Annotated in this window: 53 protein-coding genes and 2 tRNA genes (2 of these 55 cut by a window edge); 27 read left to right on the forward strand and 28 right to left on the reverse strand. The window is 68.0% G+C overall.

What is annotated here, in order from left to right; genetic code table 11:
* The 5 genes from HYG95_RS12815 to HYG95_RS12835 all read left to right on the forward strand — a co-directional run.
* Positions 1-289 carry the final stretch of an FtsW/RodA/SpoVE family cell cycle protein gene (locus HYG95_RS12815; protein ID WP_067495175.1) on the forward strand. It extends 1,184 nt beyond the left edge of the window, so 289 of the gene's 1,473 nt are visible here — the last part of the coding sequence; the start codon falls outside the window, past its left edge; its stop codon occupies positions 287-289.
* Positions 286-1,749 carry a penicillin-binding protein 2 gene (locus HYG95_RS12820; protein WP_067495172.1) on the forward strand — a complete coding sequence of 488 codons (1,464 nt, stop codon included), beginning with the start codon at positions 286-288 and terminating at the stop codon, positions 1,747-1,749. The genes HYG95_RS12815 and HYG95_RS12820 overlap by 4 nt, the downstream gene beginning before the upstream one ends.
* 37 nt (positions 1,750-1,786) lie before the next feature.
* Positions 1,787-3,277, forward strand: a complete 1,491-nt coding sequence (locus HYG95_RS12825) for a serine/threonine-protein kinase (protein WP_181698191.1) — start codon at positions 1,787-1,789, stop codon at positions 3,275-3,277.
* A complete protein-coding gene (gene pknB / locus HYG95_RS12830; RefSeq protein ID WP_181698192.1) occupies positions 3,274-5,163 on the forward strand; it encodes a Stk1 family PASTA domain-containing Ser/Thr kinase in 1,890 nt (629 codons plus the stop codon). Before HYG95_RS12825 ends, pknB begins: the two co-directional genes overlap by 4 nt.
* 65 nt (positions 5,164-5,228) lie before the next feature.
* Positions 5,229-5,648, forward strand: a complete 420-nt coding sequence (locus HYG95_RS12835; protein WP_067495164.1) for a CBS domain-containing protein — start codon at positions 5,229-5,231, stop codon at positions 5,646-5,648.
* 7 nt (positions 5,649-5,655) lie between these two features.
* Here the strand turns inward: HYG95_RS12835 and HYG95_RS12840 are convergent, their stop codons facing one another.
* The 3 genes from HYG95_RS12840 to HYG95_RS12850 form a co-directional block, all read right to left on the reverse strand.
* Positions 5,656-6,114: a deaminase gene (locus tag HYG95_RS12840; RefSeq protein WP_357151941.1), complete on the reverse strand. Its 459-nt coding sequence runs from the start codon at positions 6,112-6,114 to the stop codon at positions 5,656-5,658.
* A 131-nt stretch (positions 6,115-6,245) separates the two neighbouring features.
* Entirely contained in the window at positions 6,246-6,998 is a 753-nt protein-coding gene (locus HYG95_RS12845; RefSeq protein ID WP_370465776.1) for a RibD family protein, read from the reverse strand.
* Positions 6,995-7,657 carry an aminodeoxychorismate/anthranilate synthase component II gene (locus HYG95_RS12850; protein ID WP_181698193.1) on the reverse strand — a complete coding sequence of 221 codons (663 nt, stop codon included), beginning with the start codon at positions 7,655-7,657 and terminating at the stop codon, positions 6,995-6,997. The genes HYG95_RS12845 and HYG95_RS12850 overlap by 4 nt, the downstream gene beginning before the upstream one ends.
* Positions 7,658-7,752: 95 nt before the next feature.
* Between HYG95_RS12850 and crgA the strand changes: the two genes are divergently transcribed.
* Both crgA and HYG95_RS12860 read left to right on the forward strand, forming a co-directional pair.
* On the forward strand, positions 7,753-8,016 hold the full coding sequence (gene crgA, locus HYG95_RS12855) for a cell division protein CrgA (RefSeq protein ID WP_067495154.1): 264 nt from the start codon (positions 7,753-7,755) through the stop codon (positions 8,014-8,016).
* Positions 8,017-8,092: 76 nt separating this feature from the next.
* On the forward strand, positions 8,093-8,551 hold the full coding sequence (locus tag HYG95_RS12860; RefSeq protein ID WP_181698194.1) for a PH domain-containing protein: 459 nt from the start codon (positions 8,093-8,095) through the stop codon (positions 8,549-8,551).
* A 95-nt stretch (positions 8,552-8,646) separates the two neighbouring features.
* Here the strand turns inward: HYG95_RS12860 and HYG95_RS12865 are convergent, their stop codons facing one another.
* Entirely contained in the window at positions 8,647-9,174 is a 528-nt protein-coding gene (locus tag HYG95_RS12865; protein ID WP_181698195.1) for a peptidylprolyl isomerase, read from the reverse strand.
* A gap of 99 nt (positions 9,175-9,273) precedes the next feature.
* Between HYG95_RS12865 and HYG95_RS12870 the strand changes: the two genes are divergently transcribed.
* A complete protein-coding gene (locus HYG95_RS12870; RefSeq protein ID WP_166655808.1) occupies positions 9,274-9,450 on the forward strand; it encodes a hypothetical protein in 177 nt (58 codons plus the stop codon).
* A gap of 4 nt (positions 9,451-9,454) precedes the next feature.
* Here HYG95_RS12870 and HYG95_RS12875 read toward each other — a convergent pair whose 3' ends face one another.
* From HYG95_RS12875 to dnaA, 13 genes are all read right to left on the reverse strand, one after another.
* A complete protein-coding gene (locus HYG95_RS12875) occupies positions 9,455-10,249 on the reverse strand; it encodes an ABC transporter permease (protein WP_225281726.1) in 795 nt (264 codons plus the stop codon).
* A gap of 59 nt (positions 10,250-10,308) precedes the next feature.
* Complete coding sequence (locus HYG95_RS12880; RefSeq protein ID WP_181698197.1) at positions 10,309-11,304, reverse strand: ATP-binding cassette domain-containing protein; 996 nt, start codon at positions 11,302-11,304, stop codon at positions 10,309-10,311.
* Positions 11,305-11,875: 571 nt separating this feature from the next.
* Positions 11,876-12,814 (reverse strand): acyl-CoA dehydrogenase family protein, encoded by a 939-nt coding sequence (locus HYG95_RS12885; RefSeq protein WP_181698198.1) that lies wholly within the window; start codon positions 12,812-12,814, stop codon positions 11,876-11,878.
* A 5-nt stretch (positions 12,815-12,819) separates the two neighbouring features.
* Positions 12,820-12,892: transfer RNA gene (locus tag HYG95_RS12890), tRNA-Ala, on the reverse strand.
* Positions 12,893-12,923: 31 nt separating this feature from the next.
* On the reverse strand, positions 12,924-13,031 hold the full coding sequence (locus HYG95_RS24510) for a DLW-39 family protein (protein ID WP_210740150.1): 108 nt from the start codon (positions 13,029-13,031) through the stop codon (positions 12,924-12,926).
* A 29-nt stretch (positions 13,032-13,060) separates the two neighbouring features.
* Positions 13,061-13,134: transfer RNA gene (locus tag HYG95_RS12895), tRNA-Ile, on the reverse strand.
* Between the two features lie 137 nt (positions 13,135-13,271).
* Complete coding sequence (locus HYG95_RS12900; protein ID WP_181698199.1) at positions 13,272-14,294, reverse strand: DUF3566 domain-containing protein; 1,023 nt, start codon at positions 14,292-14,294, stop codon at positions 13,272-13,274.
* Positions 14,295-14,333: 39 nt separating this feature from the next.
* Entirely contained in the window at positions 14,334-16,844 is a 2,511-nt protein-coding gene (gene gyrA, locus HYG95_RS12905; protein ID WP_181698200.1) for a DNA gyrase subunit A, read from the reverse strand.
* Positions 16,845-16,898: 54 nt separating this feature from the next.
* Positions 16,899-18,932, reverse strand: coding sequence for a DNA topoisomerase (ATP-hydrolyzing) subunit B (gene gyrB, locus HYG95_RS12910; RefSeq protein WP_067495136.1), 2,034 nt, complete (start codon positions 18,930-18,932; stop codon positions 16,899-16,901).
* 397 nt (positions 18,933-19,329) lie between these two features.
* Entirely contained in the window at positions 19,330-19,896 is a 567-nt protein-coding gene (locus HYG95_RS12915) for a DUF721 family protein (RefSeq protein WP_181698201.1), read from the reverse strand.
* 102 nt (positions 19,897-19,998) lie between these two features.
* Positions 19,999-21,183 (reverse strand): DNA replication/repair protein RecF, encoded by a 1,185-nt coding sequence (recF, locus tag HYG95_RS12920; RefSeq protein ID WP_181698202.1) that lies wholly within the window; start codon positions 21,181-21,183, stop codon positions 19,999-20,001.
* Between the two features lie 17 nt (positions 21,184-21,200).
* Complete coding sequence (gene dnaN / locus HYG95_RS12925; RefSeq protein ID WP_067495127.1) at positions 21,201-22,376, reverse strand: DNA polymerase III subunit beta; 1,176 nt, start codon at positions 22,374-22,376, stop codon at positions 21,201-21,203.
* A gap of 773 nt (positions 22,377-23,149) precedes the next feature.
* On the reverse strand, positions 23,150-25,333 hold the full coding sequence (gene dnaA, locus HYG95_RS12930) for a chromosomal replication initiator protein DnaA (RefSeq protein WP_181698203.1): 2,184 nt from the start codon (positions 25,331-25,333) through the stop codon (positions 23,150-23,152).
* Between the two features lie 685 nt (positions 25,334-26,018).
* On the opposite strand from dnaA, the gene rpmH reads away from it, so the two are divergent.
* From rpmH to HYG95_RS12975, 9 genes are all read left to right on the forward strand, one after another.
* Complete coding sequence (gene rpmH / locus HYG95_RS12935; protein WP_071932098.1) at positions 26,019-26,162, forward strand: 50S ribosomal protein L34; 144 nt, start codon at positions 26,019-26,021, stop codon at positions 26,160-26,162.
* Positions 26,163-26,184: 22 nt separating this feature from the next.
* Positions 26,185-26,601, forward strand: coding sequence for a ribonuclease P protein component (rnpA, locus tag HYG95_RS12940; protein WP_181698204.1), 417 nt, complete (start codon positions 26,185-26,187; stop codon positions 26,599-26,601).
* Positions 26,601-26,900: a membrane protein insertion efficiency factor YidD gene (yidD, locus tag HYG95_RS12945; RefSeq protein ID WP_181698205.1), complete on the forward strand. Its 300-nt coding sequence runs from the start codon at positions 26,601-26,603 to the stop codon at positions 26,898-26,900. The genes rnpA and yidD overlap by 1 nt, the downstream gene beginning before the upstream one ends.
* A gap of 4 nt (positions 26,901-26,904) precedes the next feature.
* On the forward strand, positions 26,905-27,978 hold the full coding sequence (gene yidC, locus HYG95_RS12950; RefSeq protein ID WP_181698206.1) for a membrane protein insertase YidC: 1,074 nt from the start codon (positions 26,905-26,907) through the stop codon (positions 27,976-27,978).
* Positions 27,979-28,004: 26 nt separating this feature from the next.
* Positions 28,005-28,538 (forward strand): protein jag, encoded by a 534-nt coding sequence (locus tag HYG95_RS12955; RefSeq protein ID WP_067495109.1) that lies wholly within the window; start codon positions 28,005-28,007, stop codon positions 28,536-28,538.
* Positions 28,539-28,631: 93 nt separating this feature from the next.
* Positions 28,632-29,378: a 16S rRNA (guanine(527)-N(7))-methyltransferase RsmG gene (gene rsmG, locus HYG95_RS12960; protein ID WP_181698207.1), complete on the forward strand. Its 747-nt coding sequence runs from the start codon at positions 28,632-28,634 to the stop codon at positions 29,376-29,378.
* A gap of 505 nt (positions 29,379-29,883) precedes the next feature.
* Positions 29,884-30,879 (forward strand): ParA family protein, encoded by a 996-nt coding sequence (locus tag HYG95_RS12965; protein ID WP_067644030.1) that lies wholly within the window; start codon positions 29,884-29,886, stop codon positions 30,877-30,879.
* A gap of 37 nt (positions 30,880-30,916) precedes the next feature.
* Complete coding sequence (locus HYG95_RS12970; protein WP_067644027.1) at positions 30,917-31,945, forward strand: ParB/RepB/Spo0J family partition protein; 1,029 nt, start codon at positions 30,917-30,919, stop codon at positions 31,943-31,945.
* 106 nt (positions 31,946-32,051) lie between these two features.
* A complete protein-coding gene (locus HYG95_RS12975) occupies positions 32,052-32,777 on the forward strand; it encodes a GNAT family N-acetyltransferase (RefSeq protein WP_181698208.1) in 726 nt (241 codons plus the stop codon).
* Between the two features lie 121 nt (positions 32,778-32,898).
* On the opposite strand, the gene HYG95_RS12980 is transcribed toward HYG95_RS12975, so the two are convergent.
* The 8 genes from HYG95_RS12980 to HYG95_RS13015 all read right to left on the reverse strand — a co-directional run bounded on the left by HYG95_RS12980 (position 32,899) and on the right by HYG95_RS13015 (position 45,895).
* Positions 32,899-34,122: an N-acetylmuramoyl-L-alanine amidase gene (locus HYG95_RS12980; protein ID WP_181698209.1), complete on the reverse strand. Its 1,224-nt coding sequence runs from the start codon at positions 34,120-34,122 to the stop codon at positions 32,899-32,901.
* A 134-nt stretch (positions 34,123-34,256) separates the two neighbouring features.
* Positions 34,257-34,589, reverse strand: coding sequence for a thioredoxin (gene trxA, locus HYG95_RS12985; RefSeq protein ID WP_067495091.1), 333 nt, complete (start codon positions 34,587-34,589; stop codon positions 34,257-34,259).
* A gap of 31 nt (positions 34,590-34,620) precedes the next feature.
* Positions 34,621-35,607 (reverse strand): thioredoxin-disulfide reductase, encoded by a 987-nt coding sequence (gene trxB / locus HYG95_RS12990; RefSeq protein WP_181698210.1) that lies wholly within the window; start codon positions 35,605-35,607, stop codon positions 34,621-34,623.
* A gap of 211 nt (positions 35,608-35,818) precedes the next feature.
* Positions 35,819-36,622, reverse strand: coding sequence for a hypothetical protein (locus tag HYG95_RS12995; RefSeq protein WP_181698211.1), 804 nt, complete (start codon positions 36,620-36,622; stop codon positions 35,819-35,821).
* Positions 36,623-36,718: 96 nt separating this feature from the next.
* Positions 36,719-37,276, reverse strand: coding sequence for an RNA polymerase sigma factor SigM (gene sigM, locus HYG95_RS13000; RefSeq protein WP_225281725.1), 558 nt, complete (start codon positions 37,274-37,276; stop codon positions 36,719-36,721).
* A gap of 329 nt (positions 37,277-37,605) precedes the next feature.
* A complete protein-coding gene (locus HYG95_RS13005) occupies positions 37,606-41,334 on the reverse strand; it encodes a murein biosynthesis integral membrane protein MurJ (RefSeq protein ID WP_181698232.1) in 3,729 nt (1,242 codons plus the stop codon).
* Positions 41,335-42,995: 1,661 nt separating this feature from the next.
* Complete coding sequence (locus tag HYG95_RS13010) at positions 42,996-45,443, reverse strand: DUF6049 family protein (protein WP_181698213.1); 2,448 nt, start codon at positions 45,441-45,443, stop codon at positions 42,996-42,998.
* Complete coding sequence (locus HYG95_RS13015) at positions 45,440-45,895, reverse strand: NUDIX hydrolase (protein WP_067495077.1); 456 nt, start codon at positions 45,893-45,895, stop codon at positions 45,440-45,442. Before HYG95_RS13015 ends, HYG95_RS13010 begins: the two co-directional genes overlap by 4 nt.
* 515 nt (positions 45,896-46,410) lie before the next feature.
* On the opposite strand from HYG95_RS13015, the gene HYG95_RS13020 reads away from it, so the two are divergent.
* The gene (locus HYG95_RS13020) at positions 46,411-47,826 is read left to right on the forward strand and encodes a CCA tRNA nucleotidyltransferase (protein ID WP_220139394.1); all 1,416 of its coding nucleotides are present in this window, start codon (positions 46,411-46,413) and stop codon (positions 47,824-47,826) included.
* Here HYG95_RS13020 and HYG95_RS13025 read toward each other — a convergent pair.
* Positions 47,823-48,677, reverse strand: coding sequence for a hypothetical protein (locus HYG95_RS13025; RefSeq protein ID WP_225281638.1), 855 nt, complete (start codon positions 48,675-48,677; stop codon positions 47,823-47,825). The genes HYG95_RS13020 and HYG95_RS13025 overlap by 4 nt on opposite strands.
* 98 nt (positions 48,678-48,775) lie before the next feature.
* On the opposite strand from HYG95_RS13025, the gene HYG95_RS13030 reads away from it, so the two are divergent.
* The 7 genes from HYG95_RS13030 (at position 48,776) to HYG95_RS13060 (ending at position 54,640) form a co-directional block, all read left to right on the forward strand.
* Positions 48,776-49,174 (forward strand): helix-turn-helix transcriptional regulator, encoded by a 399-nt coding sequence (locus HYG95_RS13030; protein ID WP_181698215.1) that lies wholly within the window; start codon positions 48,776-48,778, stop codon positions 49,172-49,174.
* On the forward strand, positions 49,171-49,911 hold the full coding sequence (gene modA / locus HYG95_RS13035; protein ID WP_181698216.1) for a molybdate ABC transporter substrate-binding protein: 741 nt from the start codon (positions 49,171-49,173) through the stop codon (positions 49,909-49,911). The genes HYG95_RS13030 and modA overlap by 4 nt, the downstream gene beginning before the upstream one ends.
* Entirely contained in the window at positions 49,908-50,738 is an 831-nt protein-coding gene (locus tag HYG95_RS13040; RefSeq protein ID WP_181698217.1) for an ABC transporter permease, read from the forward strand. The genes modA and HYG95_RS13040 overlap by 4 nt, the downstream gene beginning before the upstream one ends.
* Positions 50,735-52,210 (forward strand): sulfate/molybdate ABC transporter ATP-binding protein, encoded by a 1,476-nt coding sequence (locus tag HYG95_RS24840; RefSeq protein ID WP_255495278.1) that lies wholly within the window; start codon positions 50,735-50,737, stop codon positions 52,208-52,210. Before HYG95_RS13040 ends, HYG95_RS24840 begins: the two co-directional genes overlap by 4 nt.
* A gap of 65 nt (positions 52,211-52,275) precedes the next feature.
* Positions 52,276-53,031, forward strand: a complete 756-nt coding sequence (locus HYG95_RS13050; protein WP_067644304.1) for a LamB/YcsF family protein — start codon at positions 52,276-52,278, stop codon at positions 53,029-53,031.
* A gap of 14 nt (positions 53,032-53,045) precedes the next feature.
* Positions 53,046-53,729: an allophanate hydrolase subunit 1 gene (locus HYG95_RS13055; RefSeq protein WP_181698218.1), complete on the forward strand. Its 684-nt coding sequence runs from the start codon at positions 53,046-53,048 to the stop codon at positions 53,727-53,729.
* A 53-nt stretch (positions 53,730-53,782) separates the two neighbouring features.
* A complete protein-coding gene (locus HYG95_RS13060) occupies positions 53,783-54,640 on the forward strand; it encodes a biotin-dependent carboxyltransferase family protein (protein WP_181698219.1) in 858 nt (285 codons plus the stop codon).
* 61 nt (positions 54,641-54,701) lie between these two features.
* Here HYG95_RS13060 and HYG95_RS13065 read toward each other — a convergent pair whose 3' ends face one another.
* A complete protein-coding gene (locus HYG95_RS13065) occupies positions 54,702-55,958 on the reverse strand; it encodes an MFS transporter (protein WP_181698233.1) in 1,257 nt (418 codons plus the stop codon).
* Positions 55,959-56,125: 167 nt separating this feature from the next.
* Here HYG95_RS13065 and HYG95_RS13070 point away from each other — a divergent pair, with 167 nt between their 5' ends.
* On the forward strand, positions 56,126-56,899 hold the full coding sequence (locus HYG95_RS13070) for a pirin-like bicupin family protein (RefSeq protein ID WP_181698220.1): 774 nt from the start codon (positions 56,126-56,128) through the stop codon (positions 56,897-56,899).
* Here the strand turns inward: HYG95_RS13070 and HYG95_RS13075 are convergent.
* Complete coding sequence (locus HYG95_RS13075) at positions 56,896-57,420, reverse strand: hypothetical protein (RefSeq protein ID WP_220139377.1); 525 nt, start codon at positions 57,418-57,420, stop codon at positions 56,896-56,898. The two genes, HYG95_RS13070 and HYG95_RS13075, sit on opposite strands and share 4 nt — an antisense overlap.
* Positions 57,421-57,554: 134 nt before the next feature.
* Between HYG95_RS13075 and HYG95_RS13080 the strand changes: the two genes are divergently transcribed.
* Positions 57,555-57,671, forward strand: partial view of a helix-turn-helix transcriptional regulator gene (locus HYG95_RS13080; RefSeq protein WP_181698221.1) — the 5' portion only. 735 nt of this gene lie beyond the right edge of the window; the window shows 117 of its 852 coding nt (coding positions 1-117); it begins with the start codon at positions 57,555-57,557; its stop codon lies off the right edge, out of view.

Raw genomic sequence — 57,671 nt, forward strand, 5'->3', positions numbered from 1 at the left:
CGACAGTTTCGGCAAGCTGCTCGCGGCGGGCCTGTCGTTCACCATCGCCATCCAGATCTTCGTGGTGGTCGGCGGCGTCACCAAGCTGATCCCGCTCACGGGTCTGACCACACCGTTCATCTCCTACGGTGGCTCCTCGCTGCTGGCCAACTACGCGCTGCTCGGGTTGCTGATCAAGATCTCCGACGCCGCCCGCGCGCCCGCGCCGACCCGCAAACGCGCACCGGCGCCGATCGCCGAGGCGTCGACCGAGTTGTTGCGCAGGTCGGAAGGCAGGGCGAGCGCATGAACACTCCACTACGCCGGGTCGCCGTCGCCGTGATGGTGATGGTCGTCGCGCTCCTGGTGAACGCCACCTATCTGCAGGTGGTCAAGGCCGACGACCTGCGCGCCGACCCGCGCAACGTGCGCGTCCTGCTCGACGAGTACTCGCGCCAGCGGGGCCAGATCTCGGCGGGCGGTACCGTGCTCGCCGGTTCGGTCGCCACCGACGACCGGTACAAGTACCTGCGCCAATACCCCAGCAGCCCACCGGCTTACGCCCCTGTCACCGGGTTCTACTCGATGCAGTACGGCAAAACCGGAATCGAGCTGGCCGAGGACCCGCTGCTCTCGGGCAACGACTCGAGCCTGTTCGGGCGCAGGCTCGTCGACATGTTCTCCGGTCGCGACCCGCGCGGCGCCAATGTGATCACCACCTTGAACCCGGTGATGCAGCAGGTGGCCTACGACGAGATGACCGCCAAGGGCTACACCGGTTCGGTGGTGGCGATCGAGCCGAGCACCGGCAAGATCCTGACGATGGTCTCCACCCCGAGCTACGACCCCAACGAACTGTCGGGCCACGACGGTGCGGCGGGCCGGGCGGCCTGGGACCGGCTGAAGAACGACCCGTCCCAGCCGATGCTCAATCGCGCGGTCTCGCAGACCTATCCGCCCGGTTCCACCTTCAAGGCCGTGGTCACCGCCGCCGCGCTGGCCAACGGCGTGAGTGTGGACGACCAGTTCACCGCCGCCCCCAACATCACCCTGCCCGGCACCAGGACCACGCTGGAGAACTACAACGGCGCCACCTGCGGTGACCAGCCGACCGCCTCGCTCACCGAGGCCTTCCGGCGGTCCTGCAACACCGCGTTCGTCGAGCTGGGGATGAAGGTCGGCGCCGCCGAACTCAAGGACCAGGCCGCGGCCTTCGGGATCGGCCCGCACCGCGGTGTCCCGATCCCGGTCGCCGAGTCGACGGTCGGGCCGATCCCCGACAACGCGGCTCTCGGCCAGAGCAGCATCGGTCAGCGCGATGTCGCGGTGACCCCGCTCGACGTCGCCGTGATCGCCGCGACCATCGCCAACGGCGGCTCCCGGATGCAGCCGTACCTGGTGGACCAGACGCAGGCTCCCGACCTGTCGGAGCTGAGTGTGACCGAGCCCTTCTCGGTGGGCCAGGCCGTGAGTCCACAGGTAGCGTCGAGCCTGGTGAACCTGATGATCGCCTCCGAAGCCAACACCGCGGGCGGCGGCCGGTCGCCGTACCAGATCGCGTCCAAGACCGGCACGGCCGAACACGGCAGCAATCCCCGTAACACCCCGCCGCATGCCTGGTATATGGCCTTCGCGCCCGCGCAGAACCCGAAGATCGCCATCGCGGTGATCGTCGAGAACGGCGGCGACCGGGCGCTGGCGGCGACCGGCGGCTCGGTGGCCGCACCGATCGCCAGGTCGGTACTGGACGCAGGCCTGGCAGGGGGCTGAACGAAATGAGTGTGCGAGTGACAACACGGGGGCCCCGATGCTGAACAACGGCGCCATGATCGCCGACCGCTACCGCCTGCAGCGGCTCATCGCCACCGGCGGTATGGGTCAGGTGTGGGAAGCGATGGACACCCGGCTCGATCGCCGGGTGGCGGTCAAGGTCCTCAAGACCGAGTTCTCCGCCGACCCGACGTTCCGTCAGCGGTTCCGGGTCGAAGCACGCACCACCGCGCAGCTCAACGCGCCGGGGATCGCGGGCATCTACGACTACGGCGAGACCACCGACCCGTCCGGCGGCGAAACCGCCTACCTGGTGATGGAGCTGGTGCAGGGCGAACCGCTCAACGCCGTGCTCAACCGCATGGGCAGGCTGTCGGTGATCCAGGGCCTGGACATGCTCGAGCAGACCGGACGCGCGCTCGAGGTCGCCCACGCCGCGGGTGTGGTGCACCGCGACGTGAAGCCGGGCAACATCCTGGTGACGCCGACCGGTCAGGTGAAGATCACCGACTTCGGCATCGCCAAGGCCGTCGACGCCTCGCCGGTGACCAAGACCGGCATGGTGATGGGCACCGCCCAGTACATCGCCCCCGAACAGGCCGTCGGCGAAGACGCCACCGCCGCCTCCGACGTGTACTCACTCGGCGTGGTCGGGTACGAGGCGCTGGCAGGCGTCCGCCCGTTCACCGGTGAGGGCGCGATCACCGTCGCGATGAAGCACGTGCGCGACGCACCGCCGCCGCTGCCCGCCGATCTGCCCGCCAACGTGCACGAGCTGATCGCGATCACCATGGCCAAGGATCCGGCGCAGCGCTACCGCAGTGGTGGCGAGTTCGCCGACGCCGTCGCCGCCGTGCGCGCCGGGCACATGCCGCCCGTGCCCGGTGGTGCCGGCGCGTCGATGACCGGGGCGACCCGGGTGCTGCCGCCCGGGCCGACCACCGTGATTCCGGCCGCCGACTACGACGGCGCGACCATGCGTTTCGGCAATCAGCCGCCGACCGGCGGATACGCGGGCCCGGCCACACAGGCCGCCGCGCCCGCCGCCGTCGCCGCGACCAACGATTCGAAGAACAACCAGAAATGGCTGATCGCGCTGGGTGTGGGCGCGCTGCTGCTCGGCGGTGGCGTGATCTGGCTGCTGTTCGGCGGCGAGCCCAACCGCGACACCGGCCCGACCACAACCACCGTGCAGACCACCGCGCCGGTTGCCCCGCCGGTGACGACCACCCGTCCGCTGCCGCCGCCGGTCACCTCCGAGGAACCCGCGCCTACGCAACCCGACCGCCCGACGACGACCACGCCGGAACCGACGACGACCACGGAACCGCCGACCACCACGCCGGAACCGACGACGACCAAACCGGAGCCGACGACCACCGCCCCCAAGACGACCAAACCCGCGCCGACCACCACGAAACCGGCGGCGGCGACCACCACCCGGGACAAGCCGCGTATCCCCACCTTCGATCTACCATTTCCGAATGAGGACAACAACGCCGTAGGCCCGAACATAGGACAGCAATGACCACCCCGAAGAATCTCTCCTCGCGGTACGAGCTGGGCGAGATCATCGGGTTCGGCGGCATGTCGGAGGTGCACAAGGCCCGCGACGTGCGCCTCTCGCGCGACGTCGCGATCAAGGTGCTGCGCGCCGACCTGGCCCGCGACCCAACGTTCTACCTGCGCTTCAAGCGTGAGGCGCAGAACGCGGCCGCGCTGAACCACCCGGCCATCGTCGCGGTCTACGACACCGGCGAGGCCACCGTCGACGACGGGCCGCTGCCCTACATCGTCATGGAATACGTCGAGGGCGACACCCTGCGCGACATCGTGCGCGGCAAGGGTCCGCTGGCGCCGCGCAAGGCGATGGAGATCGTGGCCGATGTCTGCGCTGCCCTCGACTTCAGCCACAAGGCGGGCATCGTCCACCGGGACATGAAGCCCGCCAACATCATGATCAACCGTGCGGGCGCGGTGAAGGTGATGGACTTCGGCATAGCGCGCGCGATCGCCGACAGCTCCAACCCGATGACCCAGACCGCCGCCGTGATCGGTACGGCGCAATACCTTTCCCCCGAGCAGGCGCGCGGCGAGACCGTCGACGCGCGCTCGGACGTGTACTCGGTCGGCTGTGTGCTGTTCGAAATCCTCACCGGCCAGCCGCCTTTCACCGGGGATTCGCCGGTCGCGGTCGCCTATCAGCATGTGAAGGAAGACCCGCCGCTGCCGTCGTCGGTGAATCCGGCGGTCCCGCGCGAGCTCGATTCGGTGATCCTCAAGGCGATGGCCAAGAACCCGGCCAATCGCTACCAGACCGCCGCGGAGATGCGCGCCGATCTGATCCGGGTGCTCGGTGGGCAGAAGCCGAGCGCGCCGATGGTGATGAACGACGAGGACTACGCCGGCTACGACGAGCCCGCGCCGCGCCGGTTCCACGACCGTGACGACACCTCCGAACACCCCGCCGTCGGCCCGCCCGCCGAGCAGGGCAATCGCACCGGTTTGATCGCGCTCGGCGTCGCCGCGGCGCTCGCCGTCGCGTTCGGAATGTTCTGGGTGCTGATCGGTCCGGGCAGCAAGCCCGACCAGGTCGCGGTGCCGGACATGTCCGGCAAGACCGCGCAGCAGGCCGAATCCGAGCTCGTCAAGGCCGGTTTCAGCGTGGCCGTGCAGCAGAAACCGGACGGCAAGGTCGCGCCGGGCAATGTGATCGCCACCCAGCCGCTCGGCGGGTCGCGCATCGACGAGGGCAGCACCGTCACCCTGCAGGTGTCGACCGGACCCGCGCAGGTCGCGGTGCCGCGCATTCTCGGGATGACCCAGGCCGAGGCCGAGCAGGCGCTGAATTCGACCGGCCTGCAGATGGATCCGAACGTGCAGCGCCGCGCGTCGAGTGTCGCCGACACCGACCGGGTGATCGGGCAGGAACCGACCGCGGGCGTGCGCATCGACATCGAGCAGCCGATCGTCATCGTCATCGGCAGCGGTCCCGAACAGGTCCGGGTACCCGATGTGGTCGGCCAGGACATCTCCGTCGCCGAACCGAACCTCACCGTGAGCGCTGGGTTCAAGGTGGAGGTCAAGGAGGTGCTCTCGCCCCAGCCGAAAGGCCAGGTGCTCTCCACGAGCCCGGCGGGCGGCAGCAACGCGGAGAAGGGCTCGACCATCACCGTGCAGGTGTCCCTCGGCGACCGCATCACCGTGCCGGACCTGACCGGGCTCACCCCCACCCAGGCCCAGGAGAAGTTGCGTGCGCAGGGCTGGACCGGTCAGCTCAGCCAGACGACGGTCATCACCCTCGACGGCAGCGCCTCGGGCAAGGTCGTCGGGCAGAACCCGCCGGCGGGCACCTCGGTGACGATGAGCGGAAATGTGATCCTGCAGGTAGGGGCCTCACCCATTCCACGGTGAGGCTCGCGGGCCTAGACTTGGGCTAGCTCCATCCCACCCAGCACTGCTGAACGAGGAGGTAGCCCATGACCACGGCCAGGGACATCATGAAGCCCGGCGCTCAGTGGATCACCCGCGACGACACCGTGGCCACGGCCGCAGCGGCGATGGCCGATCTCGGTGTCGGCTCGCTCGTCGTCGCCGACGACAACGAACGCATGTGCGGCATCATCACCGACCGCGACATCGTCGTGAAGTGCATCGCCCGCGGCCTGTCGCCGGAACTGACGACCGCGGCCGAACTGTGCGAGGCCACACCGCGCTGGATCAGCGCGGACGCCGATGTGGAAGACGTGCTCGACCAGATGGAAGACCATCGGGTGAAGCGGATGCCGGTGATCGAGAACAAGCGGCTGGTCGGCATGATCAGCGAGGCCGATCTGGCTCGCCACCTGGACGACAATCAACTCGGCGAGTTCGTCACCGCCATCTACGGGCGGCCCTGACTCACCGTCAGCTCAGGTCGAGGTGCTCGTTCATCGACCTGGCCGCCTCGGCCAGGTCGGTGAGTTCGACGACCTCCACACCGTTGGTGCGGAGTTTGTCCACACCCTCGCAGGCCGCGACGAACAGGCTCGGTTCGCGCCAGGCGATGACCACCCTGGGGATACCCGCCGCGAGGATGCGGTCGGTGCAGGGCAGCCGGGTCGCGGTGGCGCGCGTCGAGCAGGGCTCAAGCGTGCTGTAGATCGTCGCGCGGGCCAGCCTGGGGTCATCGGCGTCGAGTTTGTTCAGCGCCGATTCCTCGGCGTGCACCTTTTCGTCGGTCTCGCGTGAGTAGCCGGTGGAGATCTCCACACCGTCGACGACGATGACCGCGCCCACCGAGTAGGCCGTCGAACTGGGCGGACACTGCCGGGCCAGCTCGATGGCCCTGTGCATGAAACGGTGATCGAGGCTGTCTGTGTGCACGATTTCCCCTGGGTTCGAAAGTTATCCACAGCCTGTTGCAGTTGTGGAGTCGGTCATGTTCAGGTTGTGCAGTACACCGGTGGATGAACTGTGAACAGCGGTATTTCCCCAGGTCGGCACCGGGAATTCAGTCACAGGGCCGGTGGGTGGATTGGGTCTGTCGGCGCGCCGACCAGATAGTTCACAACAGCGACATCCCCAAGTTGTTCCACACCCGTCAAGTGGAGTCGACGCTGCGGTCCACCAGGGAAGAGGGCCGGGCCGACGAAGCGGGGCGCGGCCGCGTCACCGACCAGGATCGGGGCGATCGCCAAGCGGATCTCGTCGACCAGGTCGGCTGCGAGGAAACCTGTGTGCATCCCGGTGCCGCCTTCGACCATCAGCCTGTGGATACCGCGTGCGGCGAGGTCGTCGAGCAGGGCGGCCAGGTCGAGCCGGTCACCCAGGCACACGACCTCGGCCGTGTCGGCGAGTCGATCACCGAGCCGGACCGCGCCCGCCGTGGTGGTGTAGACGATCTTCGCGCCACCGGTGTGCCAGAAGCGCAGCGCCGGATCCAGCTCGCCCGATGCGGTGACGGTGATCTTCACGGGATACTCCGGTCGCCCCGACGCGACGCGAGTCGCCCGCCGCTCGGCGCTGTTGACCAGCAGCCGTGGATTGTCGATCCGTAAAGTGCCCGCACCGATCAGGATCGCGTCGGACTCGGCGCGCAAACGATCGACCTCGTCGAAGTCAGCGCTGTTGGACAGCAGGAGCCGCTGCGCGCTCGCGTCATCGATGTAGCCGTCGAGACTCGTCGCCACAGACAACAGCACTCGCGGGCGTCTCGGCGGGGCGGCGCTCCCGTCGCCACCGCCGGATGCCGCGGGCACCTCGCTCACGGGGTCACCAGCGCGGCGACCTCCGCCTCGAGCGCCGACACCAGCGCCTCGGCCGGGCGTTCGCCACAGACCTCGAGCCAGTTGGCCAGCATCCGGTGCCCGCCCTGGGTGAGTACCGACTCCGGGTGGAACTGCACGCCGTGGATCGGCAGGCTGCGGTGTCGCATGGCCATCACGATGCCGCTCTCGGTGTGGCCGACCACTTCCAGCTCCGCGGGCATGGTCTCCGGGAGCACGGTGAGCGAGTGGTAGCGGGTGGCGGTGAAGGGGTCGGGCAGACCGGCCAACACGCCCGAGCCGAGGTGGTACACCGAACTGGTCTTGCCGTGCAGCAGTTCGGGCGCCCGGTCGACGGTCCCGCCGAACGCCTCGCCGATGGCCTGATGTCCCAGACACACCCCGAGCAACGGCTTCTCGTACTTGGCCGCGGCGTGCACCAGCCGAATACTGGCACCGGCCCGGTCGGGGCTGCCCGGCCCGGGGCTCACCAGGACACCGTCGAACGCGCCGCCCTCGTCGCCGCGGGTGAGCAGGGTGTCGAGGTCGGCCAGGCGCGGATCGTCGTTACGCCACACGACGGCGTCGGCACCCAGCTGGCCGAGGTATTGCACCAGGTTGAACACGAAGCTGTCGTAGTTGTCGACGACCAGAACACGCATGCAACGAGGGTACGTGCCCGGCCGGTAGGTCGTCGCATCCATTACCTGGTGGGATAGCCTAGGAGACGACCAGTACCGGAGAATACGAGGACGTCATGCCCAAGTCCAAGGTCCGTAAGAAGGCCGATTACACCCCGAGCCCTGCCAGCCGTACCCCGGTGAAGGTCAAAGCGGGTCCGTCGCCTGTCTGGTACGTCGCGATCATGCTCGGGTTCATGCTGGCCGGCCTGCTCTGGCTGCTCGTGTACTACCTGGCTGCCGAGAAGATCAGCTGGATGAACGACCTGAACGCCTGGAACTTCCTGATCGGTTTCGGCCTGATGGTCATCGGGCTCATCATGACCATGCGGTGGCGCTGAACTACACCGGTGTCATTCATGCACACCTGTGGATGAAGCTGTGGACAACTCGAGGATCAATGGGGGAACAAGCCGCGTGAACGCAGGTCGACCCGCCGACAGCAAGTCCTGGACCACGCCGACCGCCGCCCTGATCGCGGTCACCGGCGGTGGCCTCTTGCTGACCGTTGCGGCCGTGCTTGCCCAGGATGGTCCCTCGCGGCTCTTCCTCGGCGTCGCCGCTGTCGCGGTGCTGGCCATGGCCGTGCTCGCCCTGCGTCAGCGCCCTCGGCTCACCATGGTTCCCGGTTCCCCGCCGCGCCTAATCGTCGGCACTCTCACCGGGCGCGACGAATACCCCCTCGACCACATCGACCGGATCCGTGTGACCTCCTACCGGCGCATCGGCCGCAAGAACACCATGCTCGAGGTCGACGTCCGCCACAACGACACCGAGCGCCTGCTGATCTTCGGCCGCTGGGATCTGGGCACCAACCCAGCCGACGTCTTCGACGCGCTCGTCGTCAACGGCTTCGCGAAGGTCGCCACCGACTGACGTTGTTTCACGTGAAGCAAAGAACTCCCCGCCGCGACGATCGCGACGGGGAGTTCTGCTCTCTGAGTCGGCGCCGAGAACCGCGGCGCCGGCCGCTATGTCACAGTGACCGAGGAGATGACGACCGGTTCGGTCGGGCGATCGTTGCGGTCGGTCTCCACCGCCGCGATCGCGTCGACCACCTTGCGTGAATCCGGGTCGACCACCTCGCCGAAAATCGTGTGCTTGCGGTTCAGGTGGGGCTGCGGTCCCACGGTGATGAAGAACTGCGATCCGTTGGTACCCGGGCCCGCATTGGCCATGGCCAGCAGGTATCCACGATCGAAACGCAGCTCGGGATGGAACTCGTCGCCGAATTCATAGCCCGGTCCGCCGCGGCCGGTACCGGTCGGGTCGCCGCCCTGGATCATGAATCCCCGCATCACCCGGTGGAAGACGGCGCCGTCGTAGAACGGGCCAGCTTCCGTGCCACCCGCGTTCGGGGTGGTGTACGAGGCGCTGCCGTCGGCGAGGCCGACGAAATTGCGCACCGTCTTGGGCGCGTGGTTACCGAAAAGCGCGATCTTGATCTCGCCGTGGTTGGTGTGCAGCGTCGCCACGGCCGTCTGATGGGGTGAGGTCACGCAGCAATGGTGCCACGCGGTCACCGCGTCGCCGGGCACCTGGTGGAGCGTGGTTTTCGTGTTTGTGCCGTCGGCGGCGTTCTATGCCACAGTGGTCGCATGAAGCTTCGTAACCCGCTCATCGCCTCCCTCGCGATCGCCGGTGCGGGCGCGCTGGCCTGGATCGCCCGCAGCAAGCGCCCCCAGCTGCCCGAACCCGCCGCCGAACCGCCGCGTCTCGGCTACTCCCGCAACGGCTCCGCGCCGGCCCCCGTCGCGGAGACCGGCGCGAGCTGACCCGTCAGCGGCTCACGGACTTCTTGTACTGCACCTGAGCCAGCGGCACGAAGATCAGCAGGATCAGCACGATCCAGATCAGCGACGTGGCCACCGGATGCTGCATCGACCAGGCCTCCGAGGTGGGGGCCAGCGGGCTGGTGTTACCGAACAGCTGACGCACCGACTCGGTGACCGCCGACATCGGATTCCACTCGGCGAACACGCGCAGCGGGCCGGGCAGGTCGTTGATCGGGACGAAGGCGTTGGACAGGAACGTCAGCGGGAAGATCACCATGAAGCTGGCGTTGTTGAATACCTCAGGCGCCCGCACGAGCAATCCGACCACGGCCATCATCCACGACAGCGCGTAGGCGAACAGCAGCATCAGCAGGTACGCGAGCACCGCGTCGAGGAACGACCCACGAATACGCCAGCCGACGATCAACCCGGTCAGCGACATGACGACGAGGCTGACCAGGTTGATCACCACATCGCTGATCGTGCGCCCGAACAGCACCGCCGAGGGCGCCATCGGCAGCGACCGGAACCGATCGATGATGCCCTTCTGCATGTCTTCGGCCAGGCCCGCGCCGGTGAACGAGGCACCGAACACCACGGTCTGGACGAAGATGCCCGCGATCAGGAATTCGCGGTAGCCGCCTTCCAGCCCCGGCACCTTGATGGCCGAGCCGAATACGTAGGCGAACATCAGCACGAACATGATCGGCGACATGGTCGTGAAGATCAGCACGTCGGGCACGCGCTTGATCTTGATGACATTGCGCTTGGCGATCGTGAGGCTGTCGCTGACCACCATCGCCAGCCGTTCTTCCAGGCTCGGCCCGGTCACCGGTGGTGTCTTGTCGATCGAGACGCTCATCGGCTCTGTCCTTCCTTGGCGTCCGCCTTCTCGGCATCCCCCGCCACGAGTTCTTCGGCCTCGTGCCCGGTGAGGGAGAGGAATACGTCGTCGAGCGACGGCCTGCGCAGCGCGACGTCGTTGATCTCGACCTTGTGCTCGGTGAGCCTGCCGATGGCGGTGACCAGGTCCTGGGAACCGTCGGCCACGGGCACGGTGATCTTGCGCAGACCCGGTTCGATGTGGATTTCGCCGTCGGCCAGGCCGCTGAGCACCTGTTTGGCGTCGGTGAGCTGGTCGACGGTGGCGACGGTGAGTTCGATGCGGTCGCCACCGACGAGCGCCTTGAGTTCGTCGGCGGTGCCGCGGGCGATGACGGTGCCGCGGTCGATCACCGCGATGGAGTCGGCCAGGCGGTCGGCCTCCTCCATGTACTGGGTGGTGAGCAGCAGGGTGGTGCCGCCGGAGACGAGTTCCTCGATCACATCCCACAGATCCAGGCGGGCGCGTGGGTCGAGGCCGGTGGTCGGCTCGTCGAGGAACAGCACCGGCGGGTTGGCGACCAGCGCGCCCGCGAGGTCGAGGCGCCTGCGCATGCCGCCGGAATAGCCCTTCACCGGGCGGTCGGCGGCGTCGGTGAGCCGGAAGCGTTCGAGCAGCTCGCGGGCCCGTTCCTTACTGCGTTGCGTGCCGAGGTGATAGAGCCTGCCGACCATTTCGAGGTTCTCGAAGCCGGTCAGATACTCGTCGACGGCGGCGTACTGGCCCGACGCGCCGATGCGCGAGCGCAGTGCCTGCGGATTGTTGATGACATCGACCCCGGCGACGGTGGCGCGGCCTTCGTCGGGAACGAGCAGAGTGGTGAGTACACGGACAGTCGTGGTCTTTCCCGCGCCGTTCGGGCCGAGAAGTGCGGTGACGGTGCCTTCGGGGACGGAGAGATCCAGCCCGTCCAGTGCGGTGAGCTGTCCGTACCGTTTGACCAGCCCCTCGGCGACGATTGCGTCGGGCATGATTCTCCTGGATGTCGTAGTTCGCGAACCCTTGGTGGCCTCAGTATTGCCCCACCCACCGACAAGTCGCATCCTCATTTCGGGTGGTTCGTGATGTCAGATGTACAAATTTGTTCGACATGCCGATTGCATGCGACACGCGGCGAATCGGACTGATTTTTGGGCGATGCGGCGACGGACCGGCCCGGAATCGGGGTGGCCGCACATCGCCGACGACGAGAACATGTTCCGCGCGCGCGAGGCGTAAAACCTTGCGTACCAGCGACTTCGGGTGTTCGTAAGAGGTTTGTGATGTCTCACAACCCTGCGGCGACCGCTCTGCGGCTGCGGTCGACGGCCCCATGACGGGCCGCGACACGAAAAATTCTCGGAAACTGATCCGTTGCGCGTACACGATTTCCGCGCGGATCGCGTAGGATCGTTCACGTCGGCCCCTCCCCCCCGGGCCGACCCTACGCGGGCCTCGGCTAACTCCCCCCCTTCGCCGAGGCCCGCTCCCCATTTTCCGGCAAGGTGCAGTTCCATCGCCCGGCAGCCCGGTTCAGGCCATGCGACGCGGCCACGAGAACAGCTAGTGATCCTCGTGGCCGGCGGGCGCTTCGGCCCCCTGTTCCGCCACTGTGCGCCAGGCGGTAGCCAGCCGGGCCGCACGCACCTTCCCGGCGACCCCGAGCAGCGGCGCGTCCCGCTCCCAGCGCTGCCGGATCTCCTGATCCACCCGGTCCCAGTGCGGCTCGAGTTCGGCGAGCAGCGCGGCGCAGCGATCGAAGACGCCGGCGAGCGCGATATGCACGCCCGCCGATGTGGCGGGCTCGGTGCTGAGGCCACGCACCGCCGCAAACAGCGCCAGCAGGGCCGTGAGCGCGTCGGCGGGCCATTGCGCATGCCGGGCTACCCGCACGAGCTGACCGAGCACAGCGGCGAGCACATGCAGGTCTTCGACGGTGCGGAACGGCTTCAGGTAATCGGCGTACCCGTCACCGGGCAGCGTTTCTCCCGGCGCGTCCGCGAAACCGACGGTGGCGTGCGGGATCTCCGGCGCGAACGGCAACGGCGGCAGCGGGGTCACCTCCGCCCGCGGTCCGGCCGCGACGAGCACGGCACGCAGGTCCGGCTTGCCGTCGGAATGTGTACCCGCACGGGCGATCACGAGAAACCGGGTGGCGAAGGTACCGAGGGTGGCGAACGATTTGGTGCCGGTCACCATCCCGTCGCCGGTGACGGTCGTCGTCATGGCCGACGGTCGTGCTCCGGTGGCCTCGGTCGCGCACATCGAACTCAACTCGTCGGGGGCGAGCGTGGGCACCAGCGCGTGCAGCGCTTCCTGGTACCCACCGAGGAACGCCGAACCCAATGCGACACTGTCGAATCCGGCGACAGCGGCGCGGTCGACAGAATTGGTGAGATCCGCGCAGCGAGCGCGGTGATGTGCCCAATCCGCCGCGAAATCCGCCGAATCGGCGGCGCCGGGGGCGGCGGTGAGCAGGAAATCGAAAACCGAGGAATTCACAGAAGTGGAGCCTAGGGGAATCGAACCCCTAACCCCTGCCTTGCAAAGGCAGTGCTCTGCCAATTGAGCTAAGGCCCCTTACCGGTGGTGTACCGGCTGGCAACCCGAATCAGCGGGTGGTGACCTCACGCCAGAGATCGGCTTCGTCGCGCTTGCGGAATTTGGTGATACCGATGAGAACCGCGATCACAACACCGACCGTGAGGACAATCTTCATGATTCCCACCCTACTGTGATGTTCGGGAGTGGGCCTAGGAGGACTTGAACCTCCGACCTCTTCGTTATCAGCGAAGCGCTCTAACCGCCTGAGCTATAGGCCCGAACTCGATTCCGATCCCCTGCCGGAGCAGTGAACCGCAACGAGACACGAGGTTACCTTACCCGCCCGCCGATAACCAAAACGGCCGGTCAGAGCCAGTTTCCTGGTCCGACCGGCCGTGCCGGAAAACGCGTGTTCCTAGTCCGGATCGGCCAGGGTCACCTGGATGCCACCGACCAGATCGCAGCACTGGTTGTAGATGAACACACCGACCGTCGCCAGCGCGGTGAACAGCACCACGTTGATGAGCCCGATGACGCCCGCGTACCCGAAGATCGTGCCCGCGTCGATCAGGCCGCCCGAACTGCCCTCCTGGTTGAACATCTCGCCCAGCGAGTTGTCCAGGTTGTCCCACACACCCATGCCCGCGAGCACGATGTAGAGCAGGCCGACAGCGACCATCCACACGAAGAACAGCGCGACACTGATGACCAGGGTGATCTTCAGCGTCGACCACGGGTCGATGCGGCGGATCTGCACCGTCGCGCGCAGCGGCTCACCCGACGCGGCGGCCGCGATGGCCACCGGAACGGCGGGTGACACCGGGCCCGAGGCGGCCGCGGCCCGCGCCGACGGTCCGCTCGGCGGCTGCTGGGGAGCCATCGGCAGCCCGGTGTTGGCCATCGGCAGGTCCGACCCCGGATGACGTACATCCGATAGATCGGGCATGTCCTTGACCAGCTCGGGACGCGCGATGCTTCGGGTCGGCCCGTCGATACCGACGGACTTCACCATCGCGGCTTCCTTGCGCGCCGCCTTGGCCGCCAGGTCGGCGGTGGTGCGCGCGTTGGACGGACCGCTGCCCTTGAGGCCACCGCCACCCTGACCACCCGAGGACGGGCGGCCCTGGCTCGGCGCCTCACCCGGGCGGTACAGGTTGGACTGCGGTTCCCGCTGCGGCAACTGCGCCCAGCCGTCCTGGTAGGGCGATTTACCCTTGCCGTTGCCCGAGCCGTTGGCGGGCCCGTTCGGCTCGGTACCCATCCGCACGGTGGCCTGGTCGAACGATTCGTCCCCGGCGCCACCGGATTCCGGTGCCTTGGCGCCTTCGGCCGCACCCTGACGTGGGATCGGCCGCGGCTGGATCGGAGACGAGGCGACCCGCTCGGTGACGCCGTTGGTCTGGTTCCGATCGTCGTTCGACTGATTCGGTGTGGTCAATGGAATCCTCAGATCCGTTCGTTGCCGCCGCTGGTTGGGTTATTGCTCCGAGGCCGCGTCGCCGATGAGCTGATCGGGATCGGGCTCGTCGGCGTTGCGCGCGATCGCTAGCAAGGTATCGCCATCCGCGAGGTTCATCAATCGCACGCCCTTGGTCTGGCGTCCGGCTTTGCGGACCTGCTTGGCCGCGGTGCGGATGACGCCACCACTGGAAGTGATCGCGTACAACTCGTCCTCGTCGTCGACGATGAGCGCACCCACCAGGCTGCCACGCTTCGGATCGTATTGGATTGTCAATACGCCTTTTCCGCCGCGACCCTGCGCGGTGTACTCCTCGATCGCCGTACGCTTGGCATACCCACCGGCGGTCGCGACCAACAAATAGGTGTCCGGGCGGACCACATTGAGCGAGAGCAATTCGTCGTCGGTGTTGAACCGCATGCCCTGTACGCCGCTGGTGGCGCGGCCCATCGGGCGCAACGCCTCGTCGGTCGCGGAGAAGCGGATCGACTGGCCGTGCGCCGACACCAGCAGCAGGTCGTCGTCGGAGGAACACAGCACCGCGCCGACCAGCTCGTCGTCGTCGCGCAGGTTCACCGCGACGATGCCGCCGGAACGGTTGGAGTCGAAATCGGTGAGCTTGGACTTCTTCACCAGGCCCGCGCGGGTCGCCAGCACCAGGTACGGGGCGTCCTCGTAGGTCTTGAGCTGGATGATCTGGGCGATCTTCTCGTCCGGCTGGAACGCCAGCAGGTTGGCCACGTGCTGGCCACGCGCGGTGCGGTTGGCCTCGGGCAGCTCGTAGGCCTTGGCCCGGTACACCCGACCCTTGTTCGTGAAGAACAGCAGCCAGTCGTGGGTGGAGGAGATGAAGAAGTGCTTGACGATGTCGTCCTGCTTGAGGCCGGCACCCATCACGCCCTTGCCGCCGCGCTTCTGCGAGCGGTACAGGTCGGTCTTGGTCCGCTTGGCGTAACCGGTCTCGGTGATCGTGACGACCACGTCCTCGCGGGCGATCAGGTCCTCGTCGGCCACGTCGCCGTCGGCGGCGATGATCCGGGTCCGCCGGTCGTCGCCGTACTTCTCGACGATCTCGGCCAGCTCGTCGCGCACGAGCGCGCGCTGGCGCTCCGGCCGCTCCAGAATGTCTTTGTAGTCGGCGATCTCGAGTTCGATCTTGGCCAGATCGTCGACGATCTTCTGCCGCTCCAGTGCCGAGAGGCGACGCAGCTGCATGTCGAGGATGGCGGTCGACTGGATCTCGTCGATGTCGAGCAGCTGCATCAGGCCGGTACGCGCGGTGTCGGTGTTGGCCGAGCGGCGGATCAGCGCGATGACCTCGTCGAGCAGGTCGAGCGCCTTCACCAGGCCGCGCAGGATGTGGGCCCGCTCCTCGGCCTTGCGCAGCAGGTAGCGGGTACGCCGGACGATGACCTCGAGCTGGTGGTTCACGTAGTGCCGGATCATCTGATCCAGGCGGAGCGTGCGCGGCACACCATCGACGATCGAGAGCATGTTCGCGCCGAAGCTGGTCTGCAGCTGGGTGTGCTTGTAGAGGTTGTTCAGCACCACCTTGGCGACCGCGTCGCGCTTGACCGTCACCACGATGCGCATGCCGACACGGTCGGAGGACTCGTCGTGGATATCGGAGATACCCGCGATCTTGCCGTCCTTGACCTGCTCGGCGATCGAGTTGACGAAGTTGTCGGTGTTCACCTGGTACGGCAGCTCGGTGATGACGATCGTGGTGCGGCCACGCGCGTCTTCCTCGATCTCGACCACACCGCGCATGCGGATGGAACCGCGACCGGTGGTGTAGGCGTCGTGGATGCCCTGGCTGCCGACGATCAGGCCGTGCGTCGGGAAGTCGGGGCCCTTGACGCGTTCCATGCACGCGGCGAGGGTGGATTCCTCGTCGGCGTCGTAGTTCTCCAGCGACCAGTAGATGGCCTCGGCCAGCTCGTTCAGGTTGTGCGGCGGGATGTTGGTCGCCATACCGACGGCGATGCCGTTGCTGCCGTTCATCAACAGCGCGGGCACACGCGCGGGCAGCACGGTCGGCTCCATCGAGCGACCGTCGTAGTTCGGCACGAAATCGACGGTCTCGCTGTCGATATCGCGCAGCATCTCCATCGCCAGCGGGGTGAGACGGCACTCGGTGTAACGCATGGCGGCCGCGCCGTCGTTGCCTCGGGAACCGAAGTTGCCCTGGCCGTCGACCAGCGGGTACCGCAGCGACCACGGCTGGGCCATGCGCACGAGGGTGTCGTAGATCGACGAGTCGCCGTGCGGGTGGTAGTTACCCATGGTCTCGGCGACCGGACGCGCCGACTTCACGTAACCGCGATCGGGGCGGTAGCCGTTGTCGTACATGGCGTAGAGCACGCGCCGGTGCACCGGCTTGAGGCCGTCGCGCACATCGGGCAGCGCGCGGCCCACGATCACGCTCATCGCGTAATCGATGTAGCTGCTCTGCATTTCGTTCTGGATGTCGACCGGTTCGATCCGGTCGCCCGCACCGCCGGACGGTGGCAGCGTGGTCTCAGTCATCGAATCTCCTTAGAGGGCTGATGTGTTCACGGGCGCGCGGTGGCGCAGCACCGTTCACACATCGAGGAAGCGAACGTCCTTGGCGTTACGGGTGATGAAGCTGCGACGTGCTTCCACGTCCTCGCCCATCAGCACGGAGAACAGCTCGTCGGCCGCGGCGGCGTCGTCGAGCGTCACCTGACGAAGCACCCGCACCGACGGATCCATGGTGGTTTCCCACAGCTCCTTGGCGTTCATCTCACCCAGACCCTTGTAGCGCTGGATGCCGTCGTCCTTGTTGATCTTCTTGCCCGCGGCCAGACCGGCCTCCACCAGCGCGTCGCGCTCGCGGTCGGAGTAGGCGAACTCCGGCTCCGAACGCATCCACTTGAGCTTGTACAGCGGCGGCTGGGCCAGGAACACGTGGCCCTGCTCCACCAGCGGACGCATGAAGCGGAACAGCAGCGTGAGCAGCAGCGTGGCGATGTGCTGACCGTCGACGTCGGCGTCGGCCATCAGGATGATCTTGTTGTAGCGCAGCTTGGCGATATCGAACTCGTCGTGGATACCGGTGCCGAACGCGGTGATGATCGACTGGACCTCGTTGTTCTTGAGGACGCGGTCGATGCGGGCCTTCTCGACGTTGATGATCTTGCCGCGCAGCGGAAGAATCGCCTGGTACATCGAGTCGCGGCCGGACTTGGCCGAGCCACCGGCGGAGTCACCCTCGACGATGTAGATCTCGCACTTGCCCGGATCCTTGGAGCGGCAGTCGGCCAGCTTGCCGGGCAACCCGCCCAGGTCGGTCGCCGACTTGCGGCGTACCAGCTCACGCGCCTTACGGGCGGCCATCCGGGCCTGCGCCGAGGACACCGCCTTCTGCACGATGGTCTTCGCGTCGGCCGGATTGGCCTCGAACCAGTGCGTGAGGTGCTCGTTGCAGGCGCGCTGCACGAACGACTTCACCTCGGTGTTGCCGAGCTTGGTCTTGGTCTGGCCCTCGAACTGCGGCTCGCCGACCTTCACGCTCACGATGGCGGCCAGGCCCTCGCGGATGTCGTCGCCGGTGAGGTTGCCGTCCTTCTCCTTGAGGAGCTTCTTCTCCTTGGCGTACTTGTTGACCACCGTGGTGAGCGCCGCGCGGAAACCCTCTTCGTGGGTACCGCCCTCATGGGTGTTGATCGTGTTGGCGAAGGTGTGGACCGACTCGGAGTAGCCCGAGTTCCACTGCATCGCGACCTCGAGCTCGTGGCCGGTGCCCTTGCCCGTGAAGCCGACGACCGAGTTGTGGATGGCCGACTTGGTGCGGTTGATGTGGCGGACGAAATCCACCAGACCGCCCGGGTAGTGGTAGGTGCGGGTCTTCACCTTGTGCTCGACCGCCTGGGCGGCGACCTCGTCGGCGTGCTTGGGCGCCTCGGCCGTCTCGCTGACCACCTCGTCGGTGACCTCGGAATCGCTCACCCGCTCGTCGGTCAGGGTGATGGTCAGGCCCTTGTTGAGGAACGCCATCTCCTGCAGACGGCGCGCGACCGTCTCGAAGTTGTAGGTGGTGGTCTCGAAGATCTCCGGATCGGCCCAGAACCGGATGGTGGTGCCGGTGCGATCGGTCGGCTCGCCCTGGACCAGCTTGCCGGGCTTGGAATCCTTGTAGACCTGGGTCCAGTGGTAGCCGTCGTTGTCGATCTCGGCTTCCAGCTTGCTCGACAGGGCGTTCACCACGGAGATACCGACACCGTGCAGACCACCGGACACCGCGTAGGCGTCGGAGTCGAACTTGCCGCCGGCGTGCAGCTGGGTCATGACGACCTCGACGGTCGGAATGCCCTGCGCGTGCATGGCGGTGGGGATACCTCGGCCGTCGTCGACGACCTCGACACCACCGTCGGCCAGCAGCGTCACGTCGACCCTGGTCGCGTGGCCCGCCATCGCCTCGTCGACCGAGTTGTCCACAACCTCCCAGATCAGGTGGTGCAGACCGCGTTCACCGGTGGAACCGATGTACATGCCAGGGCGCTTGCGCACCGCCTCGAGGCCTTCGAGGACCGTGATGGACGAGGCACCGTAGCCCGAATTGTTGCCCGATGCGTTGGAGTCGTTGGCAGCCACTTGTCGGTAGCTCTCCTTACTTGCTGATCCCTGGCGCGGACAGCTCGCAAGCGGCTGCACAACACGCGCGTCGAGGGTTCGCCGCTGGTTACGTCACCATCCTACTGGTAAGGCCAACTTACAGTGCACCTACGACACCCCTGACGTCGCCGTGAATGCGAGAACTCGAGCTGGCCCGCCTCCCCGCGTATCTCGGCCAGATTCGGAAGCGTGGAGACGCGATGGCGCGGCAAGCTTCGGGAAGTGGGCAAGTTGGCCCGTGCCCGGTGAGTTACCCATGTTCTCGCGAGTGCGGTCATCGCCTTTCGAAAGTTATCCACAGGTTTTGTCCACAGGCTGCGAATCTGGGGATCGAAGCGGCGGTGCCGCAATGGAACTCGCACCGGTGACCGCCCGGCTACCCGTAGGTGTCGCGCGGGCCGCGGCCCTTGATGTGGCGTTCGCCCTTGCGCCAGCTCGGCGCTGCCGGACCCGTGATCCGCAGGGAGGTGACCACGCCCTGCCCCACCGCCGCGTTGATCTTGGCGAGAATCTGGCCCTGCAACATCCGCAGCTGGGTGGCCCAGGCGGTGGACTCGGCGGCGATCTTGAGCACGCCGTTCTCGAGGGTCACCGGGGTGGCGTGTGCGGCGATGTCCTCACCGACTACGCTCGGCCAGCGACCGAAGACCATTCCCTCGGCAACCTTGCCTGACCAGCCACGATTCTTCGCGATCGACCCCGCGAGCGCGGACAACAGCTGGGGATCGCGGGCGTCGGGGCCCGCACCGGACCAGCCGCTGCGGCGGCGTCCACCCGCGCGCAGCTTGCGCACCGGCGACGCCCGACCCTGCCCGACCGACTTGCCGCTGGCCTTGGCCGCGGCCCGTGCTTCCTCGAGGGCGCGGCGGGCCAGATCGATCCCGCGCAGTTCCGCTTCCGGCTCGTCCTGCACGCGGTCCCACCTTCCGGTCTCGAGGCTCATCGGTCGGTTCGGGAGTCTACGCCGGGTGCCCGACAGAGCCGTCGCGCACCGATGTGGCATATGTCCAGCATGTCCACGGTTTTCCACAGGGCCTGTTGATAACTATGGCTGGCTGTGCATATCTTCGGCCACGATCCGTGACGTTCGCCGGTCGGCGTCGCCCTCGGTCTGCACCCGCAGCGGCGCGGCGGCCAGTTCGGCGGGTACGTCCTCGGCGACCGCGGCGGTGATGAGTACCTGTTCGGCACCCGCCGCCACCTCCGCGAGGGCGGTCCGGCGGCGCCGGTCCAGCTCGGCGAACACGTCGTCGAGCAACAGCACCGGTTCGGCGCCGGTGTTGCGCAACAGCTCGAACGAGGCCAGCCGCAGCGCCAGCGCGAACGACCACGACTCGCCGTGACTGGCGAATCCCTTCGCCGGTGCGCTGCCGAGCAGCAGTTCGAGATCGTCTCGATGTGGGCCGACCAGGCACACACCGCGGTCGAGTTCGCGCCCACGCGCGGCCGCCAGTTCGCGCAGCACGATCTCGCGCACCTGGTCCACGTCGTCGGTTTCGGGAGCCCGCGCGGGATCGAGCAGGTCGGGCGGAAGGTATCCGGAGCGGTAAGCGATTGCGGCAGGGCGTGATTCGGGCGCGATCGACCGATATGCCTCTGCCAGATAGGGATACAGGTCGTGCACCAGGCGCAGCCGCTGGGTGAGCAACACCGAGGCATGCTCGGCCAGGTGCCCGTCCCACACGTCGAGCGTGCTCAGGTCCGAGCGCGAACGCACCTGGCGCCCAGCGGTTTTCAGCAGCGCCGACCGTTGGCGCAACACCTTGTCGTAGTCGGCGCGCACACCGGCCAGCCTGGGCAGGCGGGCTGTGCACAACTCGTCGAGGAACCGGCGCCGCTCCCCCGGGTCGCCACGGACCAGCGCGAGATCCTCCGGCGCGAACAACACGGTCTGCAGGATGCCGAGGATCTCACGCGACCGGCGCACCGGCGAACGGTTGATCTGCGCTCGGTTGGCGGCACCCTGCTTGAGCTCCACATCCACCCGCAGCTCGCGGCCTGCGTTCACCACGGTCGCCCCGATCGCGGCCTGGGTGGCGCCCATGCGGATCAGCGGCGCGTCGGCGGAAACCCGGTGCGAGCCGAGCGTCGCCAGATAGCCGACCGCCTCGAGCAGATTGGTCTTCCCGTTGCCGTTCGCCCCGAGCAGGACGGTGCGCCCTGGGGACAACTCCAGCTCGGCGTGTTCCCACGAGCGGAAATCACGAACCGACAGCGCACGGATGAACATGTGCGGTGCGGCCCCGCTCAGCCGGGCAGCCGGACCGGCATCAACAGGTAGATGTACTGGCTCTCCAGCGCCGCGAACGCACCGGACTCGAGCACCTTGGGCTCCTCGTCGGAGGCGGGCAGCAGCACGGCGGGACGGCTCGGCGTGGTGAAGCCGAAGGTGACCCGGTCGGCGTGCAGCGCCGACAGACCCTCGGTGAGGTATCCGGGGTTGAACGCGATGGTCAGCGGCTCACCACGGAAATCGGCCTCGAGCCATTCCTCGGCGCGGCCTGCGTCGTCCCCACCGGCCGACAGCAGTACACCGTCTGTGGAGAACTCCAGGCGCACCTGGGCACCGCGCTCGGCCACCAGCGCCACACGCTTGATCGCCTCCGAAAGTGCCGACACCGGCAGCGTGGCGATGGAGGTGTGCTCCTTGGGGAGCAACTGGCGGAACTTGGGGAATTCCGCGTCGAGCAGGCGGGTGGTAGTCCGCCTGCCCGCGTTGACGATGCCGAGCAGGCCGTCGGCGCCGTTGCCGTTGCCGAGCGAGAGCTGCACGGGCGCGGAGGCGGTACCGAGCGTCTTGGCGGCCTCGGACAGCGTGCGCGCGGGGATGAGCACCGCGGTCTCGATATCGGGGCGCGTGGGCTGCCACTGCAGGTGGCGCACGGCGAGGCGGAAGCGGTCGGTGGCGGCGAGCACCACGTCGTTGCCCTCGATCTCCACCCGGATACCGGTGAGCATGGGCAGCGTGTCGTCACGGCCGGCGGCGACGGCGACCTGACCGACGGCCTCGGCGAACACGTCGACGGTGAGTTCACCGGTCTGCTGGGGCACCTCGGGCAGCTGTGGATAGTCCTCGACCGGCATGGTCGGCAGGGAGAACTTGGCGCTGCCGCAGGCGATGAGCACACGGGTGCCGTCGACGGATACGTCCACCGGCTTGTTCGACAGTGCCTTGGTGATGTCGGCGAGCAGACGGCCCGAGACCAGGACCTGCCCCGGACCGGCGACCTCGGCCGCGACACGCATCTGCGCGGAGACCTCGTAGTCGAATCCGGAGACCGTCAGGCCGTTCTCGTCGGCCACCAGCAGGACACCACCGAGAACCGGCACGGGAGGCCGGGACGGGAGGCTGCGGGCCACCCAGGCCACCGACTCGGCGAAATCCTCTCGGGCGACCCGAAACTTCATGCTCGCAAGCTCCATCGCCCGATTTGTCCTCTCCGAGTTTCGAATCCGTATGCGGGTGTGTTCAGCGGAGTTGAGGTGCTGCGTCGGCCGCGCACTGAGTCTCGCACAACCTGCCGACAACCAAACGGTACCCGGACAACGCGCGATCTCCGCATCGACCCTCTAGGAGTTCCGCGCGTCCTGATCCCGTCCCTGTTGTCCTTGCCTGCCTGTGAGTGAACCACCGACGGAGCCGAGCCCTCCCGACCGAGTTTCCACACACCCTGTTTTAAAGAGATCTCTCTATGAATGAGAACTGAAGTAGTAGTAGGCACTGTGGAATCTGTGGAGTTCCGCCATTTCCGCAGCTCAGAGTGCTTGGTGGCATGGGGATGGCCGTGGAGTGACTCGAGGATGAATCGGCGGTGTCTGTGGACACCCGAAGTTGTCCCAGATCCATCCTCGAGTAGTCCTCGAGTTGTTCCACCGATTTCACCTACTTGTTCACACCCTGACCAAGGGTGGTGACGAATCGGTGGATTCCTCGAGGAGTCCACAAGAAGTCCTCGAGGAATCCACAGGCCGGATCCGGTGCCGCCGCAGGTCAGTGGCACTCACAGGCTGTTGGTGGAGGAACCTGTGGACGATGTGCACAACTGCCTGTGGGTAGATGCTCCCCAGATTGCTCCCCAGGCCTGTGTGTGAACCGGTGCACAACCGGTGGATTCCTCGAGGAATCCACAGGGATTCCACAGGGCAAAAAAGAACACCGCCCCAGCTCAGGGCGGTGTTCGGGGTTGGGGATGAAATCAGCGGGAGCGCTGTTTGATTCGGGCTGTGAGTTCTTGGACCTGGTCGTACACGCGACGCCGTTCGGTCATCTCCTTGCGCACCTTCTTCTCCGCGTACATGACCGTCGTGTGGTCGCGGCCGAAGGCCTGCCCGATCTTGGGCAGCGACAGATCGGTCAGCTCACGGCACAGGTACATCGCGATCTGGCGCGCCTGCGCCAGCGGACGCGCCTTACCCGGCCCGGTGAGCTCCTCCAACGTCGTGTTGAAGTACTCGGCGGTGACCGCCATGATCGTGGCCGCGTTGATCTCGAGGGCGGCGGTGTCGGGCATCAGGTCCCGCAGCACCACCTCGGCCAGCGACAGGTCGAGCGGCTGACCGTTGAGCGAGGCGAAGGCCGTCACCCGGATCAGCGCGCCCTCCAGTTCGCGGATATTGCGCTCCACCCGGCTCGCGATCAGTTCCAGCACGTCGTGCGGCACGTCGAGCCGGTCCATCCTGGCCTTCTTGCGCAGGATGGCGATACGGGTCTCGAGTTCGGGCGGCTGCACATCGGTGATCAGGCCCCACTCGAACCTGGTCCGCAGCCGCTCCTCGAGGGTGGCCAGCTGCTTGGGCGGACGATCCGAGGACACCACGATCTGCTTGTTCGCGTTGTGCAGGGTGTTGAAGGTGTGGAAGAACTCCTCCTGGATGCCTTCCTTACCCTCGATGAACTGGATGTCGTCGACCAGCAGGATGTCGGTCTCGCGGTAGCGGCGCTTGAACGCCACCTTGCGGTCGTCGCGCAGGCTGTTGATGAAGTCGTTGGTGAATTCTTCGGTCGACACGTACTTCACCCGCATGCCGGGGAACAGCCGCTGCGCGTAGTGACCGGCCGCGTGCAACAGGTGCGTCTTGCCCAAACCCGAAGCGCCCCAGACGAACAGCGGGTTGTAGGCCCGGGCAGGCGCCTCCGCGATGGCCACCGCGGCGGCATGGGCGAACCGGTTCGACGCGCCGATCACGAACGTCTCGAAGGTGTACTTCGCGTTCAGGCTGGCCGAGGACGACGACTGCGGCGGCGCCTCGGGCGACTTGCTGAAATAGGTCGGCCAGTTGTTGCGCGCGTCGACCACCGGCTCGTCGTCGACCGGTTGAGCGCCTGGGGTCCCCGGGCGCGGCGGCTCCGGCGCGGTATCGGCCGGTGTCTCCTCGACACGCGCGGCGGCCGGCTCCTCCTGCGGTTGCGGCCGTCGCGGCGCACGCGCGGGCGGATCGGTACCGAACAGGGTTTCCTGCCCGGAATGATCGCGCCGCGACGAACCCTGCTCGCGCCTGCCCTGGGGCGGTTCGGGGGTGCGCTGTTCGGGACGGGCACCACGGAAGTCCGGGCGGCCGGCGAACTCGCCGTTGAAATCGGGAACGGGGTAGACAGCCGTCGGCTCGAAATCGGCGCCGGGGAAATCCTCACCGCTGTACTCGCCTGCCTTGTACTCCTGGGGCTTGGCGTACTCGGGAGCCTGCTGGTACTCCGGTTGCTGCTGGTAGTCGCCCTGCGGCTGGTATTCCGGCTCGGCCGGGTACTCGCGCGGCCCGGCGTATTCGGCGCGCTCGCCGTACTCACCGGCCTGCGCCGGGAACTCGCGGCCGCCGAAGCTGCTGCCGTACTCGCCGTCGCGCTGGTAGTCGGGAGCCTGCTGATACTCGGGAGCCTGCTGCTGGTAGTCGTTGCCGTACTCCCCGGAGTTGCCGTTGTAGTCGTCGGCGCCGTAACGCGGTCGGCCGTAGTCACCGCGCTGGGGATAGTCGGGCACGCTGAAATCGGGGCCGGGGTAGCCGGCGGGCGGACGAACCTGCTCACGCGGACGCTCCGGACGGCTCGTCATCCTGGCGTGCCGGGGCGAACTGCCCGTGCGCTCCCCCGCGGCCGGGCTCGGCGCGGCGATGCGCACACCGAGTCCTTCCACCTGTGGCCCGAGTCTGCGCCCGAGCGAACGCAGGATCGGCTCGCGCAGATCGCGCTCGATCGCTTCCTGTGCCAGCGACGACGGAACGGACAGCAACGCGAAACCCTGGGCGACGGTGAGCGGTTTCACCAGCTTCAACCACGCCTGCTGGGCCCGGCTCACCGCGGGAATGGCGCCGTCGGCCGAGCCAGTGGTGAGTTCGGCGACCACCTCCGGCCACACTGTGGCCAGCACATTCTGCTCGTCGTCCATGCAGCGTCCTCCCCGGACCGGTTTGTTGGGCCAACGGCCGCCGAGCACGCCAGCGCAGCACCTGTGACCAGGTGCGATCGGCGTGATCGAAGCGAACAACCGAAGCCGGTTCGAACGCCGTGCGGTCCCGGGATCGGACTTGGCGAGGGCACCGTCGGCCCTACGAATATGCCACTCCGGCCGTCTTTCCACACAATTATCCACAGATGTGGACAAACCTGGGGATAGAGGAATTCTGCCAGCGTGTGGCAGTGAAAGGAGCTGGACCTGCGGTTCTTCAGCAATCCCCCGGCTACAGAGGCTAGCCGCAAGGCGCCCGCGACGCCAGAGGTGTGGAGGAACTCACGAAAAGTTGCTGTCCGCGTCGGTGACGCCCGGGCGTGTCGCCGCAGGTCGGCTCGCCGACCGTCGGACACGACCAGCGGGTAATCTGGATCCCGGTACTCGTCCCGACCCGATCCGGCCCGGATGTTTGCCGACCGTTTCGCCCCATGTGGGCCGAATTTGACCCTGTATGGGGCGATCAGTACCCTCATACAGTCACCCCTTGGCGCGGTGGCGGCTGTGCGCTGCACGCTGATCGCCAAGGCACTCTGTGCGTAGACCGCGGTCCGCAGCGCAGAATCCGAATCACCGAAAACTTCGGGTACCTCACCGGTGCCCACCAACTCGAGGAGTGTTGACCGTGGCCAAGGGCAAGCGGACGTTCCAGCCGAACAACCGTCGTCGGGCGCGCGTGCACGGCTTCCGCCTCCGGATGCGGACCCGTGCGGGCCGCGCCATCGTTTCGGCGCGTCGCCGTAAGGGCCGCTCCGAACTGACTGCCTGATCGCGCGTAGTCGGACGCTCGGGTGTTGCCTGAGCCGTATCGGTTGCACCACCGTGCTGATTTCTCCCGCACGGTGCGCCGCGGTCAGCGAATCGGGAGGCGAGATCTCGTCGTACACGCGTTCACGCATACGTACGACGATGTCGCCGACGGCGATTCCCTGGTCCGCGTAGGCGGTCCTCGGTTCGGGCTGATTGTCAGCAAGGCGGTGGGTAACGCGGTGGTTCGCCACCGGGTGGCCCGCCGCCTGCGTCATATGTGCGCCCAGGTGATCGATGACCTGCCCGCCGATACCGATGTCGTGATCCGGGCCCTGCCCGGTGCGGCTACCGCCGACTCCGCCGAGTTGCTGCGCCAGCTGCGCGCCGGACTCCGCAAGCTCGGCTTGCACCGGGTTCCGGCGGCCGCGCTCGGTCGCACCTCGGCCGGTGAACGGTGATGCGCACGCTCGCTCGGTTACCCGCGAACGCGCTGATCTTCCTGATCGAGCTCTACCGCACTTATGTCTCCCCCACCCGGATGCCGATCTGCCGCTTCACCCCCACGTGCAGCGAGTACGCGGTGAGCGCCCTGCGGACCCGCGGGCTGGTCGTCGGATCGGTACTGACGGTCGTTCGCCTGGCCAAATGCGCGCCCTGGCACCCTGGGGGGTGGGATCCCGTGCCGGAGCGCGGGTCGAATGCTTTCACCAAGTCATCGCCCGCGCTGATCGGCGATACGAACGACGGGAGTACCTAGAGCCGTGCTCGACATCATCTACTGGCCGGTATCCGCCATCCTATGGTTCTGGCACAAAGCCTTCGGCTTCGTGTTCGGCCCCGACAGCGGGCTCACCTGGAGCCTCGCCGTGGTGTTCCTGGTCTTCACCCTCCGGCTGGTGCTGTACAAGCCGTTCGTGAAGCAGGTCCGCACCACGCGGCAGATGCAGGAGCTGCAGCCCCAGATCAAGGAGCTGCAGAAGAAGTACAAGAACGACCGCGAGACCATGGCGCGGGAGATGCAGAAGCTGCAGAAGGAACACGGCTTCAACCCGCTCATGGGGTGTCTGCCGGTGCTGGTGCAGGTGCCGGTGTTCCTCGGTCTGTTCCATGTGCTCCGCTCGTTCAACCGGACCGGTCACGGCTGGGGTCAGCTCGGTTTGACCGCCGAGGAAAATGCCAACATCGGCAACTACATCTTCAGCGCCACCGACGTCCAGTCGTTCCTGAGCGCCCGTATCTTCGGCGCCCCGATCGCGGCATTCATCACCGCGCCGGTGAGTGAGCTGCAGGCATTCGCGGACTGGGGCGGCACGCCGACCCGGATGAGCATCGCGCTCGTCGCCGTCCCGCTGATGGTGATCGCCGGCGTGGCGACCCACTTCAACGCTCGCGCTTCCGTCGCCCGCCAGACCCCCGAGGCCGCGGCCAACCCGCAGGCCGCCATCATGAACAAGCTGTCGCTGTGGGTCTTCCCGCTCGGCGTGATGGTCGGTGGCCCCTTCCTGATGATCGGCATCCTGCTCTACTGGGTGGCCAACAACATCTGGACCTACGGACAGCAGCACCTGGTGTTCGGCCGGATGGAGAAGGAAGAAGAGGCCAAGAAGCAGAAGAAGCTCGAGCTGCGGGCTCAGAACGCGCCCAAGCCCGGTGCCAAGCCGGTCGACGTCCGCAAGAAGCAGGACGCGCCCGCCGACGAGTCGCCCTCGGCGAACGGTACCGCGGCGAGCAACGGCACCCCGAAGCAGTCGGCCAAGCAGGGCGGCAAGCGTAAGCCCGGCGGGCAGCAGCGGCCGGGAAACCGTGGCCGCGCGAACCAGAAGCGTAAGCGCTGAGACGCGACCGGATAGAGGGAAATCCAATGACTGTTGAGACCCAGACCGACGGAGGGGACGCCACCGTGTCGACGACTGTGGACGTCGTGAACGACGCCGAGGAGGCGTTGATCGAAGAGGGCGAGATCGCGGGCGACTACCTCGAGCAGCTGCTGGACGTGCTCGACTTCGACGGCGACATCGACCTCGACGTAGAGGGCGACCGTGCGGTCGTGAGCATCGACGGCGGCCGCGACCTGACCAAGCTCGTCGGCCGCAATGGTGAAGTTCTCGACGCGCTTCAGGAACTCACCCGCCTGGCCGTGCAGCAGGCGACCGGCGTCCGCAGCCGCCTGATGCTAGACGTGGCCGGCTGGCGCGCCCAGCGCCGTGCCGATCTGAGCGAGCTGGGTGTGGCAGCGGCCAAGCGTGTGCTCGAGTCGGGCAAGCCCGAAGCGCTGTCGGCGATGACTCCGTTCGAACGCAAGATCGTGCACGACGCCGTCGCCGAGATCGATGGCGTGGCGAGCGAGAGCGAAGGTGTCGAGCCGAATCGTCATGTGGTGGTTGTGCCGGAGTAGGCTCACACCGCCGCGACCACGCAGGAAGTAGTAAGGCCTCCGGTCCCGGACCGGGGGCCTTATTCATGCCCCGATCACCACCACTGGAGAAGGATGTTTCACGTGGAACGAGAACTGGGTGCGCTGTCCGCCGAACTGGAACCGCCCGCTGCCGCAGCCCGGCTGTTCGGTGACCGCCTGGACCTCGCCCGCCGCTACTGCGCGGCGCTCGCCACCGCAGGCGTGGAGCGCGGGCTCATCGGTCCGCGCGAAGTCCCCCGGCTCTGGGAGCGGCACATCCTCAACTGTGCGGTGGTCGGTGAACTGGTCGACGAAGGCGCGTCCGTGGTCGATGTCGGCAGCGGTGCCGGACTGCCGGGCATCCCGTTGGCCATCGCGCGGCCGGACCTTCGCATCACGCTCGTGGAGCCGCTGCTGCGTCGCACGGTGTTCCTGAGCGAGTTCATCGAGGACGCCGGGCTCGATGTCACCGTCGTGCGCGGGCGTGCCGAACAGTCGGGCGTCATCAAGGAAGCCGGTGGTGCGGATGTCGTCACCTCCCGCGCGGTCGCCCCGCTCGCCAAACTCGCGCACTGGTCGCTTCCCCTCCTCCGCGACCACGGGCGCATGCTCGCGCTCAAAGGAACCAGCGCCGCTGAGGAACTCGAACGCGACGGTGCCGAGCTGATCCGGGACGGCGCGACCGATCTTCGCGTCGTCGGCTGCGGCGCCGGGATCGTCGAAATCCCGACCCTCGTCATCAGCGCCGAACTCCTCCCCCGTGCCGAACGCCCGAACCGCCGCGGCGGACGTAAAGCCGCTGGCGCGGAAAAGAAGACGAGAAAGCGCAACAACTCCTGAATTGCCACTCCCTCGCTTTCGAATGCCACTCAACGAGTTTCGTACCGTGACGAAATGGCCCGAGGGTGGTTGGGTGCACCTGATTCAGGTCGAATTTCGCCATAGCGACTGGGATGGCAAGAGGTGGGCGCAGGAGTAGCGGACTGCGGCCATGCCTCGACCGTCGTGATGGATGATCGTCAGCGGAACCGGCTCCAGCGCGGAATCTGGTGGGGCGACGGCGAATGACTCGTGCGGTGTTTCACGTGGAACGCGATCGCGCGTTGTTTCCCGTGAAACAAGCGTCGGTGAAGTGAATTCTGTGCCGCGTTGTGCGTGTCCCGTGCGGCGTGCCGCGATTCAGCTTTCCTAACGGTCCCGGTGCTGGCAAGCTATTGAGGGTCGGCGCGAGTGAGTCCATCTCCTCGAATTTCGAGTTCTCCACCGACGCAGTTTGTTTGTGATGACACGGCGCCGACGTTCGTCGGGGATACGTGATCTGTAGTTCTCGGGTTAGGAGCAATCTATGTCGAGCGGTCCGGCGAATGTTTCACGGGAAACAACGTCGCGGGTCCCGGGGATGCTGGACTCCAGCAGCTTCGACGCGGAGACGTTCGGGAATACTCCTTTCGGGCACATCTCCCCCGCCGAGACCCCGATCGCGGCGGAAGCGCAACGCGCCAGCCAGATTCTGCATCCAGGAAAGGTCACTGTGCCGAAACCCCGCGAGCAACGGATCATCACCATCGCCAACCAGAAGGGTGGCGTAGGCAAAACGACAACGACGGTGAATCTTGCCGCCGCACTGGCGCATCAGGGGATGACCGTCCTCGTCGTCGATCTAGACCCGCAGGGCAATGCGAGTACGGCGCTGGGCGTCGCCCACCACTCCGGTGTGCCATCCAGTTACGAGCTGCTGATCGGTGAGGTGTCGGTGACCGACGCCATTCAGCAGAGCCCGCACAGCGAACGTCTGTTGTGTGTTCCCGCCACGATCGACCTCGCCGGTGCGGAGATCGAACTGGTCTCGATGGTCGCGCGCGAAGGTCGGTTGAAGACCGCGATTCGCGACGCCGCCGTCGCCGGATACGACATCGACTATGTGTTGATCGACTGCCCGCCCTCGCTGGGTCTGCTCACCGTCAACGCGCTCGTCGCGGCCAAAGAGGTGCTGATCCCGATCCAGTGCGAGTACTACGCGCTGGAGGGCGTCGGCCAGTTGCTGCGCAATATCGGGCTGGTGCAGTCGCACCTCAACCCGGAGCTGCACGTGTCGACGGTTCTGCTCACCATGTACGACGGCCGCACCAAGCTGGCCGACCAGGTCGCGGAGGAAGTGCGCAATCACTTCGGCGACGTGGTGCTCAAGTCGATGATCCCGCGCAGCGTGAAGGTCTCGGAGGCGCCGGGCTACGGGATGACCGTGCTCGATTATGATCCAGGCTCCCGTGGCGCGATGAGCTACATGGACGCCGGGCGTGAGCTCGCCGGGCGCGCCCAGGTTGTCCAGGGCGCGTCGTAGTGCTGGTGTGTTGGAACGAGGAAGGGATCGGTAGCCGATGAGTCAGGCGAAAAAGGGCGGTCTCGGTCGCGGGTTGGCGGCGTTGATCCCGACGGGGCCCGCCGTGGCGCCCGGGCTCAGCAGTTCCGCGGCGAGCGTGATCGGCATCAACCCGATCGGCCCGCAACCGGCCGAGGCGTTCCTGCATCGCGTTCCCGATGCCGAGCCCGCGGAGCCGGAGGAGGATCTGGTCTCCCCCGGCGACGCGGTGTACCGCGAAATCCCTGCGGATCAGATCGAACCGAACCCGAAGCAGCCGCGCTCGGTGTTCGAGGAAGAGGCGCTCGCCGAGCTGGTGCACTCGATCCGTGAATTCGGGTTGATGCAGCCGATCGTGGTGCGTCGACTCGAGCCGGGTGTCGACAAGTTCCAGTTGGTCATGGGCGAGCGCCGGTGGCGCGCATGCCAAGAAGCGGGCCTGGCTACGATCCCAGCCATCATCCGCGATACCGCGGACAGCTCGATGCTGCGCGACGCGCTGCTGGAGAACATCCATCGCGTGCAGCTGAACCCCCTCGAAGAGGCGGCGGCGTATCAGCAGCTGCTCGAAGAGTTCGATGTCACCCACGAGGAACTGGCCTCGCGTATCGGCCGCTCGCGTCCGGTGGTGACGAACATGATCCGGCTGTTGAAGCTCCCGATTCCGGTGCAGCGCCGTGTGGCCGCCGGTGTGCTGTCGGCCGGCCATGCCCGCGCGCTGCTCGGTTTGGACGCGGGCGCCGAGGCGCAGGAGGCGCTGGCGGAACGGATTGTCGCCGAAGGTTTGTCGGTGCGCTCCACCGAGGAAGCGGTGACGCTGGCCAACCGCAATCCGTCGGAGGTCGCTCCCCCGGCGCCGAAGCGCAAGCCGATCCACATGCCGGGTCTACAGGAAGTCGCCGAACGCCTATCGGGTTCCTACGACACCCGCGTGACGGTGAGCCTCGGCAAGCGCAAGGGCAAGATCGTTGTCGAGTTCGGTTCCGTCGAAGATCTCGAGCGCATTGTGGCGCTGATGGAGCAAGCCAGCCCTGAAACGTCACTGTGACAGGGACTTCCCAGCCTTTATACATCTCGGAAAGAGGCGGCATTACTGTGGATAGTGATGTGGCGTGAGCGTGGATGAATCGGACAGCTGGAGGCTGAACAGAGCAGTGTCGACCAGCGTCACAGCATTGACCCTCGACGGACTCGATCGGCTTCCGGCGCATACCCGGCGGTGTGTTTTCTGGGAGCTCGATCCGGCCGTCGCAGCCGACTCCCAGTCCTTCAGCGACCCGGTCTTCGAGAAGGAGGCATGGCTCTCGACGGTCATGCTCGAATGGGGATCATGCGGGCAGGTGGCCCAGGTCGACAACAACATCGCCGGCTGCGCGCTGTATTCGCCGCCGAGTTCGGTGCCGCGCTCGACCCTGTTCCCCACCTCCCCCGTGAGCCCGGACGCCATCCTGCTGACGACGCTGCAGGCCGAATTCCCCTATGACGAATCCGATGTAGCCCACCGGCTGGTGCAGGCCGTGGTGGCCGATCTGGTGCGTCGCGGTGTGCGGGCGCTCGAGGCATTCGGCATCCGCAATGGACCGCCGTCGAGCTCGGTCGCCGATCGGGGGCTCGGCTCGTCGATGCGGCTCATGGAACGGATCGCCGCTCCCCTGCGCGATCGGGCCTCGACCACCCAGTGCACCCCGGAAACCTGCATGATCGACGCGGACTTCCTCGAGGACGTCGGCTTCGAAGTGGTGGCCCAGCATCACCGCTTCCCACGCCTGCGTCTCGAACTCGACTCCGATCACGGCTGGAAGGAAGACGTCGAGCGCGCCCTCGACCAGCTTCTGGCCGCCGCCGAGATGGCCCCACCTGCCAGAATCGGCGTGCGCTAGCCGACACAAGAAAGCGGCCCCGCCTGCGCGGGGCCGCTTTTGTGGTTTCGGGAGAACATGGGTAACTCGCCGGGGACGGGCTGCCGTGACCCGCTACCTGGTCTGGCCGCCGACGTAAGCCTCACCGCACCTGGGTCTGGCCTGAAACTCCGGGTAGGCGGACGAGACCGGAATTCTCCGGCAGCCGATCCTGGGCCGCCAGTTCCTCGGCGAGCAGTTCGGCGAAGGTGTAGGTGCCGGTGGGCTGGTCGTCCTGGCCGAGCAGGTACAGCCGCTTCACCGAGATGAGGATCGCCTCGGCGATCACGTCCCGCATGCGCGGGTTGGTGAGGATGGAGGCGTCGTATTCGTTGGTGAGGTAGCCCAGGTCCACCTGGACCGTCGGCATCTTGGTGAGGCGCAGCAGATCCCAGGTGCGCTGATGGGTGCGGCAGTCCTGCAGGGACGTGCGGGCAACCACTTCGCGCTGGATGAACCCGGCGAGTACCTGCCCGATCATCGACACCGAACCGTGGGAATTACCGAAGTAGAACCCGGCGACGCCCTGCGCCGACGGATTGTCGCTCATCGCGCAGCGCAACGAGATCATCAGATCGGCGTCGAAAGCGTTGGAGGTATCGGCGCGTTCGGCATCGGTCGGGTTGGCGCCCCACGGACGTGACAGGAACGTCTCCATGCCGGTGGCGGCCATCCGGCCCTCGAGCCGCGAGGCCAGATCCCACAGGATCTCCGACTCGTACACGTCACCGAACTCCGTCGGCACGGCGAATCCCTTGTCGGGGCCACCGAATCCGGGGTCGATGACGATGCGCTTCCCGGTGAGCTGCGGTCCCGCCCGGTGCACCACCTCTTCCTCGGCGATGCGATGCGGGTTGCCGCCGGTGACGCGCGCGCCGAGCAGATCGAGCGAGCGCAGTGTGTCGGGACCACAGATGCCGTCGGCCGAGAGACCGATCTCGCGCTGGAAGGCGCTGAGTCCCTCGTGGGTGTGTGGACCGAAGTAGCCGTCGACCCGGTGCACGTAGAAGCCGAGGTCCTGCAGCTTGCGCTGCAGGGTGGCCACGTCGTCGCCGTACAGCGGGGCGGACAGCTGGTAGATCAGTGTGCGGGCACCCAGGCGATAGGAGGCTTCCTTCAGCGCGCGATACGTGGCCGGGCCGACGATCCCGTCGACGAGCAGACCACGCTGCTGCTGGAACGCGCGAACCGCCGAGTCGAGCGAGCGGTCGAAGACCACATCGGTGTCCTGCCAATCGTGCTGGCGATGCAGGAAACCGAGGCTTGCGAGGGTGCTCCGAACCTCTGCGACGGCCGGTCCTGAATCGCCGTGACGAAGTCGGTGCATGCGTAAGAGCCCTTTCCTTCGGCCGGAGCGTCCGTCGATTGTCTCAGACCCGGGCGGTATTACGGGAATCCCGGGTCCAGGCATCCTACGGCGCGTCGGCCGGTGGGAGGTGTCTTTGTCGGATCGATCGCGGCTCAGATGAGCCCTTCGAGCTCGCGCAGCAGCGCCGCCTTGCCCTTGGCGCCGACGATCTGCTTCACCGGCTTGCCGCCCTGGAACAGGATCATGGTCGGCAACGACAGGATCTGGTAGTCGCGGGCTGCGCCGGGGTTGGCCTCGGTGTCGAGCTTGGCGATGGTGAGCTTGTCGGCATGGGTGCCCGCGATCTCCTCCAGCACGGGGGCGACCATCTTGCACGGGCCGCACCAGTCGGCCCAGAAGTCGACGAGCACGGGCTTCTCGCTGAGCAGCACGTCGTCGGCGAAGGACTGGTCGGTCACGGTGATGGTGTTGGCACTGTCGGCCATGGGTGTTCTCCTAGCTGGGTGGAACGCGAAATCAGTTGGCGGACACCGCGGCCGGGCCATCGGCGTTGTCGAGTGTGTTGGCGGTGATGTCGCCCTGCTCGGCGAGCCAGCGCTCGGCGTCGATGGCGGCGCGGCAGCCGGTGCCCGCGGCGGTGATCGCCTGGCGGTAGGTGTGGTCGACGAGGTCGCCCGCGGCGAACACGCCCGCCACATCGGTGGCGGTGCCCGGATCGGTCACCTGCACATAGCCTTCACCGTCGAGCGCGACCTGGCCCTTGACCAGTTCGCTGCGCGGATCGTGGCCGATGGCGACGAACAGGCCGGTGGCGGCCAGTTCGGATTCCTCGCCGGTCCTGGTGTCGCGCAGGGTGAGGCTGGTGACGCTGTTGTCGCCGTTGACCTTCACGACCTCGGCGTTGAGCCGGAAGTTGATCTTCTCGTTGGCCTTGGCGCGCTCGAGCATGATGCGTGAGGCACGGAACTCCTCGCGGCGGTGCACGATGGTGACGCTGGCGGCGAACTTGGTGAGGAAGGTCGCTTCCTCCATCGCCGAGTCGCCGCCGCCGACCACCACGATGTCCTGGCCCTTGAAGAAGAAGCCGTCGCAGGTGGCGCACGCGCTCACGCCGCGGCCGAGCAGTTCCTGCTCACCGGGGACGTGCAGGTAGCGGGCAGCCGAACCCATGGCGAGGATGACGGCGTAGGCCTCGAAGGTCTCGTCACCGACAGTGACCTTCTTCACGGGGCCGGACAGGTCGATCGCGTCGACGTCCTCGGTGCGCAGGTCGGCGCCGAAACGCTTGGCCTGCTCGCGCATCTGCTCCATCAGGTCGGGGCCCATGATGCCCTCGCGGAAACCGGGGAAGTTCTCCACCTCGGTGGTGGTCATCAGGGCACCACCGAACTGGGTGCCCTCGAAGACCAGGGGCGCCAACTCGGCGCGGGCGGCATAGACGGCCGCCGTGTAGCCGGCGGGTCCTGAGCCGACGATGATCAGGTCGCGAACTGGCGTGCTCATGGGGCCCTTCCGAAAAGCAATGCTGGGACGTGTCAGTCAACAACAGCCTAAACGGTGTTGTTCCCTGTGCTTATTTGGCGGCTGGCGCCGCGGTTCTCGGCGCTGAGCCCCGCCTCTTCCCTCCCTGCGGGTACTCCTTCGTCGCACCCTTCGGTCAGTCCAGAGGCGGGGACGCGCCGAGAACGGGTGAGTGTGGGGCCAGAAGGGCAGGTCAGCCGATGTCGCGGACGGCTAATCGGCTGGGGGCGCCGGTGGTGCATCCGGTGCCGACGACCAAAGCGGTGATGGTGGGGGTTTGGGGGCCTTTGACGAGGACGAGTACGGCGTCGTCGCCGCGGAAGGTGATGCTCGACGCACCCAGGACGGCACGGTCGATGCCGTTGGCCTGCACGCAGCGGGTGAGGGCGGCTTCGTCGGCGAGGGGGCCGTGCACGTCGCGTTTGCCGAGGGCGGTGAGGGCGGCGGCCGCAGTGAGGTCGTCGCCCGGGGTGGCCGGTTCGGTGGGTGGGGCCGCAGTCGGTGTGCCGTCGGTGTTGTCGAGGGTGCCGACCACGGCGCCCGCACCCGCGAGGACGGCGATCGTGGCCGCTGCCGCCACCAAGAAACCCAGCCGGCGCCGGGACTTGTACTGCGCCAACGAGATCGGCGTGGACTGTTCCGCGGCGGGGGTGGCGCTGGTCGGGACAGACGTGATCCGTGCGGTCGGGCCGTCGCCCGCGTCGGGTTCGGCGACGGCAGGGACGGAGGTGATTCGTTCGGTCGGCCCCTCGTTGGCGTCGAGTTCGGCGACGAATCGGAACATGCGGTCGGCCACGTCGTCGGGCATGCGGTGCATGACCAGGTCGTCGTCGACCAGCGTACGGAGGTGGGTGTTCACCTCGTCGAGATCGTTCAGATAGCGCAGCGCGTCCGGGTCGGTGCGGACCTTGGGCCACAGTTGCTCGCGGAGTTCCGGTGCGAGATTGTCGGCGTGCAGATCGGCCAGCAGTTCCGACGGGAACGGAGGCTGCGGCACGGATCGAGCCACCTCGCACCTCCCCTGTTCTGTCGATTTTCGGATCGCAGCATGTACATCGCTGACTTGTTCGTCACTGTTAATGACGCATCCGGGCTAGCTCCGGTTCCCTGGATCCCGGAAAAATTCCAAACGTTCTTGCAAACGTACGCGCGCTCGGGCGCATCTGCTCTTGATCGTGCCTTCCGCCACGCCGAGTGCCAAGGCGGTTTCGGCCACACTCCGCCCCTCCATCTCGGTCATCACCAGGGCGAGCCGCTGTTCGTCAGGGAGGGTGAACAGCGCCTCGCTCACCACGAGGTTCAGCTCGTAGTCGGCGTAGGCATCGCGTGGCTCGACCGCCTCGGGCATGGTGTCGGGGGTGACGGAGATGGCGCGGCGGGTCTTGTTGCGCCGGATCCGGTCGAGGCAGGCGTTCACGACGATGGCGTGCAACCAGCTGCGCACCTCGGACTCGGCGCGGAACGTCTCGGCGGTGCGATGGGCGGAGAACAAAGCGTCCTGCAGGCAGTCGGCGGCGTCCTCACGGCTGTAGGACGTGCGCAGCGCGGTCTGCCAGAGGTGGTCCTTGTGCCTGCGCAGCAGTTCGGAGAAGGCATGCGGTTCGCCGCGTACGTGCGCGGCGAGGAGTTCCTTGTCGCTGCCGTTCTCCAGGAACGAGCGATCGCGGAACGCCGCCTGGCGCGTTGTCCCCCCGCGTACTTGCTCGTTGACTTCCGGCGACAACACCTGACCCCTTGGACAGCGCTCATTACGGCGACTTCGTGTCGGCGAACGAGGCCGATCCATCACCTGACTACAACGCGGCGTCCAGGACCGACGTCGACAGATCCTGGGTAGCTCCCTGCCGAGAGCGCGGGGTGATCATATCGCTGATAACAATTGCGCACCAACCGGACCGCGGTTCGATGAACAGTGATGTTCTAGCGCGAAATAGGCATCCACCTGCGCAGATAGCAGGTGGGAAGGACTGCGGCGCGGATTTACGGCGCGGCGTCGAAGCGGACGTCGGCGACGGCGGTCTGGAACTGTCCGCCCGAATTCGCCAGTCCGGTGATCCATACGAGCACGAAGCGAGCAGCCTGATCGGTCTGCACGGCGACCTCGGTGACGCCGTCGCCGAGACGGGCGGAGCCGATCAGCTGAGTCTGGTCGAGCGTGGGCGTCTCGGTGGGCGAGGTCCGGATCTCGACGGTGCTGCCCGCACTGGGCGAGGTGATCGAGACATTGGTGAGTTTGGCGGGCGCGGGCAGCGTGGCCAGCAGTCCCACGCCCTTCTTGAGGGCGGGGAACTGCTGGAAGTACTGGTCGGTGCGCCACACCGTTTCCGGGTTCTGGTCGAGCACCGCGCCCGCCGTCGCGGCGCCGTCGGGGGTGCCCTCCGGGGAGAACACCCTGGCACCGGTGACGGCCACCGGCACACTCGACGGCTGCGCGGGCTGGTCCGCCGTCGGTGCGGCGGCCGCGCTCGGCGGCGCCACACTCGACGTGAGCCCGATATTGATCTGCTGATCCAGCGGCTTGTCAGACGCGCCGGGCGCGAAGATACTCACCATCCACCAGATCAGGATGCCGACCACCAGCGCGGCGAGCACGCCGAGCCCGACCATGATCCACATCATCCGCTTGGAGCGTTCGCGTTCGGCCGCAAGCAGTTCCGGGTCGGCGAGCGAATCGGGGCCGGCCGCGACCGCCCGCTGACCCAGCCGCAGCACGGGGATGAAATCGGTCTTCTGATCGACGACCGAGGCCTGCTCGAGCACGTGCTGCACGGTGGCGGCGGTGCGCACACCCTTGTTCGATTCCAGCGACCGCACGGCGACGGCCGAGATCTCGAACGGCACCTCGGGCCGGATCTGGCGCGGCTCGACCGGAGTTCCGTCGGGCCCGAAGTCGGCCAGCCGCAGCCCGCCGATCGTCGCGGCCGTACCGGTGACACCGCCCACGCGAATCGGCCAGCGCGCGGTGATGAGCGCGTAGAGCATGGCGCCGAGGCCACGCACATCGGACTGGGCGTCGGAATCGCCGAGTGTGCCGGGGAAGGCGAGCACGGCGTCGCCGGAAGCGCTGATCCGGATGCGGTCGGGATGGTCGATCGAGAGCGAGCCACCGCCGCGATGGGCCAGTTCGGCCGCCGAGGCGAGTACCCGGATGGCCCGGGCGGCACCGATCGGCGACGGCACGGTCTCGGCCATCTCCCGCAGCGACCGGCCGGGTGTCCACTCCGCGACCACGATGCCGCCGGAACTACCGCGCACCACGTCCAGGACCCTTGCCAAGCCGGGCGAGTTGATGCGGCCCAGACGCAGCGTGCGCGACAGGATCGCCTGCGGACCGTCGTGGCCCGCGTTCTCACCCGACTTCTGATCGGCATCGACGAAGGTCAGCGCGACCTCGCGGTCGAGTTTGATGTCGAGGGCCTGCCAGAACTTGAGCCCGCGCGCGCCGCCGTGGCTGGCGAGCAGGCGATACCGGCCGCCCGCGACCGACGCGCCGGGGATCAGCTTCGGTCCGCGCTGCGGGCGTTGCACGTCCTGCGGCGGTACGGGGATCGGCAGCATGCCGGTGTCGTGGGTCGGATCGTGCGGCGGCGCGGCCGCGCGACGGTCCTCGGTCGGTTCGTTCTTCTCCGGCGACCCGTCTGCCTGCAGGTTCTTGCTGTCGTCGGGCGCGTCGGCGTGTTCGGGTCCTGCGGTGTCTGCCCCGTCGGGCCGGACATCGGTGGACCTTCCTCCTGCGGCGCGCGCCGCAGAATCAGCGGCTGGGACGCCGCCCACCGCGTCATCGCTCACCCTCGGTCCTCCTTCGGCCTGATCTCCCGTATCGGTCTGCCGAACAGCGTACGGGAACTGTGCTTGACCGGTGATGTCAACAGCACCGGGCCGGATCACGGGCAACACCATGGTCTGGGTGTCCAGCGACTGCCCGTACGCCGGGAAGGCGTAGGTGTCGGGCCTGCGCAACACGGTGGTCGCGTAGATGTCCTCGGCCGAGGCGTCCTCGTCGAGCGCGAGTTCCGGCGCGGGCGGGGTGATGCCGAGCTTGCGCGAGACGGCGACGGTGATCGCCACCACCTCGGGGATGCCGACCAGACGCATCAGCCCGAACGCCACCGAGAACAGGACGAGCGCGTCGACGGTGACCCGCAGCAGCGAGGCCGGGCCGCCGGTGACGTTCGCGAGGCCGGTCACCGTGTCGATGATGAGCATCACCGCGCCGCCCGCGATCGAGGCGAGCACCACCCGGGTGATGGTGCGGCCGACATTGGACATGCGCAGATCGCCGAGGCTGCGGTGCAGCAGTACCCCGCCGATCACCGCGCCGACGGTGAAGCTGAGGCCGGTGGCGACGCCGAGGATGATGACCACGTCGTCGCTGTCGCGAGCGATCACCGGGGCGAGCGCCGAGCAGGCGATCTTCACCGTGGTGATGCCGAGGATGATCCAGGTCGGCGTCCACGCCTGTTCGCGGGCGTAGAAGACGCGCAGGTGGATCAGTACCAGCGAATACGGGATCAGCGTGAAGGCCGACCAGCTCACCGCGCTGCCGAGGCGGGCGGCGTCACCGGAGAACCGGGCGTATCCGTAGAGGGCCTCGCCGATCGCCGGACCGGCCAGGGTCATGAAGGCCACGATCGGGATCAGCGCGATCATGGTGAGGCGGGTGGCCGCGGACAGGTCGTCGACCACGGCGGGCGTGTCGTCGGCGGCGGCGTTGCGGCTCAGCCTCGGCATGATCGCGGTGAGCAGCGTGACGCCGATGACGCCGTAGGGCAGCTGCAGCAGCGCCCAGGCATTGGCGAAGATCGCCGGGCCCGCCTCGTCGGCCGCGGAGGCGATGTTGTTCGCCACCACCAGGCCGACCTGGCTGATGAGCACGTACAGGATGATCGCGGCGCCCATCTTGCCGAACTGCTTGAGGCGCGCGTCGATGCCCCACAGCGGGCGCAGGTCGATGCCGTGCCTGCGGATGGCGGGCAGCAGGCTCAGCGCCTGGGTGGCCACACCGGCGGTGATGCCGAGGCCGAGGACCAGCAGTTTCGGGTCGCTCATCCGCACCGGGTCGAGCGTGATCTCACCGGGTGTGAGCGCGTACACCGCCAGCACGACGAGCGCGACGATGTTGTTCATCACCGGTGCCCACGCGCCCGGTTTGAAGGCCTGTCTGGTGTTGAGGATGGCCGTGAACAGCGCCGACATGCCGTAGAACAGGATCGCCGGTGCGAGCAGATAGGTGAGTGCGGTGGTCAGCGAGGTGTTGACCTTGCCGTCGGAATCGACGAGCACGTGGCTGGCCAGGATGGGCGTCGCGGCGAGCGTCAGGACCGTCGCCACGAAGAGCACCGCGAAGGCGGCGGTCACCAATCTTCGGACGAACTCGGCGCCGTTGTCGGCGTCCTCCTGTTCGGCGCGCACCAGGGTCGGCACGACGATCGCTGTGAGCACCGCGCCGAGGACCAACTCGGCGACCATGTTCGGGATCAGGTTCGCCGAGATGAACGCACTGGCGATGGCCGGACCGAGCACGGTGAGCAGCAACAGCTGCTTGGCGAACCCGGTGATCCGGCTGACGAGCGTCGCCACGGCGATCGACCCGGAATCCTTGAGCAGCTTCTCGTTGGCCGACTGTGGATTCGTGTCACGCGGCGCGGGCTTCTCGGTGCGAATCCGCTCGGGACGCGCGATCACCTGCGTCTGCTCGGCCGCCCGCATCGCGTCACCACCGGGCCGACTCGATGCCGCAGGCATCCCGGGGAAGCTGTCGCGCCCAGGCCCCGGTCGAGCTGCCTCGTACCCACGCGGCGGCGGACCGGCCTGCGGACTTCGCCCAGGATCCACCTCGGGGCGAGCCTGCCGAGGAATCGCCCCTGATGCCCCTGCGGCCCGCTGCTGCGGAAACTCCCCCGACCTGGGGCCCGGCCGCTGTGGACCACTCGGCCGCTGGGCAGGACCTTGGGGTGCATCATCGCCGGCCCGACGACCGCGCGGTTGCCCACCGCCAGGCTGACCGACTCCAGGTCGTCCGCCGGCGCCGGGCTGTCCGCCGATGCCGGGCTGTCCGCCGACGCCAGGCTGACCGCCGCGACTCCCTTGCTCGCCCGCACCGGGGTGCTCGACGCCACCGCGACCGCCCATGACCGAGGGTCCGGCCGGGCCCGCCGAACCTCGCTGCTGACCTGGCCGGTCGCCCGGCTCGACGCCGGTGGGACCGGGTCGCTGACCTGGCGCGGGCGGGAACTCGCCCCGCTGCCCGCCGGGCACCGAGCCGAAGCCGCCCGGGCGTCCCTCGGGGCCGGGGCCCTGTGGTCGGAACTCGCCGGGGCGACCGGGTTCGGGGCGCCGCGGCGCACCGGGCACTCGCGGATCAATCGGCGGTGGTTGCGACGACTCGCCGTAAGGAGCGGCCGATCGCGGATCCGGTGCGGGTCGCTGTGGCCCTGGGCCGCCCGGTCGCTGCTGGCGGGGGAACTCCCCCGAACGCCCGTCTGCCGGATAAGACTGAGGAGGCTGTGGACCACCCGGTCGCTGCTGCCGAGGCAACTCCCCGGAACGGCCGTCGGCCGGATACGGCTGGGGTCGCTGCGGACCAAGGCCGCCCGGTCGCTGCTGGATCGGGAATTCGCCGGAAGGTGCGGGCCGACGGTTGCCTTCGCCGGTACGTCCCGGTGCGCGCAGCGCATCGTCCGCCACGGCACCGTTCAGGTCCCCCGGTCGCGGTGGCTGCCCGCGCAGCGGGTCTGCGGGCCCCGGACGGTGATTCGGCTCGACGGGCGGCAGCGGGCGATGCGGAGCACCGGGTGCCGAGGTGTAGTTCGACTCGCCGGGATGAGGTGCGCGCGGAGGTTCGCCGCCGGGGCGATGACGCGGGTCGTCATCGCGCGGATACTGCGCGTGCGGCGGTTCACCGGGCGATGGACTGAAGTTCGGTTCGCCGGGCCGGAAGGCTGGCGGGTACGGCGGCTCGCCAGTACGGCCGGGCCCGTGGGGTGGCTGGCGAGGGGGCTGGACTCGCGGGACCTCGCCCGAGCTGCCGGGAACGGGTCGTCCTGTCGGCTGGGCGGGTCGCGCACCCTGCTGCGGGCCGGGATCAGCGGGGCGCGGCCGGGCCGGGTCGACGGGGCCCAGGCGCGGCGGGACCGGGCGATCGCCGGGACGGGCAGGCACCTGCGGCTCGTCGGTGTCGCGGCCGCTCATTCCACGCTCCCATGGCGCGGCGGGGGCCCAGCGGTGGGTCGGCTCGTCGCGTTCGTCGTGGTTGTGCCGATGAGCGGAATCATCGTCGCCCATCATGCCTCCTGTACCCGGCGCAACCCGCGAATCCCGCCTCGTTCTTGCCTGTCATGGTCCCCCGCGCGCCGGTCAGGCGTGGGTGTTCACTGCCGACGCAGTCGTTGCCGGGCGCGTCGCAGCCGTCCGGCCCGTTCCACCGTTTCGGGGGTGAAGCCCTCGTCGGCGGGGTCGGGTCGGCCGCGGAAGCGCCGCCACAGCCGGCGCCCGGCCAACAGCAACAGCAGTATCGCGGCACATGCCGTAATTATGGCCAAGGCCTGACCGTAGGCGTTCGAGCGCACCGAGACCGACGTCGGCTCCCCTAGCGTGATTCCGTCCGGGGTGGTAAGGGCGATGGGAATGACCAGCTTACGGCTGTCACTCACCTCGGTCGGTATCTGAAATGACCGAGTTCCGTTCGGCGGAAGGAGCTGTTCGCCGATATCGGTGATGTTCGTCTCGGAAGGCGCGGAGATCCGGAAGTTCACCCGGATCGCCACCGGCAGATCATTGCGGGCAACCAGCAGCAACGGGCTCTGCTCGGACGCGAGCGTGTACACACCGCCCGGTGGCAACACCGATACCGACGCGAACACGGTGTCGACTTCCCGGGTCACCTGATCGACACGCCGGTCGGCATGCAGGTCGGCGAGAGTGTCGTCCTCGCCGCGCCGGTCCGACAGGCTCAACGCCCGCAGCAGATCCTCGCGCGCGGGCGTGAGGAAGGCCAGCGGCGTCAACTCGGCCTCGGGCAGCTCGACGAGCGCCCGCATCATCTCGGTGATCCGCGCACCCTGGTCGCGCACGGGCACGACGAGATGTTCGGGCGCGGCGTCCTGAGCGGCCGACGGCAGGTATTCGAGGGTGAACGGGCGCGGATCCGGCTCCTGCGCGACGAGCTCCGCGAACGGCCGGGGCTGGGCCAGCTGGTTACGGGCGAGCAGTTCCACCTGTTTGAGCAGCGCCACACCCTCCTCGCGGCTGGCGCCCCACTGCTGCGGCGGCATCAACAGCTGCGAACGCGGCCGGTCCGGCGCCGGATTCAGCGCGGTCCACGCCATCGCGCCGAGCGCGTCCTGCAACCGGGCGGCCCGCGAGTCGTTGGTGACGTCGAAGCGCACCTTCGACGGTGTGAACGAGGGCGTCGGCGGGTTGGAACCCACGGCGGCCAGCGCCGTCGCCGACCAGATGTCGAAGGTCGTCACCCGCAGCGCCGGATCGGTGTTCGGCCCCGCCTCGACGCTCACATCCGGCACCCGCACCACGTCCGGCGCGGCCTGCTCCCCGCCGACGACCGTGCCGGGCACGAACGTCGACGGCGTGGAGGTGAGCGCGGTCTCCGGATCCGGCACCGAACCCTCACCCGATACGGCCGACCCGGCGAGCACCGCCGTGCCGTACCCGTACTCACGCAGCAGCTGCCCCGCCGCGTGATCGATGCTGCCGGAATCGGGCAGGCTCACCCCGCGCAGCGACCTGGTGCCCAGGATCGCGTCGACCACATCGGCCGGTGCGTGCAATGCCCGCGCCGACAGACCCGGCTCGTTCACCGCCGCCAACGCCGTCACATCGACCTGCGCGTACGGCAACGCCACCGTGCACATCGACCCGGCGAGCGCGCGCAACCGGTCCAGCCAGGCCTGCGCGTTCGCGGCACCGGTCCCCTCCCGCGTCGCGCCCTCCGGATCCGACGGACTCGCCAGCACCCGGTAGCCGCGCGTCATCGTCTGCGCGGTCGACACCAGATCGGGATCGATGGCGATGCACACCGACCCGGCGACCGCGTTGTCCTTACCCGGTGCGGGCGCGACCGCTTCCAGCGCGGCGACCAACTGCTCGAGCCGCCCACCCTTGCCGAGCGAGGCGGCGAGCTCGTCGTCGAGCAGTTCCACCTGCCCGTTCACCGACCCCGGTTTGCCCGCGACCATGCGCGGCCGGTCGGCCAGCGGCCAGATCACCGTCGTCGCCACCGGCGTGGCCTCCGGTGGCGCGGCAACCGGGGCCGGGTCGCCGTCGGCCGGTGGCAGTCCGAGCACCGGAAGCAGGAAGCGGGCGTCGTCGAGCCGGGCCTGCGAACCGTAGGCCGGCTCGCCGTTCACATTCAGCAGCAGCGGATACACACCGGGATCGGTGATGCCGAGCGACGCGCCGTCGCCGCCGCGCAACGCGATCCGCACCGAGAACTGTTTGCGCTGGCCAGGACTCAGCTTCGGCGTCACATCCTCGAACGGCCCGGTCACGTCATAGTTCACCTGATCGAGCCGCAGCGAACTGCGCAATCCGCTCGGCGAGAGCACCGGGGCGGCGCGCTGGATGCGCACGCTCACATCGTCGACCACCCGGTCACCGATATTGGTGACCGTCCCCGACACCGTGAGCACCGGGTCGCTGTTCGTGGTCACCGTGCCCGGCGCCACCGCGTCCAGGGTGAGTTTGAGGAACTTCGGCGCCGACGCGTCGTCCGGTTGCGCCTGCGCCACCGCGGGCAGCAGCGCCACCGAACCCAAGATGGTCAGGACCGCCGTGATCAGCCGGAACAGTCCACCCGTCATCGCTTGCCGGTCTCCATCCGGTCGATCATCCGATTAGCCACCTCGGCCAGCCGCCGCTCGTCGGCGTAGGCCAATCGGGAATCCAACTCGCTCAACGGAACCCACGCAACCTGGGTGACTTCCACGTCGGCATCGGACAACTCACCGCCCAGACACCGCAGCAGATAGTGGTGCACGGTCTTGTGTACCCGTCTGCCCTCGGTGACGAACCAATAATCGATATTGCCCAGCTCGGCGACCACCTCGCCGATGATGCCGGTCTCCTCGGCGACCTCACGCATGGCGGTCTGCTCGGAGGTCTCGCCCTCCTCGATATGGCCCTTGGGCAGCGACCACAGCAACCGCCCGCGCCGATCGGTCCGCCCGATCAACGCGGCGCACCGCAGTTCCCTCGGCCCGTCCAAGCCGTCGACAACGAGGCCGCCCGCGGACGTTTCGCGCACCGTGCGCATACGCGGCTTACCGCCGTTACCCGCCCCGCCGCGCCGCCGCGGCTGGCGGCGTCGACTGTTCGCGCGATCGGCCGGAGGAGACACCCAGCCAGCTTAGCGGTGTGTGTAGGACGCAGGGGCGCTCGAGTTGGTGGTCGGGCGGCGGCGGCTGCCGTGCCCGGCACTGTGTGGATTGCGCCCCTGGAGGTACCGGCTGTGTTTTTGGAGCGCTGGCGCGCTCGAGCGCGCCCCTGAGGGGCCGCGCGAACAGCGCTCGAGACTCGCGCTTCGCGCATGCGCTTCGAGCGCTGTTCGCGCGGCCGGGCCGCTGCGCCGCTTCGCGGCGGACCCTCCTCGAGGTCGGGTCGTGCGGGGCTGGGGAGGCTGTCATGGCGGACTCGAGTGTTGCCGTGTGGCCGGGGATGAGGTGGTCGGCCGATCGAGGGGTGCCCGGGAGCTCGGAAAGTGGTTCGACGGGCTCGGTAAGCTCTGTACTCGTGGTTTCCTCTGATGTTGTCGCGGATCGTCGTGCTCGGCTGCTTGCTGGTGCGGCGGTGACGTTGGGGCAGCTGTCCGAGGTGCTGGTGCCGTTGGGGGGCATGTTCGCCGCGCGGGGGCATTCGCTGTATCTGGTGGGGGGCAGCGTGCGCGACGCGGTGCTCGGGCGGTTGGGCAATGATCTGGATTTCACCACCGACGCGCGGCCGGAGGTCGTGCAGGAGCTGATGCGGGGGTGGGCCGATCAGTTGTGGGACACCGGTGGGCTCGCGTTCGGGACGGTGAGTGCGGCCAAGGGGGATCAGCAGCTCGAGATCACCACGTTCCGGGCCGATACCTACGACCGGGTGTCGCGCAATCCGGAGGTGACCTTCGGTGACACGCTCGAGGGCGACCTGGTCCGGCGCGATTTCACGGTGAACGCGATGGCGGTGAAGATCGCCGAGGACGGTTCGCTCGAGTTCGTCGACCCGCTCGACGGGCTCGACGCCCTGCTGAAAGGCGTGCTCGATACGCCTGCGGCACCGCAGGATTCGTTCGACGACGACCCGTTGCGCATGCTGCGCGCGGCCCGCTTCGTCGCGCAGCTCGGTTTCGAGGTGGCACCTCGGGTGCGCACGGCGATCGTGGAGATGGCCGAGCAGATCGACCGCATCACGGCCGAACGGGTACGCACCGAACTCGACAAGCTGATCGGTGCGGAGCATCCGATCGACGGCATCAACCTCATGTGCGATACCGGTCTCGCCCAGCGGGTGCTGCCGGAGGTGCCCGCGATGAAGCTCGAGATCGACGAGCACCACCAGCACAAGGACGTCTACCAGCATTCGCTGACGGTGCTGTCGCAGGCGATCGACCAGGAGGAGGGCGACCCCGACCTGGTGTTGCGCTGGGCGGCGCTGCTGCACGACATCGGTAAGCCCGACACCAAGCGCAACGAGCCGGGCGGCGGCGTGAGCTTCCACCATCACGAGGTGGTCGGCGCGAAGATGGTGCGTAAACGCATGCGGGCGCTGAAGTACCCGAAGGCGTTCACCGAAGACGTCGCGCGCCTGGTGTTCCTGCACCTGCGCTTCCACGGCTACGGCAAGGGCCAATGGACCGATTCGGCGGTGCGCCGCTACGTCACCGACGCCGACGACCTGCTCGATCGCCTGCACAAACTGGTCAAAGCCGACTGCACCACCCGCAACAAACGGCGGGCGGCGGCGTTGCGCGCCACCTACGACGAGCTCGAGCAGCGCATCGCGGCCCTGCGTGAGCAGGAGGATCTGGCGCGGGTGCGTCCGGACCTGGACGGCAACGCGATCATGGAGCTACTCGGCCTCGAGCCGGGCCCGCAGGTGGGCAAGGCGTGGAAATACCTCAAGGACCTGCGCCTGGACCGTGGCCCGATGACCCGCGACGAAGCCGAGGCCGCCCTGCGTGAGTGGTGGGCGACGCAGCAGTCCTAGAACACGATCAGCGTGGTCCCGGCGATGATGGCGTCGCGGATCTGGGTGAGGTCGAACGAACCGGTGGTCTCGGGCAGTTCGATGCGGAATTTCACCACGTCGCCGCGGCGGTGCGCGTAGGAGATGCTCGCCCGGTTGGGCAGGTCGTCTAGCAGCAGCGCGGGCGCCTGCACCACCCGGCGCGGTAGCCGGATGCGGTACCAGCTGGCGCGGCGGATATCGATGGTGAGCAGGTTGTCGTAGACCTGCGCGTCGACGACGGCGCTCATCTTGCGGGTGCGGTGGGTGGCGACGATCCGGCCCTGCTCGTCGAGCCGGAGCTTCCAGTCCAGGTTCTGTTCGTCCACCCAGTCGATGAGGGCCCCGATGCCGATGCTGCCCTCGATGTCGAGTTGCTGCACGCGAATCTTGGTCGGCACACCGGGAATGAGGCGAACGCCGTGCGCGATCACGGTGACGATGTCGAAGGGGTGGGAGTCCCAGACCAGGTCAGACAGCACCGTTTTGCTCTGGAAGTGGGCACCGCGCCTGCGCACCTTGAAGGTGTCGAGGGTGGCGGTGAGGTCGTGGCCGAGCAGGGTGGCCGACACTTCCCGCCCGCCGAAGCGGCTGAAGATGCCCTCGCTGAGCACGGTCATCAGGACGTCGGGCATCAGCGCGGTGACCGTGCCCGAGCCCAGGTCGGCCACCGGGTCGGCCCAGGACGTGGTGAAGCCGAGCCACTGGTCGATCCACGAGGGGTCGAGCAGACGTTTGCCCAGGTCGACAGCGCCCGCCAGTGACCAGGACTTCGGATCGAAATACGTGGCCATGATGGTCCGAGAGTACTTGCCCGCGGCGTCGGCGGCCATGCTCCACGGCGTGTTGAGCCGACATCACAGCCGGATGCTTCCGCATGTGCGGGAGATTTATCTATGTATCGCCGCATCTGCGGAACTATCCTGGCCGGGTGGCACTACTGCGAATCAAGGAAGCCGCCGATCTGCTCGGGGTCAGCGACGACACCGTGCGCCGGTGGATCGACTCCGGCGCGCTGTCGACGAGCAAGGACAGCGCCGGCCGGTTGGTCATCGAGGGTCGTGAGCTGGCGGCTCTCGCCGTCGAGCAGGCGCGCCCGCCGCACACCGAGGTGGGCAGTGCCAGTTCGGCCCGGAATCGGTTCCCCGGCTTGGTCACTCGCGTGCTGACCGACACGGTGATGGCACAGGTGGAGATGCAATGCGGTCCGTTCACGGTGGTCTCGTTGATGAGCAGCGAAGCGGTGCGCGAGCTCGGGCTCGAGCCCGGCAGTGTGGCGTTGGCGAGTGTGAAGGCCACGACGGTGGTCGTGGAACGGGCCGCCGGATGAAGCGCGCGCTCGCCTTGGTGGCCGCGCTGACCGTGCTCACCGCCTGTGGTTCCGAAACGGATTCGGCGACAGGTGATTCGACGCTCACCGTGTTCGCCGCCGCCTCGTTGAAGAAGGCCTTCACCGAGCTGGAGGACGACTTCGAAGCCACGAATCCCGGTGTGGACCTGCGGTTCTCGTTCGCCGGATCGTCGGATCTGGCCGCCCAGTTGCAGGCCGGTGCGCCCGCCGACGTCTTCGCCTCGGCAGACCAGCCGACGATGGACAAGGTGATCGCCGACGGACGCATCACGTCTTCGCGCGCCTTCGCCACGAACGTCCTCACCATCGTCACCGCGCCCGGTAACCCGAAGGGGGTCAACACTTTCCGCGATCTGACCAAGGATGGCGTGTCCGTCGTGGTGTGTGCGCCGCAGGTGCCGTGTGGCCGGGCGACACAGAAGGTCGCGGGAGCTGCGCAGGTGACATTGCGGCCGGTGAGTGAGGAATCGTCGGTGGCCGATGTGCTGACCAAGGTGACTTCCGGACAGGCGGACGCGGGCCTGGTGTACGTCACGGATGCGGCGAGTGCCGGCGCGAAGGTGAGTACGGTCGCGATCCCCGAGGCTTCGGCGGCGGTGAACACCTATCCCATCGGGGCGGTCGAGGATTCCGCTGCTGCCGGGAAGTTCATCGACCTGGTGACCGGCCCGACGGGTCGGCGGGTGCTGACTGAAGCCGGGTTCGGTGTGCCGTGAGAACCGGCGCCGCAGGGTTTCCCCGCTGGTTGTTGCTGCCCGCGCTGCTCGGATTCGCCCTGGTCGTCGTGCCGCTCGGCGCCTTGGCCTGGGGCGTGGAATGGGGTCGGTTCGGTGCGCTGGTGACCACCGAGGCCTCGCGTGACGCCCTGTGGTTGAGCCTGCGGACGGCGGCCGCGAGCACGCTGCTGTGCGTGCTGCTCGGTGTACCGATGGCCGTGGTCCTGGCCAGGGCGCGATGGCGCGGGCTACCGGTGCTGCGCGCACTTGTGTTGCTGCCCTTGGTATTACCGCCGGTGGTCGGTGGTATCGCCCTGCTGTACACCTTCGGGCGGCGTGGGCTGTTGGGAAGCCACCTCGAAGCCCTCGGTGTGCAGATCGCGTTCAGCACAACGGCGGTAGTGCTCGCTCAAACCTTTGTGGCACTGCCGTTTCTGGTCCTCACGCTCGAGGGTGCGTTGCGGACGGCGGGTCACCGCTACGAGCAGATCGCGGCCACCCTCGGTGCCGGGCCGAGCACGGTGTGGTGGCGGATCACCCTGCCGCTGATGCGTCCCGCGCTCATCTCCGGTGCGGTGCTCGCCTTCGCCCGCGCGCTCGGTGAATTCGGCGCCACCCTCACCTTCGCGGGCAGCCTGCAGGGCCGAACCCGCACGCTCCCCTTGGAGATCTACCTGCAACGCGAAGCCGATCCCGATGCGGCCGTTGCGCTTTCGGTGGTGCTCATCATCGTCGCGATTCTGATCGTCCTCCTCGCCTACCGCCGTACGAGCCCGATCCCCGGCACTCAGCTCGGCAGCGCCCGCAGCGGAGGGAGAGCGGAATGAGCCCACATGACGAGCCGCGAAGCATGCCGTCGGGCTTCGATCCGGCGAGCGCACACCACGAATCCGTACGGAGCGAGCCGTCGTCCGGTCCGGCGGGGTTCTCCGCGAGCGCACCCGACGAATCGTCAGGGAGGTCGTCGCATCCGGCGGGCCTTTCGGTGGCCGCACGCATCGCGGATCGCGAGCTGGACCTGGCGCTCGAGCTCGCACCGGGCGAAGTCCTCGCCGTCCTCGGCCCCAACGGCGCGGGAAAGTCCAGCCTGCTCCAGGTGATCGCCGGCTTGCTCGTCCCCGACGAAGGCCACGTGCGCTTGGGCGCCGACACCCTCACCGATACGGCGAAAGCTATCGCGCTGGCACCATATCGACGCGGCATCTCGCTGCTCGCCCAGGAACCGTTGCTGTTTCCGCACCTCACGGTTGCCGAGAACGTCGCTTTCGGCCCACGCAGCCGTGGGAATCGGCAAGCGAAAGCTGTTGCCGCCGAATGGCTCCGAGCCGTCGACGCCACGCACCTGGCCGACCGCCACCCCGCAGCGCTCTCCGGCGGCCAGGCCCAACGCGTCGCCCTGGCCCGTGCCCTCGCCGTCGACCCGCACCTGCTCCTGCTCGACGAACCCATGTCGGCCCTCGATGTCGATGTCGCCCCCGCCATGCGCTCGCTGCTGCGCCGAGTCCTGCGCGACCCCGCCCATCCGCGCTGCGCGGTCCTGGTCACCCACGACATCATCGACGCCATCACCCTCGCCGACCGCATTGTCATCGTCGAATCCGGCCGCATCGTCGAATCCGGCCAGGTCACCGACGTGATGTCGCACCCACGCAGCCCCTTCGCCGCCCGCATCGCCGGCCTGAACCTCCTCCACGGCACGGCCACCGCGCCGCGCGGGTCCGACCCGGCCTTCGCGGCAGTGCTGGTCGGACCCTGCCGACACAGCGAACCGATGTCGCCAGGTGACAGCGAAGCCCAGCACCGGCCAGCAGCACACCCCGCCGATCGGCCGGCGCACAGCGCCGCTGCCAGTGCCTCGCTCGGCTCCACAGAACGGCCGATAACCAGCGGTCCCGGTGGTGGGTCGGGGTCGAGTTCGGCAGGCGGCGCCCGGCACTCGGCAGCGGTCGACCCGAGTATCGACGACTACTCGGGGTCGACACCCGATGACGAATCGGCGGTCGATGGTTGCGTCGTCGGCGATTTCACCGCAGGCACCCGCGCGGCGGCTGTCTTCTCCCCCGCCGCCGTGTCGGTTTTCACCCGGCCTCCCGGTGGTAGCCCACGCAATGTCTTCACTGTCGACATCACCGAGATCACCGATCGGGGCGGCATCGTGCGGGTGCGTGGCGACGCACCGAACGCGCCCGGCCTGTGCGCCGATCTCACCCCGGCCGCCGTGGCCCAGCTCGGCCTCGCCGTCGGCACGCGGGCGTATTTCGCGGTCAAGGCCACGGAGGTGCGGGTGTACGCCTGCTGAAGCGTGGGCCCGGGCTACGGCGCACAATGAGGGCGTTCATGCACGCGCGCAAACCGGAGGGCAGCATGCCGCTGGACCTGAACAGTGATCTGGGCGAGGGCTTCGGCCCGTGGCGGATGGGTGAGGACGCCGCCATGCTCGACATCGTCACCAGCGCCAACATCGCGTGCGGTTTCCATGCGGGCGACCCGACGATCATGCGCCGCACCTGCGAACTGGCTGTGGCCAAGGGCGTGCGGATCGGCGCGCACGTCGGCTACCGCGATCTGGTCGGCTTCGGCCGCCGCGATATCGCCATCGCGCCCGCCGAACTGCGCGACGAGGTGCTGTACCAGATCGGCGCTCTCGCGGCATTCGCGCGCGCGGCGGGCGACCGGGTGCGGTACGTGAAGCCGCACGGCGCCCTCTATCACGCGGCCGCTCGCGATCGTCTGCTCGCCGACGCGGTCGCGACCGCCGTCGCCGAGGCCGAAACCGGTCTCGCCCTGCTCGGCCCGGCCGGAACCGAACTCGAACACGCCGCGAACCGGGCGAAAGTGCGTTTCGTCGGCGAGGGTTTCGCCGACCGCGCCTACACCGCCACCGGCACGTTGGCGCCGCGCGGGGTTGCCGGTGCGGTGCTGACGCCCGACGACGCCGTCGCCCAGGCGGTATCCCTTGCGTTGTCGGGGACCGCGCGTACCGTTGACGGTCCGGGTGCGGTCGCTGTGTCCGTGGCCAGTGTGTGCGTCCATGGTGACTCGCCGGCGGCCGTGGAGATGGCGCGCCGCATCAGGGGGGCGTTGGACGAGGCAGGCGTACCTGTCGAACCATTCGGTTGAGGGTGGGAGGCGCGATGGTGACCGACTGGAGCACGCGGATCAGGCCCGCGGGCGACCGCGCCATGCTCATCACCCTCGACGATCCGCAGCCGGTGCAGCGCCTGGCGTCGGCGCTGCGGGTGCATGCCATCGCCGGTGTCCAGGACGTGCTGCCCGCGGCGGAGACCGTGCTGGTCACCCTGCATTCGGTGAACTACGGCACGCAGGTGCGCCGCGAATTGCTCGCGCTGCTCGACCGCCTGGATTCCGAATCCGCACAGCCGGATTCGCTCGATGTTTCCCGTGGAACACTGTCCGACCCGGACCGCCCCGACGAGCTGGTCGAGGTGCCGGTGCGCTACGACGGGGTCGACCTGCCCGAGGTCGCCCGACTGCTCGACCTGTCTGTCGCGGAGGTGATCGCGGCTCATACCGGTACCGTCTGGCAGTGCGCCTTCGTGGGTTTCGCACCCGGTTTCGGATATCTCGTCTCGCCCGACGGCAGGCTCACCGTGCCGCGCCGGGCCCAGGCCCGCACCGCCATCCCACCGGGTGCGGTGGCACTGGCCGGTGGGTACTCGGCGGTATATCCGCGTGGCACACCGGGCGGATGGCAACTGATCGGAAGTACCGATCTACGCATGTGGGCGGTCGATCGCGATCCACCCGCGCTGATCCGAGCGGGAACGGCGGTGCGGTTCGTCGACATCGCGCAATAGGCAAGGGCTGCTCAATGGTGCGCCGCCTCGACAGTTAATCGGGGAGAGATCGCATGGTGATCTTCATCGAGCGGGTGGGGCCGCTCGCGACGATCCAGGACCTGGGCAGACCCGGCTGGTTCGATTCCGGCGTGGGTCCGGCGGGCGCCGCCGACCGCGCCTCGCTGCGGCTGGCGAACCGGCTGGTCGGCAATCCGGAGGACCACGCGGGCATCGAGGTACTGCTCGGCGGACTCGTAGTGCGCACCGATGCGCACGTCACCGTCGCGGTCACCGGCGCACCAGCGGCGGCCACGGTGGACAGCACGCCCGTCGGCCATGCGAGCGTTCTCGAACTCGAGGCGGGCCAGACCCTTCGCCTCGGCATGGCAGGCACCGGTTTACGCACCTACATCGGTGTCCGTGGCGGCATAGACGTGCCGAAGGTCCTCGGTTCCCGCAGCCGCGACACCCTCTCCGGCATCGGACCCGACCCGCTGCGACCGGGCATGCAGCTACCCGTCGGTCCCCCGCCGCGCACCTTCCCGACCGTCGAGTTCGCGCCGGTCCCCGTGCCGCCGGAGGTGCTCGTCGTCCGCGCTCGTCCCGGCCCGCGCGAAGACTGGTTCACCGACCCCGCCGCCCTGTTCCGGGGCTCGTGGCAGGTGAGCAGTGAGACCGACCGCGTGGGTGCCCGCCTGGATCGGGTCGCCGGGCCGCCGCTCACCCGCTCGATCACCCGCGAACTGCCCGCCGAAGGTGTCGCCCTCGGTTCGGTGCAGGTCCCACCGAGCGGTCAACCGGTCGTCTTCCTCGCCGACCATCCGATCACCGGCGGCTACCCGGTCGTCGCGGTCGTGCTCGACGCCGACGTCGACCGCGTCGCCCAACTCCGTCCGGGTGAACTCCTGCGCTTCGCACCCGACGACTGACCGACGCTCACCGCACCGATGCCGAACGCATCCACACCGGAACGAAACAGACGCACGACGACTAGCGCGCCCGCCGCGAATTCAGGGTGATCGCGACGATGCCGAGCGCGTACACCCCGGCCCCGACCAGCACCACCGGCAGCGAACGGCCGTCGGCAGGGATCACCAGGGCGGTCGCGGCGATGGCCAGCACGAACGTCATGTTGAAGACCGTGTCCTGGAGGGCGAAGACCTGTCCGCGCCGGTCGTCGTCGATCTCGATCTGCATGCTGGCATCGCCGGTGAGCTTGATCGTCTGCCCGGCGAGCCCGAGCCCGAACGCGCCGATCAGCAGCAGCCGGTGGGCGTGGTCGGTGGCCGATTCCGAGGAAGCGAGCGCGATCGGTGTCACCAGGGTGAGCTGCACGATGACGGCTGTCGCCAGCCCGACGAGCACGGTCCGCGGCCTGCCGAGCCGGGGAATCAGCACGGGCGCGAGGATCGCGGCGAGCAGCATGCCCGCCGCGGCCGCACCGATCGCGACCCCGAATCCGACCAGCCCGCCGCTCATTTCGCTCTGCCCCTCGGGCTGACGCAGTACCAGCACCATGATGAGCGTGTTCATCCCGAACACGATGCGATGCGCTCCGATGCCGATCATCGCGGTCGTCACCTGCGTCGATCGCCAGACCGCGCGCGCACCCGTGGCCAATCCGGTGGCGATCGCACGGACAGTGCTTTCCGCTCCCGCCGAGCCCTTTTCGGGCCCGAGGATGTGGGGTGTGAAACCGACGGCGAGTAGCGCGCCGACCACCGACCCGACCCCGCTGAGCGCGACCGCCACGGCCGAGGCCGAATCCCCCGCTCCGAGCACCGCGATCACCGCCACCGACGCCGCCGCGCCGACCCCCGCGCACGCCGAGGCCACCGTGGCCAGCACGGAGTTCATCGGAACCAGCCAGCGCTGTTCGAGCACCCTCGGCAGCGCGGCCGACACCCCGGCAAGCACGAATCGGCTGATTCCGACGGTCGCCAGCGCGAGCACGAGGAGCACGCTCTCCCCCGCCCCGGCGAACAGCGCGAGCGCGGCGGCCGCGATCAGCGTCGCCCGCGCGATGCTCGCCACCAGCAGCACACTGCGCCGATCCCAGCGGTCGAGCAGGGCGCCCGCGTAGGGGCCGAGCACCGAATACGGCAGCAGCAGCACCGCGAAACCGGCGGCGACGGCCAGGGGGTCGGTTTCGCGTTCGGGGTTGAACAGGATGGCGCCCGACAGCGCCGCCTGGAACATGCCGTCACCGAATTGGGCGGCCAGGCGCAGCAGCGCCAACCGTGGCATCCGTGGATTGCGCCGCACCACACCGCGGCTTTCGCGCAGCAGATGTCGCAGCGAGATCGGCCGCTCATCCGCCGGATCCGAGCCGTCAGCGCGATGGGTCGACACGTCGTGAGGATAGTGGTGCCAGAATTGAGGTGGCGGTACGGGTGCAGCGCAGGAGGAGGGTCATGTCCACATCGACGACACCGCGCATCGAGGTGCATCGGGGCGGTGACCGGATGAAGACCAGGATCTCCTGGCTCGACTCCAAGCATTCGTTCTCGTTCGGCGAGCACTACGACCCCGACAACACCCATCACGGCCTGCTGCTGGTGAACAACGAGGACGTGGTGCTGCCCGGCGAGGGTTTCGACACCCACCCGCACCGCGACATGGAGATCGTCACCTGGGTGCTCGGCGGCAGTCTGGTGCACCAGGATTCGCTCGGCCACAACGGCGTGATCTATCCCGGTCTGGCCCAGCGGATGAGCGCCGGCACCGGCATCCTGCACTCGGAGAAGAACGACTCATGGCGCCTCGACGGCAAGCTGCCCGAGCACGACGAGCCGGTGCATTTCGTGCAGATGTGGGTGGTGCCCGACGAACCCGGTGTCGATCCGGGGTATCAGCAGCTCGAGATCGATGACGAGCTCGCCCGCGGCGATCTGGTGACGGTGGCCTCGGGCCTACCGCGTTACCGCGACCGCACCGCCATCTCGATCAATTCCTCGCACGCGGCGATGCACGTGGCCCGGTTGACCGCCGACAGCGCGCCCGTGACCCTGCCCGATGCCCCCTACCTGCATGTTTTCGTCGCCCGCGGCGAGGTGGACATGGAAGGTGTCGGCACCTTGGCCCAGGGCGACGCCGTGCGGCTCACCCGCTCGGGTGGTCAGCTGATTCGCCCGCACGGCGACGCCGAGGTGCTGGTCTGGGAGATGCACGCCCGGCTGGGCGGCTAGGCCGAGCCGGGTTCGCGCACCAGGGCGGTGGTTCTGGCGTTGGCGCGGGTGGCGGCGACGATCTGCGCGAAGTCGGGACGGTAGTCGCCGTCGGGTGGTTGCAGCCAGATGCGGTAGCCGCTGCGTTCGTCGGCCGGGGAGGGCAGCACCACGTCGCTGCCGGGCAGGGCGACCGACGCGCACACCCGGAACATCTCGGCGAACAGTTCGGTGTCGAGGTAGGAATTGTCGGTGGGCCCGGTGAGGAAGGTCCAGCGGCCGGACCGGGGATGCCCGATGATCGGTCCGCAGCGTTGACCACGGCTGAGGAGCTGTCCGCGCACTCGTTCGCCCAGCGTCGAGGGCATCACCACGGCTCCGACGGCCCCGATTTCGAGCACGATGCGCCCGAAGGTGGCTTCGACCACGGCATAGAGACCGTTGTGCTTGCGATAGTGACGACAGCGCGCGAGCGCGTCCTGGGTTTCCGAGTATTCCTCGGCGGCGGCATAGCCGCCCTTGCTGTCAGTGCGCTGGCTCATCACTACCTCGTCTCCGTCGACGGTGTGGAGCTTGCATTCGCTAGATATTTGCCGCTATCTACAGCCTAATGCGACACAACGACGCTGACAATAGTCAGTAGCAGGTGTGTTCACCCGGAGTACGATCAGCGCCCATGGCACCCGTTTCGCCTACCGCCGCGCGCTGGGAACTGGTCCTGCGCCTGCGTGACCTGCGCGAACAGCGTGGTTTCGACTCCGCGGGTTTTGCCAAGCGGGTCGGTTTCACCCCC

Source organism: Nocardia sp. GTS18 (assembly GCF_013839555.1).
In the GTDB taxonomy this organism is placed as follows: domain Bacteria; phylum Actinomycetota; class Actinomycetes; order Mycobacteriales; family Mycobacteriaceae; genus Nocardia; species Nocardia rosealba.

Coding starts and splice junctions, on each gene's coding strand:
- HYG95_RS13065 (WP_181698233.1), bottom strand. CDS start 55,958: ATGCCACGGTTGGCGCTGCTGCGCCTGGCCGCCCAATTCGGTGACGGC.
- HYG95_RS12880 (WP_181698197.1), bottom strand. CDS start 11,304: ATGCCCGACGCAATCGTCGCCGAGGGGCTGGTCAAACGGTACGGACAG.
- modA (WP_181698216.1), top strand. CDS start 49,171: ATGAAGCGCGCGCTCGCCTTGGTGGCCGCGCTGACCGTGCTCACCGCC.
- HYG95_RS13070 (WP_181698220.1), top strand. CDS start 56,126: ATGTCCACATCGACGACACCGCGCATCGAGGTGCATCGGGGCGGTGAC.
- HYG95_RS24840 (WP_255495278.1), top strand. CDS start 50,735: ATGAGCCCACATGACGAGCCGCGAAGCATGCCGTCGGGCTTCGATCCG.
- recF (WP_181698202.1), bottom strand. CDS start 21,183: ATGTTCATCCGTGCGCTGTCGGTTCGTGATTTCCGCTCGTGGGAACAC.
- HYG95_RS13075 (WP_220139377.1), bottom strand. CDS start 57,420: ATGAGCCAGCGCACTGACAGCAAGGGCGGCTATGCCGCCGCCGAGGAA.
- HYG95_RS12955 (WP_067495109.1), top strand. CDS start 28,005: ATGACTGTTGAGACCCAGACCGACGGAGGGGACGCCACCGTGTCGACG.
- HYG95_RS24510 (WP_210740150.1), bottom strand. CDS start 13,031: ATGAAGATTGTCCTCACGGTCGGTGTTGTGATCGCGGTTCTCATCGGT.
- HYG95_RS13015 (WP_067495077.1), bottom strand. CDS start 45,895: ATGCGCACGGTGCGCGAAACGTCCGCGGGCGGCCTCGTTGTCGACGGC.
- HYG95_RS12915 (WP_181698201.1), bottom strand. CDS start 19,896: ATGAGCCTCGAGACCGGAAGGTGGGACCGCGTGCAGGACGAGCCGGAA.
- HYG95_RS12980 (WP_181698209.1), bottom strand. CDS start 34,122: ATGCACCGACTTCGTCACGGCGATTCAGGACCGGCCGTCGCAGAGGTT.
- trxB (WP_181698210.1), bottom strand. CDS start 35,607: ATGAGCACGCCAGTTCGCGACCTGATCATCGTCGGCTCAGGACCCGCC.
- HYG95_RS13005 (WP_181698232.1), bottom strand. CDS start 41,334: ATGCGGGCGGCCGAGCAGACGCAGGTGATCGCGCGTCCCGAGCGGATT.
- HYG95_RS13010 (WP_181698213.1), bottom strand. CDS start 45,443: ATGACGGGTGGACTGTTCCGGCTGATCACGGCGGTCCTGACCATCTTG.
- HYG95_RS12825 (WP_181698191.1), top strand. CDS start 1,787: ATGCTGAACAACGGCGCCATGATCGCCGACCGCTACCGCCTGCAGCGG.
- HYG95_RS13055 (WP_181698218.1), top strand. CDS start 53,046: ATGGTGACCGACTGGAGCACGCGGATCAGGCCCGCGGGCGACCGCGCC.
- yidD (WP_181698205.1), top strand. CDS start 26,601: ATGCGCACGCTCGCTCGGTTACCCGCGAACGCGCTGATCTTCCTGATC.
- HYG95_RS12870 (WP_166655808.1), top strand. CDS start 9,274: ATGAAGCTTCGTAACCCGCTCATCGCCTCCCTCGCGATCGCCGGTGCG.
- rsmG (WP_181698207.1), top strand. CDS start 28,632: ATGTTTCACGTGGAACGAGAACTGGGTGCGCTGTCCGCCGAACTGGAA.
- HYG95_RS13025 (WP_225281638.1), bottom strand. CDS start 48,677: ATGGCCGCCGACGCCGCGGGCAAGTACTCTCGGACCATCATGGCCACG.
- HYG95_RS12965 (WP_067644030.1), top strand. CDS start 29,884: ATGTCGAGCGGTCCGGCGAATGTTTCACGGGAAACAACGTCGCGGGTC.
- HYG95_RS13050 (WP_067644304.1), top strand. CDS start 52,276: ATGCCGCTGGACCTGAACAGTGATCTGGGCGAGGGCTTCGGCCCGTGG.
- HYG95_RS12875 (WP_225281726.1), bottom strand. CDS start 10,249: ATGGTGGTCAGCGACAGCCTCACGATCGCCAAGCGCAATGTCATCAAG.
- dnaA (WP_181698203.1), bottom strand. CDS start 25,333: ATGGACGACGAGCAGAATGTGCTGGCCACAGTGTGGCCGGAGGTGGTC.
- HYG95_RS12970 (WP_067644027.1), top strand. CDS start 30,917: ATGAGTCAGGCGAAAAAGGGCGGTCTCGGTCGCGGGTTGGCGGCGTTG.
- trxA (WP_067495091.1), bottom strand. CDS start 34,589: ATGGCCGACAGTGCCAACACCATCACCGTGACCGACCAGTCCTTCGCC.
- dnaN (WP_067495127.1), bottom strand. CDS start 22,376: ATGGAGCTTGCGAGCATGAAGTTTCGGGTCGCCCGAGAGGATTTCGCC.
- pknB (WP_181698192.1), top strand. CDS start 3,274: ATGACCACCCCGAAGAATCTCTCCTCGCGGTACGAGCTGGGCGAGATC.
- HYG95_RS12850 (WP_181698193.1), bottom strand. CDS start 7,657: ATGCGTGTTCTGGTCGTCGACAACTACGACAGCTTCGTGTTCAACCTG.
- HYG95_RS13060 (WP_181698219.1), top strand. CDS start 53,783: ATGGTGATCTTCATCGAGCGGGTGGGGCCGCTCGCGACGATCCAGGAC.
- HYG95_RS12820 (WP_067495172.1), top strand. CDS start 286: ATGAACACTCCACTACGCCGGGTCGCCGTCGCCGTGATGGTGATGGTC.
- crgA (WP_067495154.1), top strand. CDS start 7,753: ATGCCCAAGTCCAAGGTCCGTAAGAAGGCCGATTACACCCCGAGCCCT.
- gyrA (WP_181698200.1), bottom strand. CDS start 16,844: ATGACTGAGACCACGCTGCCACCGTCCGGCGGTGCGGGCGACCGGATC.
- HYG95_RS12835 (WP_067495164.1), top strand. CDS start 5,229: ATGACCACGGCCAGGGACATCATGAAGCCCGGCGCTCAGTGGATCACC.